41 protein-coding genes and 1 pseudogene are annotated in these 57,671 nt (G+C 44.9%); 25 read left to right on the forward strand and 17 right to left on the reverse strand.

Annotated elements, in window-relative coordinates:
* Both ACO0LB_RS14150 and tnpA read left to right on the forward strand, forming a co-directional pair.
* Positions 1-662 (forward strand): RNA-guided endonuclease InsQ/TnpB family protein (locus ACO0LB_RS14150; RefSeq protein ID WP_423050119.1); only part of this gene is annotated, 662 nt, incomplete at its 5' end.
* Positions 634-918 (forward strand): annotated as a pseudogene (tnpA, locus tag ACO0LB_RS14155) (IS200/IS605 family transposase); the annotation flags it as partial. The gene ACO0LB_RS14150 and the pseudogene tnpA, both read left to right, overlap by 29 nt.
* Before the next feature lie 99 nt (positions 919-1,017).
* Here tnpA and ACO0LB_RS14160 read toward each other — a convergent pair.
* From ACO0LB_RS14160 to ACO0LB_RS14180, 5 genes are all read right to left on the reverse strand, one after another.
* The gene (locus ACO0LB_RS14160; RefSeq protein WP_423050121.1) at positions 1,018-2,064 is read right to left on the reverse strand and encodes an OmpA family protein; all 1,047 of its coding nucleotides are present in this window, start codon (positions 2,062-2,064) and stop codon (positions 1,018-1,020) included.
* A 291-nt stretch (positions 2,065-2,355) separates the two neighbouring features.
* The gene (locus ACO0LB_RS14165; protein ID WP_423050308.1) at positions 2,356-2,556 is read right to left on the reverse strand and encodes a glycine zipper 2TM domain-containing protein; all 201 of its coding nucleotides are present in this window, start codon (positions 2,554-2,556) and stop codon (positions 2,356-2,358) included.
* Positions 2,557-2,748: 192 nt separating this feature from the next.
* The gene (locus ACO0LB_RS14170; RefSeq protein WP_423050123.1) at positions 2,749-3,312 is read right to left on the reverse strand and encodes a YSC84-related protein; all 564 of its coding nucleotides are present in this window, start codon (positions 3,310-3,312) and stop codon (positions 2,749-2,751) included.
* 86 nt (positions 3,313-3,398) lie between these two features.
* Positions 3,399-3,602, reverse strand: a complete 204-nt coding sequence (locus ACO0LB_RS14175; RefSeq protein WP_423050125.1) for a hypothetical protein — start codon at positions 3,600-3,602, stop codon at positions 3,399-3,401.
* 256 nt (positions 3,603-3,858) lie between these two features.
* Positions 3,859-12,642 (reverse strand): GH36-type glycosyl hydrolase domain-containing protein, encoded by an 8,784-nt coding sequence (locus ACO0LB_RS14180; protein ID WP_423050127.1) that lies wholly within the window; start codon positions 12,640-12,642, stop codon positions 3,859-3,861.
* A 290-nt stretch (positions 12,643-12,932) separates the two neighbouring features.
* Here ACO0LB_RS14180 and ACO0LB_RS14185 point away from each other — a divergent pair, with 290 nt between their 5' ends.
* From ACO0LB_RS14185 to ACO0LB_RS14195, 3 genes are all read left to right on the forward strand, one after another.
* Positions 12,933-13,328: a DUF4398 domain-containing protein gene (locus ACO0LB_RS14185; protein WP_423050129.1), complete on the forward strand. Its 396-nt coding sequence runs from the start codon at positions 12,933-12,935 to the stop codon at positions 13,326-13,328.
* 43 nt (positions 13,329-13,371) lie between these two features.
* Positions 13,372-14,244 carry an OmpA family protein gene (locus ACO0LB_RS14190; RefSeq protein ID WP_423050131.1) on the forward strand — a complete coding sequence of 291 codons (873 nt, stop codon included), beginning with the start codon at positions 13,372-13,374 and terminating at the stop codon, positions 14,242-14,244.
* Positions 14,245-14,350: 106 nt separating this feature from the next.
* The gene (locus ACO0LB_RS14195) at positions 14,351-14,536 is read left to right on the forward strand and encodes a hypothetical protein (protein ID WP_423050133.1); all 186 of its coding nucleotides are present in this window, start codon (positions 14,351-14,353) and stop codon (positions 14,534-14,536) included.
* Positions 14,537-14,637: 101 nt separating this feature from the next.
* On the opposite strand, the gene ACO0LB_RS14200 is transcribed toward ACO0LB_RS14195, so the two are convergent.
* From ACO0LB_RS14200 to ACO0LB_RS14210, 3 genes are all read right to left on the reverse strand, one after another.
* The gene (locus tag ACO0LB_RS14200) at positions 14,638-15,357 is read right to left on the reverse strand and encodes a Crp/Fnr family transcriptional regulator (RefSeq protein ID WP_423050135.1); all 720 of its coding nucleotides are present in this window, start codon (positions 15,355-15,357) and stop codon (positions 14,638-14,640) included.
* 391 nt (positions 15,358-15,748) lie between these two features.
* Positions 15,749-15,895 carry a lmo0937 family membrane protein gene (locus tag ACO0LB_RS14205; protein ID WP_423050137.1) on the reverse strand — a complete coding sequence of 49 codons (147 nt, stop codon included), beginning with the start codon at positions 15,893-15,895 and terminating at the stop codon, positions 15,749-15,751.
* A gap of 115 nt (positions 15,896-16,010) precedes the next feature.
* Positions 16,011-16,322, reverse strand: coding sequence for a BON domain-containing protein (locus ACO0LB_RS14210; RefSeq protein ID WP_423050139.1), 312 nt, complete (start codon positions 16,320-16,322; stop codon positions 16,011-16,013).
* A gap of 368 nt (positions 16,323-16,690) precedes the next feature.
* Here ACO0LB_RS14210 and ACO0LB_RS14215 point away from each other — a divergent pair, with 368 nt between their 5' ends.
* Positions 16,691-17,488, forward strand: a complete 798-nt coding sequence (locus ACO0LB_RS14215) for a Crp/Fnr family transcriptional regulator (RefSeq protein WP_423050141.1) — start codon at positions 16,691-16,693, stop codon at positions 17,486-17,488.
* Between the two features lie 106 nt (positions 17,489-17,594).
* On the opposite strand, the gene ACO0LB_RS14220 is transcribed toward ACO0LB_RS14215, so the two are convergent.
* Entirely contained in the window at positions 17,595-18,332 is a 738-nt protein-coding gene (locus ACO0LB_RS14220) for a Crp/Fnr family transcriptional regulator (protein ID WP_423050143.1), read from the reverse strand.
* A gap of 273 nt (positions 18,333-18,605) precedes the next feature.
* Positions 18,606-19,352, reverse strand: coding sequence for a Crp/Fnr family transcriptional regulator (locus tag ACO0LB_RS14225; RefSeq protein ID WP_423050147.1), 747 nt, complete (start codon positions 19,350-19,352; stop codon positions 18,606-18,608).
* Between the two features lie 271 nt (positions 19,353-19,623).
* Between ACO0LB_RS14225 and ACO0LB_RS14230 the strand changes: the two genes are divergently transcribed.
* The 13 genes from ACO0LB_RS14230 (at position 19,624) to ACO0LB_RS14290 (ending at position 37,215) form a co-directional block, all read left to right on the forward strand.
* Complete coding sequence (locus ACO0LB_RS14230) at positions 19,624-19,968, forward strand: hypothetical protein (RefSeq protein WP_423050149.1); 345 nt, start codon at positions 19,624-19,626, stop codon at positions 19,966-19,968.
* 150 nt (positions 19,969-20,118) lie between these two features.
* Positions 20,119-22,257, forward strand: coding sequence for an EAL domain-containing protein (locus ACO0LB_RS14235; RefSeq protein ID WP_423050151.1), 2,139 nt, complete (start codon positions 20,119-20,121; stop codon positions 22,255-22,257).
* A gap of 140 nt (positions 22,258-22,397) precedes the next feature.
* The gene (locus ACO0LB_RS14240) at positions 22,398-22,571 is read left to right on the forward strand and encodes a CsbD family protein (RefSeq protein ID WP_423050153.1); all 174 of its coding nucleotides are present in this window, start codon (positions 22,398-22,400) and stop codon (positions 22,569-22,571) included.
* 586 nt (positions 22,572-23,157) lie between these two features.
* On the forward strand, positions 23,158-24,396 hold the full coding sequence (locus ACO0LB_RS14245) for a glycosyltransferase (protein ID WP_423050310.1): 1,239 nt from the start codon (positions 23,158-23,160) through the stop codon (positions 24,394-24,396).
* 58 nt (positions 24,397-24,454) lie between these two features.
* The gene (locus tag ACO0LB_RS14250; protein WP_423050155.1) at positions 24,455-25,438 is read left to right on the forward strand and encodes a hypothetical protein; all 984 of its coding nucleotides are present in this window, start codon (positions 24,455-24,457) and stop codon (positions 25,436-25,438) included.
* Positions 25,426-26,406: a hypothetical protein gene (locus tag ACO0LB_RS14255; protein WP_423050157.1), complete on the forward strand. Its 981-nt coding sequence runs from the start codon at positions 25,426-25,428 to the stop codon at positions 26,404-26,406. The genes ACO0LB_RS14250 and ACO0LB_RS14255 overlap by 13 nt, the downstream gene beginning before the upstream one ends.
* Before the next feature lie 94 nt (positions 26,407-26,500).
* The gene (gene wecB, locus ACO0LB_RS14260; RefSeq protein ID WP_423050159.1) at positions 26,501-27,721 is read left to right on the forward strand and encodes a non-hydrolyzing UDP-N-acetylglucosamine 2-epimerase; all 1,221 of its coding nucleotides are present in this window, start codon (positions 26,501-26,503) and stop codon (positions 27,719-27,721) included.
* 54 nt (positions 27,722-27,775) lie between these two features.
* The gene (locus ACO0LB_RS14265; RefSeq protein WP_423050161.1) at positions 27,776-28,621 is read left to right on the forward strand and encodes a YaiO family outer membrane beta-barrel protein; all 846 of its coding nucleotides are present in this window, start codon (positions 27,776-27,778) and stop codon (positions 28,619-28,621) included.
* Between the two features lie 12 nt (positions 28,622-28,633).
* On the forward strand, positions 28,634-29,446 hold the full coding sequence (locus ACO0LB_RS14270; protein ID WP_423050163.1) for a hypothetical protein: 813 nt from the start codon (positions 28,634-28,636) through the stop codon (positions 29,444-29,446).
* 272 nt (positions 29,447-29,718) lie between these two features.
* Entirely contained in the window at positions 29,719-31,134 is a 1,416-nt protein-coding gene (fumC, locus tag ACO0LB_RS14275) for a class II fumarate hydratase (RefSeq protein WP_423050165.1), read from the forward strand.
* 773 nt (positions 31,135-31,907) lie between these two features.
* Positions 31,908-32,654: a translesion DNA synthesis-associated protein ImuA gene (gene imuA, locus ACO0LB_RS14280; protein WP_423050167.1), complete on the forward strand. Its 747-nt coding sequence runs from the start codon at positions 31,908-31,910 to the stop codon at positions 32,652-32,654.
* A complete protein-coding gene (locus ACO0LB_RS14285; RefSeq protein ID WP_423050169.1) occupies positions 32,587-34,056 on the forward strand; it encodes a Y-family DNA polymerase in 1,470 nt (489 codons plus the stop codon). Before imuA ends, ACO0LB_RS14285 begins: the two co-directional genes overlap by 68 nt.
* A gap of 15 nt (positions 34,057-34,071) precedes the next feature.
* Positions 34,072-37,215: an error-prone DNA polymerase gene (locus ACO0LB_RS14290; RefSeq protein ID WP_423050171.1), complete on the forward strand. Its 3,144-nt coding sequence runs from the start codon at positions 34,072-34,074 to the stop codon at positions 37,213-37,215.
* Positions 37,216-37,229: 14 nt separating this feature from the next.
* Here ACO0LB_RS14290 and ACO0LB_RS14295 read toward each other — a convergent pair whose 3' ends face one another.
* The 4 genes from ACO0LB_RS14295 to ACO0LB_RS14310 form a co-directional block, all read right to left on the reverse strand.
* Positions 37,230-38,450, reverse strand: a complete 1,221-nt coding sequence (locus tag ACO0LB_RS14295) for an ABC transporter permease (RefSeq protein ID WP_423050173.1) — start codon at positions 38,448-38,450, stop codon at positions 37,230-37,232.
* The gene (locus tag ACO0LB_RS14300) at positions 38,450-39,256 is read right to left on the reverse strand and encodes an ABC transporter ATP-binding protein (RefSeq protein ID WP_423050175.1); all 807 of its coding nucleotides are present in this window, start codon (positions 39,254-39,256) and stop codon (positions 38,450-38,452) included. The genes ACO0LB_RS14295 and ACO0LB_RS14300 overlap by 1 nt, the downstream gene beginning before the upstream one ends.
* Positions 39,253-40,563, reverse strand: coding sequence for an efflux RND transporter periplasmic adaptor subunit (locus tag ACO0LB_RS14305; RefSeq protein WP_423050312.1), 1,311 nt, complete (start codon positions 40,561-40,563; stop codon positions 39,253-39,255). Before ACO0LB_RS14305 ends, ACO0LB_RS14300 begins: the two co-directional genes overlap by 4 nt.
* Before the next feature lie 179 nt (positions 40,564-40,742).
* Positions 40,743-42,305, reverse strand: coding sequence for an efflux transporter outer membrane subunit (locus ACO0LB_RS14310; protein WP_423050177.1), 1,563 nt, complete (start codon positions 42,303-42,305; stop codon positions 40,743-40,745).
* A gap of 1,231 nt (positions 42,306-43,536) precedes the next feature.
* On the opposite strand from ACO0LB_RS14310, the gene ACO0LB_RS14315 reads away from it, so the two are divergent.
* The 4 genes from ACO0LB_RS14315 (at position 43,537) to ACO0LB_RS14330 (ending at position 48,324) form a co-directional block, all read left to right on the forward strand.
* Positions 43,537-44,190 (forward strand): BON domain-containing protein, encoded by a 654-nt coding sequence (locus ACO0LB_RS14315; protein ID WP_423050179.1) that lies wholly within the window; start codon positions 43,537-43,539, stop codon positions 44,188-44,190.
* Between the two features lie 96 nt (positions 44,191-44,286).
* Complete coding sequence (locus ACO0LB_RS14320; protein WP_423050181.1) at positions 44,287-44,784, forward strand: DUF1269 domain-containing protein; 498 nt, start codon at positions 44,287-44,289, stop codon at positions 44,782-44,784.
* Positions 44,785-44,808: 24 nt separating this feature from the next.
* On the forward strand, positions 44,809-46,737 hold the full coding sequence (dnaK, locus tag ACO0LB_RS14325; protein WP_423050183.1) for a molecular chaperone DnaK: 1,929 nt from the start codon (positions 44,809-44,811) through the stop codon (positions 46,735-46,737).
* Between the two features lie 231 nt (positions 46,738-46,968).
* Positions 46,969-48,324 carry a carbohydrate porin gene (locus ACO0LB_RS14330; protein WP_423050185.1) on the forward strand — a complete coding sequence of 452 codons (1,356 nt, stop codon included), beginning with the start codon at positions 46,969-46,971 and terminating at the stop codon, positions 48,322-48,324.
* A 466-nt stretch (positions 48,325-48,790) separates the two neighbouring features.
* Here the strand turns inward: ACO0LB_RS14330 and ACO0LB_RS14335 are convergent, their stop codons facing one another.
* On the reverse strand, positions 48,791-49,681 hold the full coding sequence (locus ACO0LB_RS14335; RefSeq protein WP_423050314.1) for a LysR family transcriptional regulator: 891 nt from the start codon (positions 49,679-49,681) through the stop codon (positions 48,791-48,793).
* 98 nt (positions 49,682-49,779) lie between these two features.
* Here ACO0LB_RS14335 and ACO0LB_RS14340 point away from each other — a divergent pair, with 98 nt between their 5' ends.
* Both ACO0LB_RS14340 and ACO0LB_RS14345 read left to right on the forward strand, forming a co-directional pair.
* Positions 49,780-51,321 carry an NADH-quinone oxidoreductase subunit L gene (locus tag ACO0LB_RS14340; RefSeq protein WP_423050187.1) on the forward strand — a complete coding sequence of 514 codons (1,542 nt, stop codon included), beginning with the start codon at positions 49,780-49,782 and terminating at the stop codon, positions 51,319-51,321.
* A 45-nt stretch (positions 51,322-51,366) separates the two neighbouring features.
* Positions 51,367-53,916: a YbcC family protein gene (locus ACO0LB_RS14345; RefSeq protein ID WP_423050189.1), complete on the forward strand. Its 2,550-nt coding sequence runs from the start codon at positions 51,367-51,369 to the stop codon at positions 53,914-53,916.
* 123 nt (positions 53,917-54,039) lie between these two features.
* On the opposite strand, the gene ACO0LB_RS14350 is transcribed toward ACO0LB_RS14345, so the two are convergent.
* Together ACO0LB_RS14350 and ACO0LB_RS14355 are read right to left on the reverse strand one after the other, a co-directional pair.
* Positions 54,040-55,077 carry a tyrosine-type recombinase/integrase gene (locus tag ACO0LB_RS14350; RefSeq protein ID WP_423050191.1) on the reverse strand — a complete coding sequence of 346 codons (1,038 nt, stop codon included), beginning with the start codon at positions 55,075-55,077 and terminating at the stop codon, positions 54,040-54,042.
* Positions 55,078-55,615: 538 nt separating this feature from the next.
* Entirely contained in the window at positions 55,616-56,971 is a 1,356-nt protein-coding gene (locus ACO0LB_RS14355) for a replication initiation protein (protein WP_423050193.1), read from the reverse strand.
* Positions 56,972-57,671: the final 700 nt, after the last annotated feature.

Consider the following 57,671-nt stretch of genomic DNA (forward strand, 5'->3'; position numbering starts at 1 on the left):
CGTCGGCGCCTTGGCACGGGAGGAACTGCATTCAGATTCATAATGTACATGTACCCAGTTATTACGTGGACACTATGTTCTATAAATCCGGAGCGCGGTTCAAGACGACTTTACCGGGTGCTTACGAAAGTCGCGCAGATCTCGGTATCGATCTGGTCTTAACAGACTTTGCCGCCTTCTCTGATCCTGCGTTAGAGAAGATGGAAGCGCAGCAGTATTACCGGGATCTGGAACCGCGTCTGGCGATCGCGCAGCGTGCAAACAAGTCAAGGCAGGTCAGAAAGATTCACGCCAGGATCGTGAACAGGCGAAAGGATCATCATCATCAATTAAGCACCCGGCTGGTCAAACAGTATGGTGCGATCTTCGTTGGCAACGTGAATGCGTCCGGCTTAGAAAAAACGAGTATGGCCAAGTCCGTACTCGATGCTGGCTGGTCGCAGTTCAGAACCATGCTGTCTTATAAATGTGATGATGCAGGCGTGTGGTTTGAAGAGGTCAATGAAGCGTATTCCACCCAGGACTGTTCTGTGTGCCTGGCACGCAGCGGGTCGAAAGGACTGAAAGATCTTGGAATAAGAGAATGGACTTCTCCGCAGTGCGGGACGACACATGATCGTGATCGCAATGCAGCAAACAATATTCTCCAGTGTCTGCGATGACTTTGAATCGGAACTGGTAGTGTTCGACGGTGAGGACGATCACGTTCACCTGTTGGGGAACTATCCGCCTAAAGTGGCAGTGTCAAAGCTTGTGAATAGTCTTAAGAGAATATCAAGCTTGATGATTCGAAAGAAAAAATATCCGAGCATTCAAAAGAAATTATGGGGCGGTGCTTTGTGGTCGCCCAGCTACTTCGCTGGAAGCTGTGGCGGTGCGCCTATTGCTGTAATTCGCAAGTACATCGAGCAACAATAGACGCCGCACTAAATCGAAAGTCCAAGGCAAGGAAGGCTCCGCCTTCCGCGCTTACATTCCCGCCCTGAACGACGAGGGTTCACGCGCAAATCCGATAAATTACTCAATCCGCTTTTCAATGGTGATCTGATCTATTTCGACGCGACGATTTGGTTCCAGACAGTCAATTAGTTTAGACCGAGATTTTTCCGTGCATTGAACAATCGGGTTGTTTTCGCCTTTGCCGAAGACACTCATTCTGTTTGCACTAACTCCTTTTCCTTCTAGATAATTTTTGACGGCCGATGCGCGTTGTTCTGACAATTTTTGATTGTACTTCTTACTACCGATTCTATCGGTGTATCCGGTAATGACGATATTATTAATTTGAATATTTGCATTTAAGGCATTTGCAATTTCATCTAATTTTCTTTGTTCTGGTGGCAATGTATAGCTATCGAAACCAAATAATTCGGTCGCTGATAACGTTATTTTTTCAAAGCGAGCTGGAGGAGGTGGGGGCGGTGTGGTGATTGAGTTACTTGCGATAACATTTACGGGGGCTTCATATGATTTTGTCACAGGTGTTGCCCGGGTTGGCGTTTTCTCAAAGGAATAATTCAATGCAACAGATAGGAAGTTATTGCTTGCCTGCTGGAAGCCAAAGCCGTCACCACGTAAGTATCCGTGAACTTTGCGCCAGTCAGCTTGAAGGCTGAACTGGTCGTTTAATACGTATTGAAGACCGATTCCTAAGTTGACATTTGGCGAGTATCTGTCTGCTTTTCCCAAAGAAGAATTCATTCTATCTCGTTCCACTCCGGCACCGAAAACGATAAATGGTCTGATATTACTGCGGCTGAACAAATAGAGCCCATCGATGCTGTAGGCATTTTGATAGAACCGTTGATAGCTATTTTTGCTTTGCGTATATGTTGTACCGATTTGCAAATCAAATTGTTCGGAGAGAGGCTTACCCAGTCTTAGACCTGCGCCATAGGACGTTGATCCTGGTCCAAATCCGTCATCAATGTCGGCTGCATGAAGACTGGGAGCAAGGTACCATGAAGGATTATAATCATCGGCCATGACAGATGTTGCCATGACTGTAGCACTCACGGTTAACAAGCTAGCGATAATCGATTTAATTTTTTTTTGCGTGTTCATGGTATTTTCCAATGTAAAGAAAGAGTGAGATAGTCGGGAAAATAAAAATATTGATCAGGGACAATCATCAATTTTTAATGAATATTTTTATCTATCTCTTAAAAATATTGATGCCACGATATGTTGGTAAATATCGTGGCATTTCATATCGATGTTTTCGGCGAATAAGTTCTTAGGTTTTTTTTAGTGTCACCTGACGAAAGTAAGCGCTTGATGTAAGCATATTTTTTTGTGTCTTGAAGATCGGTTCGTTACCATACATAGATGTAAAAATGAAACATGGTTATTACGTTAATCTTTTTTCTTCATTTCATGTCCGACCACGCCACCTACGACGGCACCTCCAACGGTTCCAACGCCGCTGCCACCAGTTAAAATTGCACCTGCAACGGCACCTGCACCAGCTCCTACTGCTGTGTTTTTATCGCGTGTTGACATTTCAGCGCATGCACTTAGACCACTAAAGAAGACAGCGATAACAATGTAGGACATAACTATTTTTATGTAGCTCATAGAAAACTCCTTGAATGAATAAATCTCAAAGCCAGATGGTGATATGTATAACTGGCCATATCCTTTGCTCTTGGAAGACGCAACGAGAGTTGAGCGTTTTCTCGCATAAAAACGACGGCACTACTTGGTTATGTGAGTAGAATTTTGTATTGATATGAAAATGATGATACTTTATCGCTTAATTTTAGAGATTTTGGTACCTTCAATACTGATACTGGCCATCAATCCTTGTTGATCAAAAATGAAAGCATAGGCATCTTCTTTTAGACTTGAGGTGGAAAGATTTTTTGCTGCACCTTCATTCATGAAAACGACTGTTGGGCCAATTCCTACTTCCCATCCTCTTACCTCACGTAAGCTGCGCTCGACATTTTCACTCATTAAAAATACGACATAGCCATACGACTGAGCACCAGCTTGCCAGCCCCACGAAGCAGAAACGGCATTAAAATATTCGTTCATTTTCCCGTCTTTAAGCAATACGCCTTCTCCATAGCTTCCTCCAAAGACCAAGCCGGCTTTAATGATTTTTGGAAACACTAATATAGATTTAGCTTTCCTGGAAATTTCTTCTGCGATCGGGTTGACTTTATATAGTATTTTTAATGCTTCCTGTGCCTCCAAATTGAGATCAGCAGCCGTAGCCGCACATGCTTGACTCATTGCACCAGCGAAAAAAATGCTGACGAATATCAATGTCGCTAATTTATAAAAATTATTTAAATGGATCATCATGACGCGTTGCCTCTTAACGTTATGAAAAAGACGGATTGTTCAGAGATTTCTCTTAATGAGAGACCTCTAAACAATGGCAAGATCAATTATTTTGAAGACGACTTACATGCGTCTGAGGTATTTTTTGTCGCCTTATTACAGCATTTCATCGCATTTTCTGAGCTTTCTTTTGCGTCTGAAATTTTATTTTTTGTATGAAACTCTGCTGCATCCAGATGATGTGAAGCAGCTGCGGAATGATCGCTCGCTGCCTGTTGGTGTAAATTGACTGCTTCGGTATTGGTCGTCATGATTTATTCCTATATCGTAAAAATACTATGTCTGAAAATACAGAACTGAATGTCGATCACCTTGATCGGCACAGACAATAGATTAGGTATAAATTATGCATATTTCGGTACGTTATCCCACGCAACTCTGCATCAATTTACCATTGATATTTATATAAATTATCTCAATAAAGTATGGCGCCATACGCACTACTTGCCTTTACCAGACGTGTATCGGGCTTATGTGATGAGCAGTCCTAACACCATTAGGGTAGTTTTACGTAAATTCTGATGATTCTTTTTTCCGCCCAAACACGACGTTGACATGGTGTGTCTGGTGATCATCCAGTAAGGGAATCATCAGATTTTCTGACAATATATTATCTATATGTACACTGGTATTTACCCCTGATACTGCTGTAACGTTGATCAGATAGTCAGTGTCGTGATAGCGATAGCGTATCTGAAAATCACCCCATGTCTGTGGCATACAGGGCGCTATGCTGAGTTGTTTGTTATTGATTTTCAAGCCTAACAATGATTCGATGATGAAGGTATACATCCAGCCCGCAGAGCCCGTATACCATGTCCATCCGCCTCTTCCTATGTGTGGCTCTACGCCATAAACATCTCCAGCAATCACATATGGCTCTACTTTATAGCGCGTAATTTTTTCTTTTGAGTTACCGTGGTTAATGGGGTTAATAATGTCAAATACTTCCCAGGCACGGCTGATACTACCCATCTTGGCGAAAGCCATTCCTGCCCATATAGCAGCGTGTGTGTATTGACCGCCATTTTCGCGTACACCAGGAACATAACCGCGAATATATCCAGGGTTCTGGGTGGACTTATCGAAAGGAGGATCTAGAAGTTGAATAATGCCTCGATCACTTTTAACTAGCCGTTGATAGAGGGAATTCATTGCTTTATTCGCGTGCGTGGTTTCGCCAGCTCCGGATAGAATTGACCAGCTTTGTGAAATTGAATCAATTTGACATTCACTATTGTTTGCCGATCCCAGTGGCGTGCCATCATCAAAAAATGCGCGTCTGTACCAATCTCCATCCCATCCTTCGGTATCAAGGTATAAAGCAATGCGCTTTGCCTGTTCTTTACAATGAGTAGAATAAAGATAATCGTTTTGATATTCGGATATTGTTGAGAATTGCGTCAAAACGTCATATAGGAAAAAACCGAGCCAGACACTTTCGCCTTTTCCAAGGTGACCGACTTTGTCCATTCCATCATTCCAATCGCAGGAACCCATCAGAGGTAACCCATGCGTGCCAAATCGCAAGCTATGATCTATTGCCTGTGTGCAATGCATGTAAAGGTTTGCTGAGTGTGATGAACGTATTGGCAAATCATAATAAGAGTCTTCATCTGGATTAACATCACGCCCCTCAATAAATGGGATGTTTTCATCCAGAATACTCTTGTCGCCGGTACTAGTGATATAGCGTGCAACAGCGAGCGGTAGCCATAAATAGTCATCTGAACAATGTGTTCGAACACCACGTTGGGTTGGTGGGTGCCACCAATGTTGTACATCTCCCTTTGTGAACTGGTGCGCGGCACATAATATAATTTGTTCTCTCGCCAAGTGGTGTGCTGTGTGTGACAGAGCCATCGTATCTTGCAACTGATCTCTGAAACCAAATGCTCCACCGGATTGATAGTAGCCACTTCTCGCCCATAGACGGCAAGCAATGGTTTGATAAAGTAACCAGCCATTCGTCAGTATGTTTAAACTAAGGTCTGGTGTTTCAACTTGTACGACACTCAGTGTTTTTTTCCAAAATTGACGTACATCATCTAAGCTTTTTTGGGTAACTTCTGGTTGTCGGTGATGCTGAATGAGCTGATCAATATTGCCTGATTTGTGATCTGCCATACCTAGTATGAAGATGATTTCACGATGTTGCCCTGGGTTCAGGTCAAATGGTACTTGCAATGCGGCACAAGGATCGAATCCTGCCCCTAACTTGCCTGAGAGTTGACTTCTGCTCATTGCTGCTGGTGCTCGCAAGCTACCGTTTCGACCAATAAATTCAGATCGATCCGCAGTCACCGAACAAGCTGAATTATTGACAGAAAAAAAGGCAATACGGCCAGGAAAGTCCGTGTTATAAGGATTTCTTGCACAAATTCCGCTGTTATCGATGGTGAGTGCGGTGACGATATGCATCGCTGACTTGCTTCGTAAGTCTCCTAATACCCATTCAATGTAGCCTGTTACTGACAGGCGGCGAGCTTGGTCAGAATGATTTTCTAAACGTATCACTGTGTATTTGATAGCGGCGTCCTGTGCCACAAAAACAGATAGGTCAGAATATATTCCGTCCTCTGTATGTGTAAATGTGCTGTAACCAAACCCATGGCGGATCTGATAGTCTCCTTTCCCACAACAGGGCAGGGGTGTCGGTGACCAGAATTTCCCTGTTTCTTCATCACGAATATAATATGCTTCACCACTACTGTCCGATACTGGGTCGTTATGCCACGGTGATAGGCGAAATTCATGTGCATTTTCTGACCACGTATATGACTGACCACTCTCAGAGATAATAGTGCCAAAGTTTGGATTGGCTAAAACGTTGATCCAGGGCGCCGGTGTTTTGTGGTGTGCATTTACTGTGATCAAATACTCTTGCCCGTCCTCAGAAAATCCTCCAATACCGTTACTGAACAGACGTGATTGCTCCGGGCTAGTCGGTGTTTCCTGAGACTCGCTGCTATAGCTATATTTATTTTTGACTGGCACCAAATTGGTAACACGGACATCGGCCAGATCTCGTCTGTTTAATTGTTCAAGCAAAGTACCTCGTTGGTCATTGAGTATCACTCGTGCCACTGATTGAAAAAGGATACGATCTTCGTTCGATATCTGATCAATAGACCGAACATAAATGCCCCCAGGTTTTTCTAGTGCATGCGATCTTGTGACTGACGAAATCAATCCGAGAATTTGATCTTGTAGTATTTGGCGATAATTGGCATGATCTTCGTTCCAGATAACAAGATCGACGGCAAGTCCCCGAGACTGCCAGTAAGCGTGAGCCTGTATTAACTGCCTTACCAATTCAATATGTTCCTGATTACTGATATGTAAAAGAACTATTGGTAAGTCCCCGGAAATGGCATAGCTCCATAAAGCTGATTGCCCCCGATAGTTTTGCGCCAGAATATCTTGGTTTGCTCTCAACAGAGGATTGAGATAAATCACGGAATTGGCAAGGCGCGCATACAGTTGTGCATCCTTTTCACTAATATTCAATTGGCGCAAAACGACCTGACTGTGTGTCCATGAGAGCTCAACGACTCGTTCGGCCAAGTGTTGATCTTTATATTTTTCAATCAGGTTGAGACACATATCGCGCGTATCTGCGATTCCTGAGACTAAATCAATCGTGGCAGATTGTTCTGGATTTAGCGTGATCTGATATCTGATTGCGACAATGGGGTCAAGAACAGATCCTTCGCTACCTGAGAGCGGTCCTGCTTGCAGCATGGCATCAGGTGCTGCAGTCGTATTGCATCTTCCAATAAATTTTAAGCGATCTGTTTCGTAGGAAATCTGATCAGCTTGTACACCGTGAAGGGCTATCAGATGAAACATGGTGGGAACGTTTTCATTGATTGATCGAGGGCGTCGTGCACATAGGATGGCACTTTGCTCCCGTAATATTTCAGTTTGGACAAACAATTTACTGAAGGCCGGATGGGCGTTATCTGCTGCCGGCAATGCAAGAACAACTTCTGCATAGCTGGTAAATTCGATGGTCCTGCGTCTGCGAGACCGATTAAGTATGCGGGTACGTCTCAGCTCTATATCGTCTTCTGGCGAAACAACAATTTCTGTGTGTAAATCTATATTATTATCACTACGGCGAAACTCCGCTCTGCCTTCTGAAAAAATGACTTCATATTGAGCCGCACTGACTTGACTGGGTTGAAATGCAGTGGACCAAAAGCGCCCTGTTTCAATATCACGGACATAACAAAAACTGCCCCAATTATCCCTTGTACTATCTTCATTCCAGCGAGTAATCGCAATATCGTTCCAGCGACTATAACTCCCCCCAGAACTGGTGACCATGACATGGTAGCGTCCATTCGACAGTAGCTGAACTTCCGGCGTGCGTGAATTAGTTTGGGAAAGTATACGTAATGGCGTAATTAGGTCATTAGTACTGCTGCGTATATCTGCTAATTCTGTAGTGTTCGCATAATTTGCTGTGACTTGGGGGACACGCTCATGGAGTAATGGAATTGTTGCTTTAAAAAGTGGATCAGATTCGAAGCGTTTTTGTAGCGGGCGGTCTAATAAAAGATATCCTAAGGACAATAATCCCATTCCTTGATGGTGACTCATAAATGAGGAAATCAGTTCAAAATGCTGTCCTCGTGGCAGACGGGAGGGGGTGTAGTCAATTGCTTCAAAAAAACCAAACTCTCCCGCAAAGCCAGACGCAGATAGTAACTGAAGATTTTCGCAAGCTTGTTCAGGTGCGATCATTAATGCCATCATTGATGCATAAGGTGCGATCACCAAGTCATCTCCCAAGCCCCGTTTAAAGCCAAGACCAGGTACACCAAATGCACGGTATTGATAATTTAAGTTGGTATCAAATGCGTTGTAGCCAGACTCGGATATTCCCCAGGGAACGCTACGTTGCTGACCGTATTGTATCTGTCTCATGACCGCTGAATGATATGTCTGCTGCAACAAGGTATGTTGATATGTTGGCATAATTAATAATGGCATCAGATACTCGAACATGGAGCCACTCCATGACAGAAGTATTGGCTCTCCCCCGGCAATGGTCAGTTGACGACCTAATGCAAACCAACTTTCCTGAGGTAACTGCCCTTGTGCAATGCCGACAAAGGTTGCCAGCCTTGCTTCTGAAGCCAGTAAATCATAGCGACTAGGATCGCAACGTCGATCATTAATGTTGTACCCGATAGCGAGTAAATGAGTTGTTGAGTCATAGAGAAAGTCATATTGAATATCTGAAAAATTGATTGCTTGCTTCGCCAGATGTTCAATCTCTTTTATTCGAGAATTTGCTCTGATGATTGTCTCTTGGATGAGTGAAGTTCTGGCGAGAATATCGTCGCCATTTTTGTCATACTGGGTGACTGATAAGCTATCGTTGAACTGCCAGGAGGGTGAGCTATTTAGTACGCTTAATTGTCGCAGAGTTGGTATTTGTGCCGCATCCGGCAAAATAATCAGAATGCTTGCAATATGGTCAGAAGTAATCCACGGAATCATATAGCTGATTTCTGCTATTTGTTGGCTGCATTGATTTGTTAGTGCGGTGAGCCATACAGCGGGAGTCGCGCCTGTTGTTGACGTTATTGTCCCCACTTCTAATTGTTCCAGAAGGTAGGATACTTTCTTAATACTGGTATATATCGCAGTGAGTGAAGTTGGCGCTGTATGGCATAGATAATCCAGTTCATATTCAATCACTAGTAAATCTGCTGGAACACTCCCTTTCATCGAATCTTGCAATAGATAATAAGTGTCGCGCAATCCCTGGAACAGGCGCGGATGAATGATGGGAGAATCAATCAGTTCAAGAAGTGCCGGTCGTAGAGTTAATAAGTGTCCTGAGAGATTGCCACTATCAACAGTCGATACATACATAGGCTGAAGTGGTGTCAGGGTGAGCGTGTCATACCAATTGAAAAAGTGTCCTTGATGACGATCCATTATTAAGAGACTTTTAAACGTGTTATCAGTGCGCATGATGAGCTGACTGGCGCATAGATAGCCAAAATCATAGGCAATCACATTCGCTAATAAAGACAAACCTATATTGGTAGGTGATGTACGATGGGCGATGACAGCAGTAGGCCGTTGTTGAATATTATCTGGTGGTAACCAATTGTCTTTGGGTCCGACATACGTTTCGAAAAAATGCCAGGTTTTTCTCGCCAGCAGATGTAAAAACTGATTTTGTTCAGTTGACAGTTGTTTTGTCTGGCGTACTCTGGGCAAACTTATCCAATAGGCGACGAATGGAGAGGCGAACCAGCTTAACAAAAAGAGAAACGATGCTTGAATACTGACGGGTTCTACTTTCACCATAGCAATAAGCGTTATTACTGCAAAGAAAGGTGCCACCCACATTTTTCGCACTGCCCACAAAAAAGAATTGTGAGTATTTTTTTTCTCTACATTGGATGGGTTCCACTCAAGCAGATGTTCATGCGAAATCCAGACTCTCCATTGGGTGCGTAGTATGGCATCACAATATACCCAGGCTTCAAAGGGCAGAAAGCTGATGCTGAGTATTGTCTGTAGTAGATGAAATTTTGCTGCCAACAATAGAATTGCAATGTGCTGTCGGAAAAGCAGATCTTTGGGTTTGTTAAACAGGTTGATTGAAAATGAAAAAAGAGAAGGTAGTAACAGTAGCGCCAGGACTGACGAAGACCAGAACCAAGCATGTCGCTCTGGTGATAAACCAAACCAGCCTATCATAAGAAGTACGATGAATGCTGGTGGAACAATGCTGCGACGGAGATTGTCAAATAATTTCCAACGCGATAGTCCAGACAGGGGATTGGAATAATGGATCGATTTTCCAGTGGACTCGCAAGCCATACCGGGTACCCGTGGGAGTAACCAGGATGCGATTTGCCAGTCTCCTCTGATCCAACGATGTCTCCTTTGCATATCGCTCAGATAGCTGGACGGATATTGTTCAATTAAGGGAACATCGCTTAATAGGCCTGATCGCGCGTAGCATCCCTCTAATAGATCGTGACTTAAAATTCGATTCTCAGGCATTTGTGACTTTAATGCTTTTTCGAAAATGTCAACGTCGTAGATGCCTTTGCCAATAAAAGAGCCTTCGCTAAAAATATCTTGATATACGTCTGATACGCTTCGTGTATATGGATCAATGCCTGTATCTCCACCGTATAACAATTCATAGCGAGAGGCATTCGAAGAAGGTATTCCAACCGTTACTCGTGGTTGCAAGATACCATAGCCTTCTGTTACACGACATAATTGCGAATCAAAATTTGGTCGATTGAGTACATGTGCCATTGTCGCGATGAACAGTGTTGCCGCATCCCGTGGCAATTCTGTATCCGTATCAAGAGTAATGACATATTTGATGTCTCCTAAGCCCTCAGTATTACCAACGGTCAAAGAAAATGCGGATTCTCCTTTGCCACGCAAATAGCTATTCAAGCTGCTTAATTTTCCTCGTTTTCTCTCGAAGGACATCCATACTTTTTCTTGCGCATTCCAAATGCGCGGTCTGTGTAGCAAAAGAAAATGTGCTCCGACAAGTCGGGGATATTTTTGATTTAAAGCGTCCACATTTGCTTTTGCCCGCTCTAATAAAGAGATATCCTCCGGAAGGATTTCTTGGGCAGCATCTGCAAAATCGCTGAGTATGCAAAATCGAAGTTGATCATCGCGATTGGCAAGAAAGCGTACTTCCATTGCTTCCGTCAGCTCGTTGATGTTTTCATTACTAAATAAAATTGTTGGTACAACAATCAGACTGCAGCAGTCTGGCGGTATCCCTTTAGAAAAATCCATTCGTGGTAATGGACTTGGAACAACAATCAGCGTTACTACCCAATTGATCATTGCAAGTGAGAACTGAGTGCAGACGAAAAAAACTGCAATGGATAGTAGTAGCGTCAGATAAATATTCTGATGCTCAGCGACAGATGTGTATAAAAGAAGACTACTGGTAAGAACACTCAATGTAAAAATTGCAGCAATGTACACTTGAAAAGCCTTACTGCTGGTGATGCGGCAGATTCTCTCCCACAAATGAAGATGAGTGCTTGCAGATTGCTCTAGCTGTGGCAATCCTTTATCAATCAGGAAATACCCCAAATGGGCTCGGCGATGGTGTTTTCCATTCTGTGTTACGGCATTTGAAGCCAATTGCATTGCATTTTTTGCTACATTACACTCAGAAAGTGGACTGCTTTTAGCAATTTTTTCAATAACATGCCGATATCTGTCCCGGGTGGCAAAATCCATGCGTGGATAAACCGATGAGGGATCTTGCAGTAAAATTTGCTCGACAGCGCTCATACTTTCGACAAACTCGCGCCAATCCATGGTGGTCAGCAAACGTAAGCTACCGATGCTATTGCTAATAGAAATTTGATCTGCCGCTTGTTTTTGTGATTCCTGGTGTACTAATTTTTCTATCGTATGCCCAGTTTCAGCCAATCGTTGTGAAAGCCAGTTGAGTGGCAATGTTAATGTAGGTGCTTGTCCTTGCAGTCTTCTAACTAATTCCGCGACAAACGAACTATCTAAAGGCGGATGCGAGCGGGACATATCCGCCACTAGCAGAATCAAATTGCTAGGATCTTTTTCAGCAGTGCTGATCATGGCGTCTGCCCATACTATCGCCAATTTCCGGTTTTCCTGGGTTGTCGCAAGACGTGTTGCAACACGCCTTAGATTTTCTATCAATGCGAGCCGTAACATAATCGGAATCGCCCAGAGTTCTCCAAGCTTGAGAGTCGATATCAATTGATATGCACTGATAAAACGGCGTAAATTTTCAGGATCAACCCGTCCATCTCCATGAGATATGGTTTCTAACGCAATGTCATAAACTCTTGGCCTGCCGATCGTGCTTCCTCGCAGGAGACGTGGTAATTCTTTGCTGTAATTTTTTGGCAGATGATGTTTAGCGGTACGTATTTGATCTTCAATCAGATAAAAATTATCCAATAGCCATGCAGCAGCAGGTGTCACTTGAAAACCGGATTTGATAGCATCCGTCAGCATGCTACATGTATTGATAATCACGTCTTCGTTATCTGATAAGCGGGACAACAATTGATCTGCATGAAACGCGACACTTAATTGATGGCTATTTGCCAGAATTTTTCCATGTTGCTCCATCTGTAGCGCACTGAAGAGCTCCGCTCTGAGAGGCGATTCCACAATAGTTCTCGAATGACGTGATTGAATCCATAAGCGTTTACCAAACCATGTCGCACGTAAGGCATGGAACGTGTTTGATAGAAATTGGGGGACGATTTTCAAGTGGCACACTTCTTTCTGATTCTGGTCACATGGCGCGACTTACACAGCAATCGCTCCGTTCATTGACAAAACGAAGTTACTCATGAAGGTGTGAATGTGTTACTTCAGAGAGGGGTCGTTGTAGCTTCTTGATCATATGGCAATGCTGATGATCCGTAGGTACGTTAGCGAACATAGGTCGTTGAAACTTTTTGCACTATCTTGCGGAATCGTGCGGAATCGTACGGAAAGAAAATCGAAATAGGCTTACAAAGACAGTAAGGAACCTAAACAATTTTCTGGAGAAACAAATGAGCAAAGAAAAATATGTATTTTTGACAGGGGCTATGAAAGGCCTACTTTTTATGATGGCCAGCTTGATTGTTGGCTGTAGTAGTTTGAAAACGCCAGCGACAGCGGATGTTGCTGTATCAAAGGCGGCAATTGATAGCGCGGCCTCAGAAGGAGGAGGGGAGTTTGCTCCAGCAGAAATGCGGTCTGCCAGAGAAAAATTAGCAAAAGCGAATAATGCAATGGGCGCTAAGGATTATCAAATTGCCTCTGATCTTGCTATGCAGGCGCAGGCTGATGCCAGATTAGCGCAGAGTAAAGCGAACTCGGCGAAGGCACAGAAAGCCGCAGCCGTTTTACAAGAGGATATTCGTGTACTTCAGGATGAGTTGAATCGCGCAAATCTGAGTAAATGAATGTTCAATCTATGTGCAATCCATCATCAATGAAAGAATCATCATGAGCAAAATAACGGTTCTCCCTGGAGTTCTATTCGCCATGTCAATACTGGCTGCGTGTAGTACCGCACCTAAAACAACGTCTCTGTTGGAAAGTACCAGACAAAATTTTCAAGCAGCGAAGAATAATGCAAATCTGATGCAGCTTGCCCCGCTGGAAATGCGTCAGGCGAGCGACGCGATGTCGAAGGCCAATGAGGCAGCAAGCAATAATGAAAGTGCAGAGAATATTAATAATCTTGCTTACCTGGCTAAGCAGAAAATCGATTTGGCGCAAGAGTTCACTAAGCAGAAAATAGCCGAAGAAAGTATATCGACATCAGCAAAAGAGCGTGATGACATCAGGCTCCGGCAGCGAACGCAAGAAGCAGATAGAGCAAATAGCCGGGCACAACAAGCTGAAATCTCAACACAGGTGGCGCAAAGTAATAATCAGGATGCACAACAGAAAGTCGTGTTGCTTTCAAGTGAACTTGCGGAACTAAAGGCAAAAAATACTGAAAGGGGAATCGTGATTACGTTAGGAGACCTTTTATTTGGTATCGACGATGTCAGATTGAATCCTGAGGGGTTGAGGATAGTACAAAAATTGGCTGCTGTCTTGCAAACGAATGTGAAGCAGATGGTTCAAATAGAAGGTTATACCGACAGTACAGGAACAAAATCGCACAATTTACAATTATCTGAACGACGCGCCAGTGCAGTGAGAAGTGCACTGCAACTTATGGGAATTTCAAGGGACAGAATTGGTATTCACGGTTATGGAGAGGAATATCCTTTAATCGATAACTTAACAGCCGAGAATCGACAGCTCAATAGACGAGTAGAAATTGTTTTATCCGATGTGAACGGCATGATGATTGGGCGTCAATAGCATCCTGTTCCGTAATTGCAGTGTCGGTGTGGCGATATTGACCACACGTCACTGACAATTACGGTATCAACATCTTGAACGATAGAATATATGAAAGCGCAATATTATGACTAAGGCACATCTCGTTGAAGATACAGTAGAGCCATTAAATTGTAGTAAAACTGATGAGGATGCTTTGGATGAGGCATTAGAAGAGACGTTTCCCGCGAGCGACCCAGTCGCTATCACGATTACGCCTGCGGAAAAGGCTGGCGTTTGTCGATTATTATCCTCTTCAGATACGAAGAAGTAAGGCGACTGACCGCCATGATCAGTATTTGCTTCATGGAGAGAAAACTACATTGACGATGTAGTTCCTGATACGCTGGGAAAATTTATTTGAATGTTTGAATATCAGGTGGCATTTTTTTCTGGCAGCAAGCGATCATATTCTTTTTTTACGACCATATAACATTCACAGGTTCGCTTTTCCAGTCCCAGCCTGTCCAGCACTTTGATATGACCGCGTGTATAACTGATCAAACCAGCATTTTGCAATTTCAATGCTGCTTCAGTAACTCCTTCGCGTCTGACACCCAGCATATTGGCAATTAATTCTTGCGTCATAATCAAATCTAAGCCAGTCAACCGATCCAGACTTAATAATAGCCACCGACATAATTGTTTATCAAGCGTGTGATGTCTATTACAGACTGCTGTTTGTGACATTTGTGTGATTAATGCCTGGGTGTAGCGTAATAACAGGTGTAATACCGGACCTGCTTTGTTGAACTCCTCTTTAATGCTGGCAGCTGGAAGGCGATAGCCAAAACCGGCACTTTGTACAACTGCGCGACTAGGTGTTGACTCTCCGCCCATGAAGAGTGAGACGCCAACGATTCCTTCATTGCCAACAACGGCAATTTCTGCTGATCCACCGTCCTCCAATACATAAAGTAAGGAAATAATCGCATTTGCCGGGAAGTACACGTAGTCTTGTATACCACCGGACTCATAAAGAACTTTTCCTAATGGCATTTCCAATAATTCTAGTTTTGGCAATAATCTCGCAAATACGTCTGAAGGAATGCATGCAAGGAGATGATTTTGTTTTGGGTCGGTGTGCAATTTCATTCTGACCTGTTTGCGTGAGTATGGTGGTGGGATGCGACAGATTAAGATAGTTCATATGTATCTGGCACGTGTAACTCAAGGTTTATCACAGATCTAAGAATAGCCTTACGTACAATAGGTGTATGTGCGATGAAGCACATAGTCGCACATGTTAGGCTGAAAACAATATAAATATGAACATTGTTGCTGATTTATTGGAAATGCAAAAAAATAGCTCAATTTAGTATTGGGAGACGTTGAATAGCGGAAGGTAAATCAAGAACGATGAAGCATAAGTTGTTCAAGTAGCTATTAATCGGTGATGCTTTACCAGTTATTAGCTTACTTGAGGGCAAATGAAACAACTTATCAAAGGCGCAAAGTGAAAATCCTTCACTTTCGGGAGAATGCGTCAAATATTTCTACCGCTGATCACACGCAACAAAATCATGATAATCGCGACAACCAGTAAGATATGAATAAAACCGCCAATAGTGTAGGAGCTTACAATGCCAAGCAACCACAGGACGAGCAGAATAACTGCGATGGTATAAAGCATATTTACTCGCTTAAAAAAGAATGCAAATACGTACTTCTTGCATACTTGGTTATAGTGCGTTCGGTATGAGTACGCGTATGTATTACTACGCGTCCCGGGTGTTGATTAGTCTTGCTTATTTCATTCGCATGTCGTTTTTGACAGAACGCACGCCTTTGATATTACTGGCGATACGTACAGCAGTTTGTATGTTTTCTTGTGATCGTACAAAACCACTTAATTGAACGACACCTTTAAAGGTTTCCACGTTGATTTCGGCGACCTTGAGTGTTGGTTCATTCAGTATGGCCGCTTTGACTTCAGTGGTGATAGATACATCGTCAATATATTGACCTGTACTTTCTTGTGTTTTGGTGGAAGAGCAAGCAGTAATATTTGTTAGCATGAGTGCTGCTAAGAATACTGAAAGTATTTTAAATTGTGACATTGAGGCTTCCTTAGCGAATATATGAGGATATTTGTCATTGAATGACACGAAGAACCGACTGTTGCAACAGTATTATTTTTTCAGGGGATTTCCCTGTCATTACTGCATATTGCAACCTATCAAGGGTGGGCTCTAAACGAGGCCTTGTCTGTTCGCCAGCGAACTTATCTCTCCAAAATATGGGGCGACTGGACATAAATAGATTAAAAATATAGACATAAAGATCTGTTATCTATGTTTGTTCCCGCACAGATCATTGCATTTTCTACCCATATGATCCATCGGCATCTTTTACTTTATACGTAACTTTTGTGTGCAATTTCACCGCTTTATTTTCATCAATTTATGAATGAAAGCAGGATGTTTATATGACTTATGGGCAGAATCCAAATCAGAATCATTTGTTGGCGGCGTTGTTTGATAACGAATATGATCGTTTGGCTCCTCATCTGGAGCTGGTGTCTATGTGCACTGGAGATATCTTGTATGAAGTCGGAGGTAAGCTTCTTTATGTTTACTTTCCTACTACATCCATTATTTCTCTCCACAATTTAATGGAAAATGGCGATTCCTCAGAAGTGGCAGGCATCGGAAACGAGGGAATGTTGGGTACCGTATTATTTATGGGAGGGCAAACAATGCCCAGCCGCGCGGTCGTACAAATCGGTGGATACGGCTATAGATTGAAGGCCGAGATTTTAATGGAAGAATTTAATCGTATGGGGCCTACATTACGATTATTACTTCGTTACACCCAAGCGCTGATCACGCAGACATCACAAACCGCGGTGTGTAACAGGCATCATTCAATTGAACAGCAGTTTTGTCGCTGGTTGTTGTTGGCTGCTGACAGGTTGACACCTGGTGAACTAAAAATCACACACGAATTGATTGCGCATTTACTAGGGGTTAGGCGGGAAGGAGTGACCGAGGCAGCAGGGCATCTGCGACGTCTCGGATACATACGATATCGGCGCGGTCATATGACTATTCTGGACCGGCGGGGACTGGAGAGCGAAGTCTGCGAATGTTATGGTGTGGTGAAAAAAGAATTTTCTCGTCTGCTTAACGACAATTTACATCGTCAGAATCATCATTTATCTCTACCACTGCCAATGCTGTCGATTCAAAGAAATCAGCGGGTGGCATGGAGAGCCAGTAATTAAGCGTAGTAATACTCAAAAAGATATTGATGTACGCTCAGACGGAAAAACGGTCATTGATTATTTTTCCATCTGAGTATGCAATTTTATTTGGTAATTAATTTTACGCTTACTTTACCAAACCATTCGTAGTAACAGAAATGTCGGTTAATAGCCGTTCATATTCAGCTTTAACCACGCAGTAGCATTCACACACACGTTCTTCAACACCCGCTCGATCAATAACGTCAATACGACCACCGTGATAACGTATAACACCAAGTTGCTCGAGATTGCTTGTAGTGTGCTTTACACTATCCCTGCGTACTCCTAGCATATTAGCGATTAATCCTTGGGTCATTTTTACTGAAGTAACAGGTAGCCTGTCCAGGCTGAGTAGTAACCAGCGACAGAATTGCTGTTCTATGCTGTGATGACGATTACACACTGCAGTTTGGGTCATTTGTGCAATCAATGCTTGCGTATATCTCAGTAGTAATCGTAAAAATGGTCCTGCCCTGTTAAATTCTTCTTTAAGATATTCAGCTTTTAAGCGATAGCCAAATCCAGCACTTTGAACTATTGCCTGGCTCGATGTACTTTCACCACCCATAAACAAAGAAATGCCGATAATGCCTTCATTACCAACAATGGCGATTTCTGCAGAACTGCCGTTTTCAAGCACGTAGAGCAAGGAGACAATTGACGTGGTAGGGAAAAAAACATACTCCAGCAGACTGTCTGCTTCAAACAGCATCTGACTGAGTGGCATTTCAACGAGTTCAAGATGATTTTTTATGCGCTCAAAGGCAGTCTCAGGCATTGCTGCCAATAGATGATTATGTAGTGGGCTGTGTAAGGTTGTCATGAATAAGGTATTTTGAATAGATCACAAATAGTCGCGTATTGAATGCGAACCATTCGTTCCTACGCAGAGAATAGCAGCATTCCAATCTTTGTATGTGCGTTATCGCACACATAAGTGAGTGTGATCTACGTCAACCTTAACAAAGGTAGGTAATTTTTCTGATAATCGCAGTGAATGTCATGTAACTAGTTTTCGTTTCGGACAATGGTAATAAATACATAGTGCCAGTCTTCGGGCTGATTATCAGAGTTGCTCAAAAAAATTTTGAAGCGATCAGATAGAAGATTTCATTTCCGGGGTACTGTTATTTGGGAACACTTTTTTTAATTGATCGAATTCATTTTTTATGAGTTGGTAACATTCGCATACTTTTTTTTCTAAACCTGAACGATCAGTTATTTCAATAGATCCACGACTGTAACTGATGAGCCCTGCTTTTTGAAGTGCGCTTGCTGCTTCTGTGATGCGTTCTCTTCGAATCCCTAATGTATTAGCAATTAATTGCTGTGTCATTACCAGCGAATTAGACGATTCTCTGTCAAAATTCTGTAGCAACCAACGGCACAATTGTTGTTCCACACTATGGTGCCGATTACAAATGGCAATTTGTGTCATTTGTGTAATGAGTGCTTGTGTATAGCGTAATAAAAGTCTGAGAACAGGCCCTGCACGATCAAACTCCATTTTTAACAGACGCCCTTTAAGGCGATATGCATATCCTCCCCGCTGGACAATCGCGAAGTTAGGTGTCGTCGCGCCCCCCATAAACAAAGAGATGCCGACGATTCCTTCATTTCCAATTGCTGCAATTTCTGCGGAAGTACCATCCTCCATCATATACAGCAGTGTAATGACTGACGTGGTGGGAAAGTAGACAAATTTTTGCAGTACTCCCGCCTCATAAATAATATCACCAGCCGACACAGTGATTAATTCCAAATCCGGCAATAATCGATTCAGCTCTGGTGTGGCTAATGCGTCGAGAAGGTAATTTTGCATTGGGCTCGGGAGGCGGTTCATGTACGTTATTAACCTTGGAGGTACTTAAAAAAACAGGGGATAGATATCAGACATACTTCTTTGTTAGCAGACTATCACGTCATTGAAAATTACTATGCGCGTTCACGCACACAAGCTCTATTGATATCAAACATCAGAAAAATTCTTTGAATATTAACCGACTCGAATATGCGCTGATCTCCTCATTTTTATCGAAAGTGCGATATCGAACGGACATTGGATCTGTTTTTATATAATTTCAATATATTCCGTTTATCTGAAAATGAAAGAGATGATGAAAGCGATTACCTCTACAAATCTCGACGCTTTGACAAAAGCGGTACAGTCACTTGTCATTGATGCGGAGTATTTTTTAGAAAAAATTGAAACTCAATCGGATGAGTCCGCAACAAATTCGCACCTTGATTTTGGTCAGAAATTAGTCAATCTTAAGCGAAATCTCATGGATCTTGATGAAGCAATAGTCAATAGTGCCCATTCTGCTGTAAGGACGACAAATCAGCGTGTGCACGAATCGCCATGGACATCGATTTTCATTGCTGGGTGTATCGGAGGAATATTGACACTCGTCTCTAACCGATGCTGTCAAAAGAAAAAAGAAATGCTTAATGCCTGAAAAGTAAACAGATTTTATTTACTTTACCGGATTCAAAATTTTGCAATAACAAGTTATGCAATTGCGATGTAGTACCTGCTTCATTTTTTGAGGTGACCAATTATGTCAAAAGACTCACTTCAACGTAACGAATGAGGAACTGTCTACATCATGTTAAATCGGGTATTGATTGTTACTAACGTTACTGCAGATATGCAACAACTCGAATATACCTTGCTTCATGCAGGTGATAGTCATTTCGAGATAATGAAGGCAACGCAATTATCTTTCGCATTGAATTGTTTACAATTCAAAAGTATCGACGTGATATTGCTTGATTTATTGCTGCCAGATAGTCAAGGTATCGGATCACTTCTTCATTTATTGCAGTTCGCACCGCTCATTCCTATATTTGTAATAGCTGATTCATACGCGCAGATAACATCAGAACAGGTGATTGAGCATGGTGCAGCTGGCTATTTGACGAGAGCTTATTTTTCTACCTATTTAATACCGCAATCTATTCGCAATATAGTTCAGCGAAATTCTGCAGAAAATAACATTTTCATCGAGAAAAATCGCGCAGAAATTATGCTGAATTCAATTAGTGATGCAGTCATCGCGACTGATTTAAAAGGCAATGTCAATTATTTGAACGACGCCGCAACACGTCTGACTCAGTGGACGAAACTGGGCGCATGTGGACATGCTATTACTGAAGTAATGCCGATTATTAATGCTGAAACTCGTAAGCCAGTTATCAATCCAGCGAATGCTGTTCTTATAGACAATGTACCTTTGACGTTAGCTCCAGGAGCTATTTTAGTTCGCCCCGATGGTAGCGAATTGGACATTGAGGATTCGACTTCTCCTATTCACGATAACCGTGGAGATCTGGTGGGAGCAGTTATGGTATTTCATGATGTCACGGCCGCCCAAGCAATGTCAGCAAAAATGGCTTATTTCGCTCAACATGATTTTTTAACTAATTTGCCAAACCGCATTTTACTCAATGACAGAATTTCACAAGCGATTAGTTTAGCCAATCGTCGTGGTACACATTTAGCTCTTCTTTTTCTGGATCTTGATAACTTTAAATATATCAATGATTCACTTGGTCACGCCGTAGGAGACTTGCTTTTACAATCCGTGGCTGAAAGACTTTGCTCTTGTGTACGGCATTCTGATACGGTAAGTCGCCAGGGAGGAGATGAGTTTGTCATACTGATCAACGAAGAAAATTCGGGTGACGATGCATCTCTTATCGCGACCAAAATATTGAAGATATTCTCCATTTCGCAGGTGGTAGGTAAGCATGCGTTACATGTGACGACGAGTATCGGCATCAGTATTTTCCCAAACGATGGAGAAAATGCTGAGGAATTGATCAAAAATGCAGATACAGCGATGTATCAGGCAAAAGAAAGAGGGCGAAATAATTATCAGTTCTTTAAAAAGGAAATGAATATTCGCGCGGTTGAAAGGCAACTAATCGAATCTCATTTGAGAATAGCCTTAGAAAAGCAAGAATTCACATTGTTCTATCAGGCAAAAATTAATCTGCAAAGTAGTGCTATTACAGGTGCAGAAGCCTTATTGCGCTGGCACCACCCGGTATGGGGACTGGTGATGCCTTCCAGATTCATCGAAATTGCAGAAGAGTCAGGCTTAATCATTGAAATCGGACGATGGGTTTTGCGAGAAGCCTGTATGCAAATGAAAAACTGGATCAACGCAGGAATGATGCTGGGTACAGTTGCTGTCAATATTTCTGCATTAGAGTTTAGGCGTGATGATTTTATACAAAGTGTGACAAAAATTTTGAAAGACAGTGATCTTGAAGGAACTTATTTGCAGCTTGAGATTACTGAAAGTGTATTAATGCGTGATGCAGATATGAGTACCACTATTCTGCGGCAACTAAAAGCAATGGGAATACAAATTGCAGTAGATGATTTTGGAACTGGCTATTCAAGCCTCAGCTATCTCAAAAAATTTCCAATTGATATATTAAAAATTGATCAGACATTCGTCCGTGACATTGATTCACCAGAAGACCATGGTGCGATTGTAAGTGCCATTGTTGCAATGGGAAATAGTCTCCATTTTCGGGTAGTTGCTGAGGGCGTTGAAGAAAAGGTGCAATTAGATTTTTTGAAAAAATTAGACTGTGAGGAAGCACAAGGATATATTTTTGGCGGTCCTATGATAGCGACGGATTTTACTCAATTCTTTGGAATAAATGGAATCGTGACGTGTCCGGAGGCTCCACATTGCTTTAAACATTCCAGTACATCTCAGATATTTTAGAGATTTGTTCATTGGCGTACAGATAAGATAAACCTGCATTGTTATTGTTGTCTCACCTGATGACTAGTCGTGGCGTTACGAATATATGATTTATATCTGTTGTCAGGTATCCCAATATAAACAATTGAAAGAGGAACTCCATGAATAAAGATCAGATGCAAGGTACGACAAGAGAGATCATTGGTCGGTTTCAAAAAAACTTTGGCGAGGTTTTTGGCAATCAATTTCAAAAAGAAAAAGGCTGTATGAATGAAATAGCAGGGAAGTCGCAAAAATCGCTGGGTGATATTAAAGAATTTATCGCAAAGAAATGACATAGGTATGCGCGGGAAGGGGACTATTTTCACCAAGCCGCCTTCCTGATGAATTGATTTTTATATTGTTTCTGTCAGTGATATTTACAAATAAAAAATACTATTTTTTCTGAATAATGGTGTGTTGTTTTGATGATGTTTTTAACTTTACATATTTCTATAAAGTTTGACTTGCTGATTATCTGTGTCCCAACGCACAGATAAGAAGATCACAAATCTCGTATCTTGATATCTCGGCAGAGCAATCTGCAGGCGACACAATATTGGATATGAGGTCATCATGTTATTTCAAAATCATGCTGGTAGTTTCTACAAACAACATAGATCACTCCCCTGGAAAATAAATGCCAGAGTCGCTATCGCAACTCTATGTTGCGGAATATGTTTGATATTTTCCAACAGTGTATTTGCCGCCAAACAGAACCTAGCCCTGGTCGGGAGCATACAAGAGAAAAGTACTCCATCGTTTGACAAACTTGCTTTATCAGACTCCGTAACGAATACGGAGGCGACGATAGTTGAGTCTGCTGTTGATGCAAAAAAACAGTTTCTACCAATAATCACCACTCACAATGTCATGTCGATCATGGCGTTACTGCTTTTTATCATTGTGCTTATCATGATGGTATATGCCTTGCGTCATATATTATTTACTTTGAGTAGGTTATTTGGGCAGCAGCGTCATCCTTATATTGATATTGACTCAGCGCAATGGCCTTTGATCACAGTATTTATCGCAGCTCACAATGAAGAAAAAGTCATCGCAGGATGTATTGAGGCGTTACTCAATAGCAATTATCCGGCGGATTGTTTGCGTATTGTTCCCGTTAATGATCGTTCTGCTGATCGCACACGTGACATCATTGATTCCTACGTTCTAGCTTATCCGGGCCGAATTACTCCTTATCACCGTATCGGTGGAAAGCCTGGTAAAGCAGCTGCACTCAAAGATGCATTGATACATGCGCAAGGTGATATCGCTATTATTTTTGATGCTGACTATATCCCTGGACGTGGACTACTTAAGCAACTGACTTCTCCCTTCTTTGATCCAGAGGTGGGGGCAGTAATGGGGCGTGTGGTTCCTATGAATGCAGGTGTCAATTTGCTGACTCGTATGCTTGACCTTGAGCGTTCTGGAGGATATCAGGTAGATCAACAAGCAAGGATGAATTTAAAATTGGTTCCCCAGTATGGAGGTACCGTAGGCGGGGTGCGCCTTTCTGCTGTCGATGCTGTTGGTGGATGGCACGACAATGTTCTTGCAGAAGATACGGATATCACCTATAGATTGCTAATCAATGGATGGAAAACAATTTATACCAACCGCTCTGAATGTTATGAAGAAGTTCCCGAGGATTGGACAGTTCGGATTAAGCAAGTGAAGCGATGGGCCAAAGGCCATAATCAAGTGCTAATTCGCTATTGGTTTCCGTTTGTTACCAGCTCCTATCTCACTTTGCGTGAGAGAGTGGATGGGTTATTACTTCTATTGGTATTTATCATGCCGCCGTTGCTTTTGATTGGCTGGCTATTGGCGATCATCTTGTATTTTTTTAATGAAGGATCTTTAGTTTCTACATTAATACCTGTATTTGCATTAATGGCATATGGAACGATGGGAAACTTCGCCGCTTTTTTTGAAATTACGATCGCTGTTTTATTAGATGGAAATCGGCACCGTCTTCTACTTTTACCGCTGAATTTATTTGGTTTCATTATTAGCTTATTTGCTATTTCTTCCTCTGTAGGCAGTTTGTTCATTGATCATATATTCAAACGCGATATGGTCTGGGAAAAAACGATTCGGTACAGGAAGGTCTGAATATATGCCTCATATTTTCATTTCTTTCGTTACCTTCATATCGATCTGGTGCTTATTGATGTGGGTAGTATTTCGGTCTGCATGGCAAGAATGGCGTCACCCGACGGACTATGCTCCGCTGCCAATTGGTATTGATTACAGCAATGATGTTATTTATTTTGCTGAAAAATTCAGAGCGTTAGTATTTGCCAATAAAGAAGGGCATACGGTGATGGCAAAAGGGCAGTATCAGCTTGTTGATTCAGATGTCAAAGAAATGGATTGGGCTAATGCAATGTTGCCTCTAGTGTCTTTGTCTTCACTTGTGACAAAGACACCGGTGATTTGCAAGCAACCTTTATTTGTTGCTGGAAATATTCATTTGCAACACGGAAATCATTTCTCTGCACTATTTTCGCAAGGCTCAATCAATGTTGGCCCTGGAACTGAAATCTACGAATGGGCACATGCGGATGCCGAGATGGTATTGGGGGAAGGATGTAGCGCGAGACGTAGACTATCTTCGCTGACTACAATTGAGTTAGGCAACCAATGTTCTTTCGAACGTATTAATGCTCCTATTGTTTACTTTGGATCACGTTCACGTCATATACCCAAAAAAATCATCGTCACACCTGACGGTTTTTTCAATGAGATACCCAATGTAATACAACGAACTCCATTCTTATATATGGTGAAGGGTGATTGCATCTTACCTGGAAACCGTGTTTATCGCGGATCACTCATTGTCACTGGGTGCTTATTTATTGGAGAAGGAGCCAGTATTTTTGGTGACGTAAAAGCCAGAATGGGAGTCGTTGTAGAAGAAGGCGTATTGATTGCCGGATCCTTGATCAGTGAACACCGAGTACAAATTCTCGAAGGTGGAATGATCAGAGGACCAGTAATCTCGGAAAGTATGATTCATATTAATTCTCGGTCACGGATCGGAATGTTTGAATTGCCTACAACGGTCAGTGCAAAAAATATCGTTATCGAGGCCGGCAGTGTTGTGCATGGTACCGTGTGGGCGCGAGAAATGGGAATTGTATGGTCCTTCTGATTTCACGCATACTGCTGTGTATTTTGTTATCGGGATCTTTGCCAGGGAATGCAAATACTATTTCATCGCTGGATTTATCTGGTTATGTCGACGGTACAGGTGCTATTTCAGTTCAAGAGCATGGAGATACGGTTGACCCCTATTTTGTCTTGCAAGCACTTTTGCTTGCTCAAGACAATCAATTGAATATTTCGGCATACGCTAAAAACTGGGTTGAATGGTTGATCACCCGACAGAAACCAGATGGAACGTTTGATCGCTTTTGTCGTAATGGTCCCATTTGGGCTCCATGCAAGATTGCGGATGCAGATGATTCGCAAATGGCTTTATGGTTAAAATTGATCGAATCAATGCCTGCTGAACTGAATGCCAATCCTCGTTGGCGTAAGAGTCACGCCGCAAGCACGCTTAAATTAGAGCAGTTAATTGATCCTCAACGGGGTATTTACCTCGTTTCCCCAGTGTATCAACTGGGACTCTTTATGGATAATTTGGAAGTATTATCCTATGTTCCCACATCAAAAAACGTCACACATCTTCTTTTGAAGAAGCAGCTGGCCAATAATATCCGAAATGTTTTTTGGGATAAAAAAGATCAGAGATATTTGGTCTCGACACAAACTGAACAAAAGACAGCTAAACGTCAGTTTTACCCTGATGATATTGCCCAAATATTCCCTTTATTCTATCGCGATGCACCTCTGCCAACAGAGCGCCATGCTTATTATCGACAATGGATGACGGATCACCGTCGTGTCTGGTTACTGCAATCGAGAGAAGATTTTGCATGGGGATTGATCGCTATCACTGCGCATAAAGAAGGAGACCGCGTCTCTGCACAGTGCTGGCTGAGAGAGGCTGGTCAATTCAGACATACCTCTCATTGGATTGTGACCGATGAAGTAGTTTGGCAAATTCTTATCCGAGATGGTTTGGTTCCTGCCGGAAAAGGTATTGCCTGTCTCTGAGTATTCTTTCTTTTCCACCTAACACTGATGCCAGACGTGCGTCGTGTTTTCCATCCATGACCACGGTCATTTCGCTTTCTATAAAAGGCTGAAAATGCAGAACAAAATTTATCTCGCTTGTGTAGGAACTCGTCCCGAGATCATAAAAATGGCACCGGTCTATCATGAAATGCGATCAAGAGGGCATACGATGTTGTTAGTGCATACTGGTCAGCATGAGTCCATTACAGATGGATTGTATGCTTTTTTTGACATGCTTCCTGATATCACGATCTATTTAAAACGCCAGTCATCTTCTTTGACACATTTAACCTGCGCATTGTTGGAATCAATTGATAGTGCAGTTGAGCAACTAAAGCCAGATGTAATTTTAGTGCAAGGAGACACTACTTCAGCTTTTGTTGGTGCATTGATTGGTTGCTATCATCATAAACAAGTCGCACATATTGAAGCTGGCTTGCGTACGCACGAGTCTGAGCCTTTTCCAGAGGAAAAAAATCGTGAAATGATCGGACGCCTATCAGATTGGCATTTTTCTCCAACTGAGCAGGCGGTCATGAATTTACAAAATGAGGGAATTTGCTCATCCAGAATTTTTGAAGTTGGAAATACGGTGATTGATGCTGCCATATGGACTAATCAGAGAATATCGGCAGAAAATTTTGATTTTAGTTTAGCCGCTCCGCCAGAACTCGTCCTTTTTATAGCGCACTATTCAGTCCGACGCTTGATCCTGGTGACCGCACATCGGAGGGAGAATTGGGGACAACCAATTCGAGATATTGCGATAGCGGTTGGTCGATTGCTGTTACGTCATGAAGATGTCGTCGTAGTTTGGCCGGTGCATCCCAATCCTGCTGTTCGCGTCAGTGTCGAAGACGAAATTCGGCAATTACCAACCAGTGTGCAGGAACGTATTTGTTTGACCGAGCCACTCGGATACCAGGCGTTGATCGCTATTCTCGTCAGATGTGAGTTTGCATTAACTGACTCAGGGGGTATTCAAGAAGAAGCATCCGCTTTCGGGAAGCCCGTACTGATAACACGTAAAAGTACCGAGCGACAGGAATTAGTTGATGCAGGGGGCGCGCTGCTAGTTGGAACAGACACTGATCTGATTCTGGATAAGGCGGAGTTACTTCTTTCCGATCCACTATTTTATCGCCAGATGCAATTGAATGAGAGCCCCTTTGGTGATGGACATAGCGCGCGGCATATTGTGGACGTATTGACTCAGGAGATATCTTCAGTTGCTCTATTAGCGGGTCATTTGCCAAGTGCGAATGTGTATTCAGAAGGTGGAATATCGCTGTAATGAATTCAATATGTAGTGACGAACATTGGCAATTTGATTCAACAAGGACACAACATGAAAACAACTTACCTCACTTTTTTTACGTTCGCTAGTATGCTTTTTTTGTGTCATGAAGCGTATGCGCAACAGCAAAATAATTCAAGCTATGAGTTTGAAAATCCCGCTGTAATTCTAGCGCAACAAGATCAAATTAAACCAGTCCGCTCACTTGAACTCAGCATCGGAAAGCAATACCTGACGAATGATTATGCAGCATGGAAAGATATTTCATTGAGTGGTGTCTATGGAGTAGGTCGGCAGGTTTTTCAAGTTGAGCTTTCTTCTAAAAAAGAATTTAATCAAACGGGCCACTTTTTAGGTGTGGCAGATACGATCACCGTTAATGATGATTGGTTTGCAAGAGTATCCGTTGGAGCTGGTAACGGATCTTTCTATCTTCCACATGTGCGCAGTGATCTTTTTTTATATAAAAAATGGTTTGATAAACGAAATTTTGTAAGTTCTTTAGGCATCGGCTATTACAGTTCTCCAGATGGACATATAGATCGTAATATTAATTTAGGTGCGACATATTATTTTGAAAAGCCATGGATTCTCCAAGGTGGTATCAGATTTAATCGCAGTAATCCCGGTCAAGTTGAAACACATCAACAATTTATTGCAGTCACATATGGTCGGGATAAGCAAAATTTGCTGACAGTCCGTGGCGGTTGGGGCGGGGAGGCCTACCAACAAATATCTTCGGCACAGTCTATTGTGAATTTTCAAAGTCGTGAAGTCAGTGTTTTATGGCATCACTGGCTTAACGCAGATACAGGTTATTTACTCAGCGTAGAAAGATACAGTAATCCATTGTATGAGAGGGTTGGGGCGCATGTTGGTTTTTTTTATCAGTTTTGACTTGAGCCAGACATGAAAACAATATTGGTAAAAGCAAAAGTTCAGGATGCTGCTTTACAGGCTGGACTGCAGGCTTTAGAAAAAATAAAGCATCAGCATGCACAGAGCAATCCGCATCGGTCATTAGGGGCGCTTTCACTGCCACCATTCTTATTGCTGCAGATTATTTTTTTACCGTTAGCATTTTGTGGCGCATTATTTTTTCTGAAATTTTATATTTTGAAGTTTTGGCAGAAAAGTATTCTTTTTTTTTGTGAGCAATTAGCGATTCCGTTTGTGACCTCAAATGAACAACTGGATCTTGCCCATCCTGGTTTTCAGTGGTCGGTTAACCACTATACTTATATGCCAGACATCAGTATTTTGTGGCTGAGTTTTTTCTTAGTTTTACTTATTTGGATCGGGTCGTTTTGGCTGGATAAATCAAGGCTTCCGTTAAAATATCTGGTACGGATTATGTGTACTGTCCAAGTTTTTTCTTTACTCTTCTTTTTCTATTTCCCCAATTTTTTTCCTTATACGATACTGAGCCATAGTATTGATTTAATTGGTATGGGATATGTTGTGCTTGTAGCCTCTCCGGTTATGTTGAGTTTTGGATACTATGTGTTGAAGGTCAACCTTTTACAGAAAATAATGTACACGCTGTATATCCTTGGTTATTTTTTGATTCTAGTTCCTTGCCAGGTTGTTCTTCACATGCTGATATTGCAACATTTCTCACTCCTGTTTTTGCCCGTGTTGTATATTTTTTTTGGTATGTTATTTGATGTGTTGATTTTTATCGCCTTATATTCTCAGGTTGTCAGTAAAGTGCCAGCATAAACGATGATATGACATTTTTAATATGCAAGCGAAAACTGGAGTGTTATTTTAAAAACTCCGTTTTATTAATTTCATCATGCTGTGAATATTAAAATATTGATCTGCTCCATTTTCGGCTTTTTTCAGCTTTACTATGGCTTCGTCTGAAAACGAACCAATAATGAGAGCTATTTGATATCTAATGAATATGAAATTAGAGCGTCAACCGGTTTAAAACCAATCATACTCATAACGAGCATTAATCACCGTTTGACTGCAAAAAGGACTCACCCATGACTATAAGCAGAATCGAAACTGACTCCTTGGGAAGTATTGCAGTTGCTGCTGATCGCTACTGGGGAGCACAGACAGAAAGATCTATTCACCACTTCCCTATAGGTATTGCACGTTTCCGTTGGCAACGACCAGTGATAAGCGGATTGGGCGTACTTAAACGAGCCGCAGCTGAAGCGAATGCACAATTAGGTGAATTGCCAGAACAAATTGCTGGATGGATCATCCAAGCCGCAGATGAAGTAATTAATGGATCACTTGATGGGCATTTTCCCTTAGTCGTATTTCAAACTGGCTCCGGAACGCAATCCAATATGAATGCGAATGAAGTCATTTCTAATCGGGCCATAGAAATTGCGGGTGGTGTACTAGGTTCCAAAACTCCCGTTCATCCTAACGATCATGTGAACCGTGGTCAATCTTCCAACGACACTTTTCCGACTGCAATGCATATTGCCATAGTGAGTGAATTGTTTAACCGCTTATTTCCTGCTGTTACACAATTACGCAATACCCTTGATGGTAAAGCGATTCAATATGCGGAGATAGTGAAGACTGGTCGTACGCACTTACAGGACGCAACGCCCATTACGCTCGGACAAGAAATCGGCGCATGGGTAGCACAAATCGATTTTGGCCTGGCAGCAGTGCATGCAGCGCTACCGGGTCTATACGATCTGGCAATTGGCGGCACGGCAGTTGGTACGGGCTTAAATGCACATCCACAATTTGGCGATCTGGCTGCCAGCCGAATCGCTGAATTGACGGGGCAACCGTTTCGTTCTGCGGTGAATAAATTTTTTGCATTATCCTCCCATGATGCTTTAGTACAAGTGTCAGCGGCACTCAGAACATTAGCAGGTGGTCTGATGAAAATGGCGAATGACATACGATGGCTGGCGAGCGGCCCACGTTGTGGCATTGGTGAACTGCATATTCCAGAAAATGAGCCAGGATCATCTATCATGCCAGGCAAAATTAATCCTACTCAATGCGAGGCGCTGACAATGGTATGCGTACAGGTCTTCGGCAACGACGCCTCCGTTGCATTTGCTGGCTCACAAGGGAATTTTCAGCTGAATGTCTATAAGCCGGTGATGGTGCATAACGTGTTAGAAAGCATAGAGCTACTCTCCGATTCCTGTGCAGCGTTTGACCGATTTTGTGCGGTTGGAATCGAGCCTGAATTAGCGCGTATTAGTGCAAATATTGAATGCAATCTAATGCTGGTGACTGCGCTGAATAGTCATATCGGCTATGAGAAAGCCGCTGCCATAGCAAAAAAAGCTCAACATGAAGGTAGCAGCCTGCGGATTGCCGCTTTGGCACTTGGATATGTTAACGAGGCTCAATTCGACGCATGGGTACAACCGCTGGAGATGACCAGCAATCAGAAGAAAGTATCTGACATGTAAACGACAGGAACTGTTGTCCACTTTTTATATCGAGTGGAGACTCTTTTAAAGTGCTTGATGTAGCTAAAAAACGCTCTACCGAGCCTGTAAAAAATCTGTGTAAGTTCTCGCGGATCTATTGATGAGCGTTAATGTGCTCACCAAATTCCATAGCAAAGCGGTTGAGTGCCTGTCGCCAAATCTTTGGCAAGCACCTGGAACTGACTTCTTTTTATTGCGTTTGTTGTCATTTTGGTAGTTCCTCACGATAGGAGGTTCATTGGCCAAAATTAATTACACACTTTTATTTACAGGCGCTGAATCCGCTCTTTGATTTTTCTCATTGAACTAACGCGGAGTATTTGGAAATTCCCATCAAATATGCCATCGCGAGACGTTTGCCTAGTTTGTACCAAACATTTTCGTAATATTTGCTTGCGTTTTCATGAATTCGCGTCCCTTCGATTTTCGTATATTCGTTTCCATTATTTTAAGGCTGAATTCAGAGCTTTTACGTAACAGTACATGCTATTCAATTTAGTCCTAGCCAACTTAGTCAGTTACGTTATCGCTTGCTGAAGCGTTCTACGCCAGCCAACTAAACCGCCATGACGGTAAAATTTACATCCTTTGCCACATTAAGGCCAATGCATTCATTTTTAAAAATACTATTAGAAATAATTTGATTCCAAAAAATCTGGTAGCGAGAAATAAAGACGATATTTAATTTTTTAAGAAAATACTGTATATTTAATCAGTATAATTTAAAAAACTAACTTATCAGCGACAAATTCATGCTCTCCCAGTCTCACACTTACTTCAATCTGCCTCATGTGCTGGGTCAAATGCCGCACGCGATTTGGCGTGCCAGCGAAATGGCGGTCCATAAGACATCCACATTATCATCTGGTTTTACCAAGCTTGATGCTGAGTTGCCGAATGGTGGTTGGCCGCGTTCTGCTTTAATCGAATTGCTGGTACAGCAGGCTGGCGTAGGCGAGATGCAGTTCCTGAAACCTATACTGGCAGCAATCGCAAAGACTCACCGTATAGCTCTTATCCAGCCACCGCATATACCGAATGGTCTGACTTGCCAAGACTGGAATTGGCCTGCAGAAAGGCTCATTTGGATAAAAACAACCGTGACGGCAGACGCTCTTTGGTCAGCAGAACAAATTCTTAAAAATGGGAGTTGTGGTGCGGTACTTCTCTGGCAATCAAATATCCGCTCTGAGGCCTTGCGCAGACTGAATCTGGCAGCACAAACAACAGATACTTATTTTTTTCTTTTTCGGCCCATCTCGGCGCATAGAGATGCCTCACCAGCGCCGCTACGTTTATCGCTTCGACCGGCACGGGCAGGGATTCATATAGAAATCATCAAACGACAGGGATCGCATTCTGACACCGTACATCTAATCCATTTGCCTGACATGCCTGTCAGCCGTCATATCAACACAACGGAACACCATCATGCGCATGTGGATCTGCCTGCACCTGCGATCTTTGCCGCTGGAAGCCATCAGACCCTCCTGGTCTGAGCCTGGCCCTTATGTCCTGATTGAGCAAGATCATGTTTTGACAGCGACGCGGAAAGCGATAGCTGCTGGCGTGCGTCCCGCTATGCGTCGAAACGGTGTGGCGACCATTGCTCCTGAAGTGATTATGCTGGATCGTGATTTGCAAAAAGAAAGCATTGCGCTCAATGTCATCACAATGACTTTGCTACGGTTCACACCAGAGGTGACTCATACAGATGATTTTTGTGTATTGATGGATGTCACTGCCAGTCTGGCTCTGTTTGGTGGCCCTGGCGCTATTTGTCGACAAATACACGCATGTATTCGTACACTGGGCTTTACCGTCACCATGGGCGCAGCACCCACTGCTATGGCAGCATGGCTGCTTTCAAGAGCACCAGACAACAATCCAGCTATTCGTGCAAGACGTGCCATCCAGGCTGGCACCATGGAACGGTACCTGAATTGTCTGCCTGTTCTGCTGTTACCGTCTGCTAATGCCTATGCTGAATGGCTTCAAGGGATAGGCTGTAACACCATAGGACAGTTGCGTCAACTGCCCCGGGCAGGATTACAGCGTCGTACCAATAAGCGATTGCTGGAAGCGATAGATAAAGCGTATGGTCTGGCACCTGAACTCTTTGAATGGATTAAAGCACCGCTAACATTCTCCGCGCGACTGGAAACCCATGATCGTATTGAGCATACGGAAGCGCTGTTGTTTGGCTCTCACCGCCTGCTATTGCAGTTGCTAGGTTGGTTGGTTTCCCTACAAAAGGCGGTTTCCTGCTTTGTACTTTTTCTGGAACACGAAAGAGGTCGTGCTGCTATTGCACCAACACGAATAGAAATCGCATTGGCAGAACCCGCATGGCATGAAGACCATCTGATTCACCTCTTAAAAGAACGGTTAGGGAGGATAGAACTGACTGCTCCGGTCATCGCACTGCGTCTTGAAGTCATACAGTTAGCCGATATGCTGCCTCCCACTCATGCACTGTTTCCTGAGCCAGGTGGTTCCCCAGAGGATCATAATCGCCTGCTCGAGTTATTAGTGGCACGACTGGGTAAAGATAACGTCCTGACACTGTCCCCTCTGGCAGATCATCGGCCTGAACGTGCCAATTGCTGGGTATCCGTGGCGACCCAATGTCCCAGGCAGAATGTTTACCATGGCGACTTTGAGCGTCCGTTCTGGTTGTTGGAAAAACCGATACCACTTTTAGTGAGGGATAACCGGCCATTCTATGGCTCTGCACTCAAGATGATCAAAGGCCCTGAGCGTATTGAAAGTGGTTGGTATGACGATGCTATGGTCGCTCGTGACTACTATATTGCACAGGGAAACGATGCGACATGCTACTGGGTCTATCTGGAGAGGACATCCGATCCTTGCTGGTTCCTGCATGGATTATTTGCCTGATTTGTGTTCATCACCATGCTAAAACCTTCTTTATTACCAGCCTACGCTGAACTTCAAACCCTGACGCATTACAGTTTTCTGCATGGCGCCTCCTCACCGGAAGACTTGATTCAGCGTGCCGCCAAGCTCGATTATCATGCCATTGCGATTACCGATGAATGTAGTGTCTCTGGCATCGTCAAAGCACACGTGGAAGCAAAAAAACATGATATTCATCTGATTATCGGTAGCCAGATACGCATTACACCAGAGCATCACGCATCACCTTTTCTATTGATCGTATTGGCGATGAATAAAAATGGTTATGGAAACCTATGCGAACTGATCACCGTCGGACGCACCAGAGCAGAAAAAGGCAGCTATCTCATCAAGCCTGAAGACATTGCTCACCCAACAGGTGATTTGTCACACCTAAAAGGGATGCCAGACTGCCAGCTCATACTGGCACCTGCCTATGGCATTGATGCAGAAACGCTTGCCTTGCAAGCCGCCTGGCTGGTGCACACCTGTCCAGGGCGCGCACGTATTGGCTTAAGTCTGCATCACCGATCCAAGGATGAACGTCACAAACAAGTGATCGACGATGTCGCTCAGCAATATGGTTTGCCAGTCGTTGCCACAGGGGATGTATGCATGCACGTGCGGTCGTACAAGCCCGTACAAGACACCATGACCGCCATCCGTCATGGGCTCACTATTTCTGAATGTGGATACAAACTAGCACCGAATGCCGAGCAACATTTACGCTCACGTTTCCGGATAGGAAATCTGTATAGCAGGGAATCTCTGGACGAAACACTCAGAGTTGCCGGACTGTGTACGTTTTCATTAGATGAGCTGAAGTACGAGTATCCGGAAGAATTTGTTCCTGCGGGTGAAACAGTGACCAGCTATCTCCGGAGAGAAAGCTATGTGGGTGCCAATTGGCGTTTTCCTGCGGGTATTCCTGGCAACGTGCAATCTCAACTTGAATATGAATTAAAACTCATTGAAGAGCTCAAGTACGAACCTTATTTTTTAACAGTGTATGACATCGTACGGTTTGCAAGAAGCCAACACATCCTTTGTCAAGGGCGCGGGAGCGCAGCCAATTCGACCGTTTGCTATTGCTTAGGCATTACCGAAGTCGATCCAGCTCGGGGAACCATGTTATTTGAACGTTTTATCTCAAAGGAAAGAAACGAGCCACCAGATATTGACGTAGATTTTGAGCATCAGCGTCGCGAAGAAGTGATTCAGTATATCTACAATAAATACGGCCGCCTGAGAGCTGCCTTAACGGCAGTGATCATTTCTTATCGCCCAAAGAGCGTTTTGCGTGATGTTGGTAAGGCTCTGGGTATAGATCTCGCGATCGTAGAAAAAGTGGCGAAAGCCCGCAATGGCTGGGGAGGCAGTGCTGACCTTGTGCAACGCTTGCAGGACTGTGGTTTTGACCCTGACTCGGCAATCGCACAAAAGTGGGCAGACATCGCCGATAAAATGATGAAATTCCCCCGGCACATGTCACAACATCCGGGTGGATTTGTGATCTCCCATGAGAAATTATCACGCCTTGTTCCGATAGAAAACGCTGCAATGGAAGATCGTAGTATCGTGCAGTGGGATAAGGATGATCTGGATGCTGTTGGATTACTCAAGATTGATATTCTCGCTCTGGGGATGCTCAGTTGCATACGGCGTACTCTCGATCTGGTTTCTGAACAGAGAGGTGAACGTTTCGAGTTATCCGATATTCCGGCAGAAGACCAGGCAACGTATGACATGATTTGTGCTGCCGATACCATTGGCGTTTTTCAGATAGAGTCGCGCGCACAGATGTCCATGCTGCCTCGCCTGCGACCGAGAACTTATTATGATCTGGTCATCGAAGTGGCCATTATCAGACCGGGCCCGATACAAGGCGGTATGATTCAGCCCTACCTGAGACGCCGATTAGGCATGGAGCCAGTCACGTATCCAAGTAAAGACATGGAAGCGGTCTTGTCCAGAACATTGGGAGTGCCGATTTTCCAGGAACAGGTGATGCAGATCGCCATGGTAGCAGCGGGTTTCAGCGCAGGGGAAGCTGATGCGCTACGAAGAGCCATGGCGGCATGGAAACGGAAAGGCAATCTTGAGCAGTTTGAACGTCAGCTCACCGAAGGCATGGCCGAACGTGGCTATGCACCAGAGTTTGCTGTCAGTATTATTGGGCAGATTCGAGGCTTTGCTGAATACGGATTTCCTGAAAGCCATGCAGCCAGCTTTGCATTGCTTGCCTATGCCAGTTCTTGGCTCAAGTGCCATGAGCCAGCGGCATTTCTTTGCGCCCTGTTAAATAGCTTCCCCATGGGATTTTATTCGAGATCAACTTTAGTACAAGACGGACAGCGACATGGTTTGACCGTGAGACCCGTTGATGTATGCATTAGTACCTGGGATACCAGCCTGGAATTCATGACCAATCAACAGCACGCAGTTCGGCTTGGACTCAATAATATCAACGGACTTCAGCAAGAAACTGCCTGGCGCATCGAAGAGGCCAGAGCCATTCAACGATTCACGAATGTCAGTGATCTGACAGACAGGGCGAAACTCAATAGCAATGATATTCAGGCGTTGGCTAAAGCGAATGCTCTGGAATCACTGGCAGGTCATCGCCGCCAAGCCTTATGGCAGTCGGTTGTGAGTATTCCAGACAAAGGATTGTTGAGAGATGCTCGTGTCCATGAAGACGAACTCACACTGTCGGCACCAATGGAAGGAGAAACGATGGTCGCTGATTATCAAAGTCTGGGCCTGACATTGGGGCGACATCCATTAGCGTTACTTCGGGAGCAGCTACGGAGCATGAAATTCTTGAGTTCTAACGTTTTGTCGAGCAGTAGAGACGGTATGTTTGCAAGAGGGTGTGGAATAGTGACTGTACGCCAGCGGCCCCAGACAGCAAAAGGCGTAGTATTTTTAACGATCGAGGATGAGGCAGGAACAGTCAACGTGATTTGCTGGCCAGATATAGTGGAACAGTTCCGTCGCGAGATTTATGGTGCTTCACTGATCGGCGTATACGGACGCTGGCAGAGCCAGAATAATGTGAAGCATCTGATAGCGATGCGACTCGTAGACCTGACCCATCTGTTGGGGGAGCTTGCGACCAGAAGCAGGGATTTTTGTTAAGAAGAGAGTTCAAGTCATTCGTGACGCAAAGCAACAATCGGATCCATTCGTGCGGCTCTGCGTGCTGGGAAAAATCCAAAGATGACTCCGATAAAGGCCGAGAACATAAGTGACAGCAGATTGATCGTGGTGTCGAAGATATAGGGTACGCTCATCACGCCAGACAGAATATAGGATGCAGCGGTAGCAATCAATATACCGATTACACCACCAAGTGCAGACAGTACTACGGCTTCAATCAGGAATTGCAACAATACCTCGTTTTCTAATGCACCGACTGCAAGGCGAAGACCAATTTCGCGTGTACGCTCAGTAACACTGACAAGCATGATATTCATAATACCGATACCACCGACCAAGAGACTCACCGCCGCGACTGCCCCAAGCAAGCTCGTCAGTACGCCCATGGTACTTGAGAGGGTTTCTGCTAATTGCTGGGTATCAAAGATATTGAAGTTATCATCATCGCCCTCAGCCAGTTTTCGCCGTTCGCGCATCAATTGCCGCAAGCTGGCTTTGAGTGGTGTGCTGTCAGCACCATCTTGCATTGAGATCGATAGCATATCGACACGGCGACTGCCGGTAACGCGACGCTGCAGTGTGTGCAATGGTAACAGTACTGTGTCATCCTGGTCTCCCATGCCACTTTGCCCTTTGGCGGCGAGAATACCAATCACGGTGCATGAGAATTGTTTCACTCTCAATAATTCTCCCAGACCGGTGCGTCCCGGGGTTCCGCTATAAATTTCACGCCGGACTGTCTCACCAATAATGCAAACGGCTGCACCGGCCCGCTGCTCATCCGCCTCGAAAATGCGTCCGCTGGCCAGTTTCCAGTTGCCGGTATTAAACCATTCGTTGCTGCTGCCGGTAACGCTGGTGACCCAGTTGCGACCATTAGCGACAACAGTGACGCTGGCGCGACCTTGGGGAGCCACCGCAGCAATTCCACCGATCTGTGATTGAATGGCGACCGCATCCGCCTCAGTAAAGTGAGGAACTCCTGCCCCTCCACCCCCACCGCCGGCAGGGCCGCGCTGCCCTGGGTTGATTATCAGCAGATTGGTACCCAGGCTGGTAATCTGCATCTCGATTGCCTGGGTCGCACCTTTACCCAATGTCACCATCGTGATGACTGCACCAACGCCGATGACGATACCCAGGATCGTCAGAAAGGAACGCAACATGTTGCGTTGGACTGATCGTAACGCCAGCATGAAAACGGAGAAAAGCATCAAGTACTCTTGGCAGTCGCCAATAATTCTGGCATCGATGTGATGGAATGAGGATTCATTTCGTCATTAGCAATGCATCCATCGACGAAGATTATTTTGCGTCGTGCATAGGCAGCCATGTCTGGTTCGTGTGTCACCATCAGGATAGTGATTCCGTGATCCCGGTTAAGTGCCAGCAATAAGCCCATGATTTCGTGGCTGCGCTGAGTGTCAAGATTACCTGTTGGTTCATCTGCCAGCACCACATCTGGTTCAGTCACAATGGCTCGCGCAATAGCCACGCGCTGTTGCTGACCACCTGAAAGTTCTGCCGGAGTATGTTGTTCCCAACCACCTAGTCCGACTGATTGTAAGGCTTTGGCTGCAGCAGCACGACGCGCGGCGGCGTTATCGCCACGATAGAGTAGTGGTAATTCCACATTTTCTTGTGCTGAGGTGCGTGCCAACAGATTGAAGCCCTGAAAAACAAAGCCGAGAAAACGCCGCCGCAATCGCGCCCGTTGATCGCGGGACAGTGCTTCAACATGTATACCCTTAAATAAGTACTGCCCGCTACTTGGGGTATCGAGACAACCCAAAATATTCATGGCAGTTGATTTTCCCGATCCGCTCGGACCACTGATAGCGACAAACTCACCTGCATGTATAACGAGGTCGATGCCTTTGAGCGCCATCAGTTCAGCCTCGCCGCTGCCATAACGCTTTGTAACACCTAAGAGAGTGATCAACGGAGCACCCGTTTCCCGCCGCTCGTCAATGGAGCCTGTCGGTGATTGAACTGATGTAGTTTTATCGACCTTATTCATTTTGACTCCGGCATCTTTTGATCCGTGATGACCAGCATACCAACCTGAAGATCACCGCCAATAATCTCTGTCATACGACCATCACTGATACCGGGTGTCACTGCCACGGCGACCGCGACATCATCACGCAATACCCATACCTGCCTGGCGGCGGAAGTACTTGCACCAGATGCTGCAGATTTTCGATTGCTATTCCCAGGAATACGCGGGATCAGGCTAGATGCGATTCCTTTTTTTGCTGAAGCCTCCGCCACAACAGTTGGTTTGAAGCGCAAAGAGGTATTGGGAACCATCAGTACGTTTTTTCGTTCTGTGGCGATAATAGAAGCTGTCGCAGTCATTCCCGGACGCAGACTCAGGTCTGAATTATCTACATCAAGGTAGGTCAGGTATGTCACCACGGCATCGGTAATTGTCGAACCAAACCCGACTCTGGTGATACGTGCCGGGAAATTGCGACTTAGATAAGCACTCACGGTGAAGGTGGCTTCTTGTCCGACTTTCACTGCACTGACATCGGCTTCGTCTACATAAATCCATAACCGTAACTTGGTCAAATCTTCGGCAACAGTGAACAATGTGACTGCCTGAAACGAAGCCGCTACTGCATTACCAGGATCGACGGTGCGGGTGAGCACCACACCATCCGCAGGTGCGCGGATTGATGCTTTGGAAAGGTTAATCTGGTCGGTGGATAATGCAGCTTGTGCATCTTTTACACCGGCACGAGCGCTGGCATCGTCTGCGTCGGCACGTGTTAATGTCGCGTGAGCGGAATCCAGTTCTGCCTTAGAGGGAACCTTACCAGCGGATAGCCTCGCTACCTCGTCCAGACGATTCATGCTTGCTGTTGCTTCCTTGATTGTGGCAGATGTTTGCGCAACCTTTGATTTCGCTGCCGCCAGCGTAGCGCTTGAGCGCAAAATTTGATCACGTAATTTTGCAGTGTCTAACTCGACCAGCACGTCTCCCTTCCGGATCTTATCATTAACGTCTACATTGACTTTCAGTACGGTTCCAGAGAGCTCACTACCAATATTAATTGATCGCGTTGGTTGCAGCGTGCCATTCGCTGTGACAGTTAGTCTGAGATCGCCGCGTGTGGTCGCCTGCGTGTGGTAACTTGGCGTTGCGTTTTGTATTTGCAGCACTTGCCACCACCATATACCGCTAGCACTCATTAAAATCAAAATCATACCAATCCATAACGCTGGACGCCGGAACCAGGGAGGTAACGCGGGCTCGGCGAGCAAGGCAGAAAGATCAGCGCTGGATTGTATTTTCGGCGGCACTTTGCCGTCAGTCAATTCGGAAGTTTTTTCAGCATGAGATTTTGCAGCCGCCTTTGCCGCCACTTTAGCCGTTGCTTTTGCAATCGCCTTTTCGGTGACTTTTGCGATCGTTTTTTGAGAAAGTATTGGTGTCTGTATAGAAGCGGTAGATGCCTCAGTAGGCGCCGACAATCCATCACCAGGTGTGGGCGCATTCATCGTGTGGAATTCCGGTTTTTGTTGCCTTGGATGGCAATGTTGGATGAGATGGGGACAAAAGCGCTCCTATGAACAGCATCAGCATTCCAACCGCCACCGAGTGCTTTGTATAGGCGAATATGATCACTACTCACTTCTGCTTGAGCACTCGCCAAACTATCTTGAATATTCAGCTGAGTGCGCTGGGTTTCCAGGACAATCTGGAAATCAACTAATCCTGTACTGAAACGCTGCCGAGCCAATAGCGACGCAGTAGTGGCTGCGTCGCTGGCATGCTGCAGACTGACCAAGCGTTGACGATCATTTTGCAACGCTATCAATGCATCTTCCACCTCTTTGAGTGCGGTTAATATGACAGATTCATAGGACAAACGTAACTGATCACACACCGCTTGTTGTGAACGTATCTGTGCACGCAGGGCACCACCATCAATGATGGGTATCGCTACATTGGTGATGAGTGAACTCACCATCGATGAACTATTGGTTAATGTGCCAAGAGTGAGTGAGTTGGCACCGAGTGAGCCAGCGAGAGAAAAACTGGGCATGCGTGCTGCCTTGGCCTGTGCAACGTAGGCAAGTGCCGCCACCATTTTTAATTCTGCAGTACGGACATCTGCTCGTTGACGCAAAGTTTCTGCTGGGATGCTCATCGTGAGATGAGCCTCTACTTGTGGCACTGGCAATTTGGTCGATAATAACGAAGCCAGTGCTGTTGGCGGTCTGCCTGTCAGTATCGCTAACGTATGACGTGTTTGACGGATAGTCGTTTGTAACGTCGGCAGCAGAGCGCGAGTCTGCTCAGTCTGGGAGCGTGCTTGTTCCGATTCCAATATGGTCACCAAACCGGCCTGTTGGCGCCATTGTGTAATTCGCAAGGTATCTTCTTGGCTCACCAGATTTTCGCTTGCGATCATCATTCGTGCTTCTGCATTTCGCAGCGTAATATAACTTAAGCCTGCCTCCGCAGCGATTGATACTTGCACATCACCCAAGCTAGCCATACTGGATTGAGCCGTCGCATCGGCAGCATTGATAGCGCTACGGTGAAAGCCAAAAAGATCAGGTATCCAATTGGCACTGACGCCAACTTGGAAAATATTGCTTGTATTTTTACCATTTTGAGCATCATGTTGCGCCGAGGCTGAACCGCTAAGCGATGGCCATAACGCGGCTGCAGCAACATCACGCAAAGCCCACGCCTGCCTTAAAGATGCCTGTGCTATGTTGATATTGGTATTATTTTGCAGCGTGTGGGCGATCAGTATATCGAGGACAGGGTCATTAAAATTTTTCCACCACTCCACAAGCGAGGTAGGGCTATTTTGTGTTTCATTTGATGTCTCTGTCGCAGTGGTCGTAGCTGTAGCCGTTGTCCAAGATGCAGGAATTTTAAAAGAGAGAGTTTGCTCATGCAGGTCTGATGTCGATACGCATGCACATAGTGCATATAACGGCACGAGCAAGGTGATGAGTCTGGATAAGTGCGACAAATACCGAACCATCAACGAGGAATCTGTGTATCCGTACTGCATACGCGTACTGTAAATAATCGGCATATGGGCGCGCCTAAGTGGTACGGATGACGCAGACGCGTATGTGAATGAACCTTGTGATGCTGGTCGACATAAGGTGTTCATCCTTTGGTATATGTGCAAGAAACGTCTGTTTCTTTCTTGCGGAAACCATATACCGAGCCTACGCAAAAGTTTCAGTCGACACCGTGCGGTAACACACTTTGTGCTTATCAGCTCATTGAACAGTCGGTGTGGGCTCAGTTCAAACAAAGGAAAGTCAAAAAAATCGAGAATGACTGGCAGCCACGTTCTTAGTGATAATCAATAGGTGGGTATGGCCTTGACCATTTCGGCAAGCGGTATCGCGCCATATGTCTGTGGCTGGCCAAAAGGTTGTAAATCGTTCCCTATCCCAAGGACGCAGCGGTCAGCGACGTTCCTGAGTTCACAATAACGGATGCTGCCAATGTTATATATCCCGCAAAAAGGAGATAAGTTGGTCGGGTGTAAATTTAAGCCTGCTCTACCTGTCTCTGTAGAGCCGCATGTGATATGCGTATCAGCGAGGGATTCAGGTCTATCGCCAGAATGAATGCTGATCAGATAGAGACTCTGCTATCGACACAACGCGATTGACCAGTAGTTTCATTCAATTCTATAGAAAACCGCTGCTCTTGCACCTGGCTTATTTCATCGGTCGTGTTGGCAGGGCTGGAAATAGCCAGAACTTATGTCGATACTCAGGGGGTTAGATAAATATACTGGCCAAGCCTTCGCAAATCAGAAATCAGGCCGTCCGCTTGACTTTCTCTTGTCTATTGCCTCGGAACGGGGCTGGACTAGCAAGGGAAACGCGGATATGTGGTTATTATTCATCATGAGTTCGGTGATGTCGCTCACTCATAATGCCGCCTACGCAGCCAATAAAAAGCACAACTACTGTCACCAAACAGACTGCTTGAAATGAAAGCGCACATATTGCCAGCGTACTGAGCTCCATGATTTTTCTCCTTACATGGTCTCATCATAGTCGAAAAAAACACTGGTTACTTACAGATGGCTGAGATTGACCGGCTGACAATGAGGTGCGGTACGAGCACGGACTCAATACGTTGTCATAGTGTTGCCGTCTGTCGGGCTTTATCGGAACGATATTGTGTAAGTCCTGCTTGTAATATTTTTCTCAAAAAAATGATCTGTGTTTGACAGCGAACAGACCATACAACAGATGAGTCTTAGGCTAAATTTTCCTCAACTGTAAAAAGAGAAAAAAATGAAAACCGATGAAAAATTGAAAGAAGACGTTAATGCTGAATTGAAATGGGAGCCATCTATTAATGCCGCAAGAATTGGCGTAGAGGTCAAGGATGGCATCGTCAATTTGACTGGTCACGTCGACAGCTACTCAGAAAAACTGGAAGTCGAGCGCGCTACTCAGCGTGTAACTGGTGTCAGGGCACTTTCCGTTGAAATCGAAATTGATTTGCCTGGTGCCAGCCAAAGAAATGATAGTGACATCGCCAGTACGGCACAAAACGTTTTGGGTTGGATGTCAATTTTGCCGTACGGTGCAATCAAAATCATGGTTGAAAATGGCTGGATTACCCTCTCTGGCGAAGTTGATTGGGAGTTTCAAAAGGTAGCGGCAGTCGTTGCAGTTCGTTATCTGATGGGCGTCAGAGGTGTGAGCGACGATATCCAGATCAAAAGCAAAGTGTCTTCTGGCGTAGTCCAATCAGAAATAGAAGCAGCATTAAAACGTAGTGCCATGGATGACGCAAAAAAAATTAATGTCGTAGTCAATAATGCCAATGTGACTCTCTCCGGAAAAGTTGGAAACTGGGCAGAGCGTGAATCTGCACGCCATGCTGCATGGGGCACCCCTGGTGTTAAAAAAGTGGTCGACAACATGACTTTGTCCTACTAGTCCTCCAGCTAATGCAGCATCTTTACTCATCTTTATTGATGCTGTTAGCCACTTTAATACTTATGCATTTTTCCAAATTTTCTACCAGGGCAAATCATGGATATCAATAATTCACCCGTCTACATTTATAACACCCACCAAGAAGCAGAAGAGGCTATTCGCTCGCTTGGTAAGTCTGGATTTGATGTAAAAAAATTGTCCCTCATTGGCAAGGGGTATCACAGTGAAGAACAGCCTATAGGTTTTTATACGATTGGAGACAAAATTAAAACCTGGGGTGGGAATGGTGCTTTTTGGGGGGGAATCTGGGGGCTGCTGATGGCGCCAGCTGTGTTTTTTCTGCCTGGCGTGGGACTACTGGCTATGGCTGGCCCGGTAGTAACAACCTTGATTGCAGCAATGGAAGGCGCAGTGGTTGTTGGTGGCCTGTCTGCATTAGGTGCAGCACTGACTCAAATAGGCGTCTCAGATAATCAGGTAGTGAAATACGAGATGGCACTCAAAGTTGACAAATACATTCTCATGGTACATGGCAATGCAGATGACTTGGCGCATGTGCATTCAGTCTTGTCTGATTCCGTAGCCGTAATCTGAGACATATTCAACAAAGGAATTATCATGACTAAAATGATCGGTATTGATCTGGGAACCACCAATTCCTGTGTTGCAGTGATGGAAAATGGCAAGCCAAAAGTCATAGAGAATTCTGAAGGTGCGCGTACCACGCCATCAATCATTGCATACCAGGCAGATGGTGAAATTCTTGTTGGCGCACCGGCTAAGCGGCAGGCTGTCACTAATCCCAAAAACACTTTGTACGCAGTCAAGAGATTGATAGGCCGCAAATTTGATGAAAAAGAAGTGCAGAAAGATATTGCGCTGATGCCGTTTAATATTCTCAAAGCAGATAATGGCGACGCCTGGATAGCCGTACGTGACAAGAAACTGGCTCCCCCGCAGATTTCAGCTGAAATTCTGCGCAAAATGAAGAAGACAGCAGAAGATTATCTCGGTACAGAAGTGACGGCAGCAGTTATTACCGTACCTGCTTATTTTAATGACGCTCAACGACAGGCGACCAAGGATGCTGGGCGCATTGCAGGGCTGGAAGTAAAACGAATTATTAATGAGCCCACCGCAGCTGCCCTTGCATTTGGCATGGATAAAAATGAGAAAGGTGATCGCAAGATCGCCGTCTACGATCTTGGCGGGGGCACTTTCGACGTATCTGTTATAGAAATTGCAGAGTTGGCGGGTGAACGTCAGTTTGAAGTTTTATCCACTAACGGAAATACATTTTTGGGCGGAGAAGATTTCGATCAGCGCATTATTGATTACATCATCGAAGAATTTAAAAAGGTACACGGGCTCGATCTGAAAAAGGATCCTATCGCACTACAACGTATCAAGGCCTCGGCAGAACGTGCAAAGATAGAGTTATCTTCGGCTCAGCAAACGGAGATTAATGAGCCATATATTGCGATGGCAAACGGTGCACCAATCCATCTGTCACAAAAGATGACAAGAGCAAAGCTGGAATCCTTGGTTGAAGAATTGATCAACGCGACTATAGAGCCATGTCGGATTGCAATCCAGGATGCTGGTATCAAAGTGAGCGATATTGACGATATTATTCTCGTCGGTGGTATGACGCGCATGCCAAAAGTTCAGGAAAAAGTAAAAGAATTTTTTGGCAAAGAGGCACGCAAAGATGTCAATCCTGATGAAGCCGTTGCCGTCGGTGCTGCGATTCAAGGAGCCGTATTATCTGGTGATCAAAAAGATTTGTTATTGCTGGATGTTACACCCTTATCACTCGGCATCGAAACAATGGGCGGCGTGATGACCAAGATGATACAAAAAAATACTACTATTCCTACCAAATTCAGTCAGATATTTTCAACCGCAGACGACAACCAGTCTGCTGTAACAATCAAGGTGTACCAGGGAGAGCGGGAAATCGCTGCCGGTAATAAGACATTGGGAGAATTTAACCTGGAAGGAATTCCACCTTCGTCACGCGGCACTCCTCAGATAGAAGTCAGTTTTGATATTGATGCTAACGGCATACTACATGTGGGTGCCAAAGACCAAGCTACCGGCAAAGAAAATAAGATTACGATCAAGGCAAACTCCGGCCTCACAGAAGCAGAGATACAGACGATGGTAAAAGATGCTGAATTAAATGCAGAGGAAGACAGAAAATTAAAACAACTCGCAGAGTCGCGCAATCAGGCCGACACTTTGGTTCACAGCGTCAGTAAATCATTACGTGAGCATGGTGAAAAATTGAGCACGCTCGATAAGGAAAAATTTAATACCGCTATCAAAGAATTAGAGACTGCTATGCTCGGAAATAATCAGTCGGAGATAGATACTAAACGGCCCGCCTTATCCAGTATTGCGCAAGAGTTGAATACAAAAATGAATGACGAATCAAACGAACAACAGCGACAAGAAGATAAGCAAGCATCTTCTGATATGCATTATGAAAAGCAAGAAGGTATCGTTGATGCAGACTTCGAAGAAGTAAAAAAGAAAAGTTGACCAGCTCCCGCTCTCAGCTTAATTGCTGCTGCTTACGCAGATAGGGTGGGAGGTTGTATAGATTATTGTTGTTAGCAACGCTGTATCTTCTGGGGGGTATGGCTAACGGCATCGCAGTGGTATAGCGTAAAATGGTACAGCATGGTGACAGTTCAGCAACTAAAGCCAGTACGAAAGATATAACGACTTTACTCACTTATCTTGAAATTGATGATGTTTTAAAAAGGCGAAATGAAAGCAGTACTGTTATCCTTATTTTTCTTCAGTGCTACTTGCACACTATCTGGCGGCGTTGTTGCTGAAGAAGCCATGACCGTTAAAGATGCTAATCCGACCTTGGAATCTGCTACCAGTGGGAATTGGGGAGTACGTAGCCAATTTACGTATGTCAATCAATGGCACTCTGATTTCAGGGCGCTTTATGATGGACAAAATAGTATGGGGCGTGCTGCAAGTAATACCAACACGACAGACCTTACTTTATTTATCGGTCGTCGTTTGTGGAAAAATGGTGAATTTTGGATCAACCCTGAAATTGATCAAGGTTTTGGCCTCAGTAATACCGTTGGTATGGCCGGTTACCCCAGTGGTGAAGCGTACAAAATAGGTCAAAACCGTCCTTATGTTCGCTTGCCACGCGCATTCGTCCGACATGTCATACCTCTGGATGGTGAGCCTCAAGCCGTTGAGGAAGGTATAAACCAATTCGCTAATCACTATAGTGCCAATAATATCGTGGTTACCTTCGGCAAATTTGCCGTCGTTGATATTTTTGATAACAACAGTTATGCCCATGATGCTCGTTCGGATTTCCTCAATTGGTCGATTATTGATTCAGGTACATTCGATTACGCAGCAGATCCTTGGGGTTTTACCAATGGACTGTCGATAGAGTGGAATCAAAGCAATTGGAGTTGGCGTGGTGCTATGTTCCAAATGTCGCAGGTGCCAAATCAGAAAATTACTGGAGTCCATGTTTACCCGCATAGTGTTGTCGCTGAAATAGAACATCGTCATGAATGGGCTGGTCATCCAGGTAAATTCAAACTGTTATTCTTTCTGAACGAAAGCCATATGGGAGCCTATCGCGATGCGACCCGTCTTGGAATGGCAACTAATTCGGTACCAGATACCGCATTGGTTCGTCATAACAGTTCGAACCCTGGTTTATCGGTGAATGTTGAGCAAGAGTTAGCGAGTGATTTTGGCGCATTCCTTCGTATGGGAATCAACAGTGGTAAGAAAGAAACGTACGAATTTACTGATATCAATCGTTCAATATCTGGGGGCTTGTCGTTACAGGGAATGCGATGGAACAGATCAGGCGACAGAGTAGGGCTTGCGGGTGCCATCAATGCTTTATCTTCCGATGCGAAGGCATATTTCTCTGCCGGCGGCAGCGGTATCCTGATTGGTGACGGTAAACTGAATTATGGGACTGAACGAATTGTCGAAGCCTATTATTCAGCGGTACTCACTCATAATCTGAAACTCTCTTTCGACTACCAGCATGTGACAAATCCTGCTTATAACCGTGATCGAGGGCCAGTGACCATTTATGCTCTTCGCTTGCACGCAGAACTGTGAATACAATCATAACGATTGAGTTTATGCTGATACCAGCTTATTCAGCACCTGCCGATATATACGATGCGCTGATGTATGTATTAAAAATAATTTTAATACATACATCAAAAATAAAGTAAGTTCACATTCAAGTGTGGTGGCAGTCGCTGCAGGCCAAGCCATATCGCTTCCATTCTATCGTAAGCATGCGATCCAGGGACGACGCATCATGGCGATGCTGAAAGGCAACCTCGCCATCATTATGCCCATCTAGGTTCAACCGAGCGTAACCATCCCGGACGAAACGTGGCGTTGGCAAGATAGTTAGATAGAGCGCGTACCTGGTGCGATCCGACATAATCCCAATGGTCAGTGCCTGAAATCGAAAATGGATCATATGGCACGTCATTTTTTCCTTTTGGATCTCGTCGGCGAATATAGAGAAACCGGCACGAAATAGTTGAAGCTTCGTAAACTGGTTACACGATTAGTTTTCTGGCGCGCTGTTCAACAACTGCTCAAGTACTTCGATGCGGTGTCGGTGAGGTGTCGTGATGGCATAAAAGCGTTCTTGCAGCGCCGTGGACTGGCCCACCGAAACGAGAATTCCCGCGCGCAGTTCATCCTGCACTACCACCTCGGGCAACAAGGTCAGCCAGCCACTGTCGCGGGCAATCAGGCGAAGCATGGCCATGTCATCCACCTCCGCTCGTAGTCTGGGATTAACACCGGCAGTTGCACATAACGCATCGAATTGAGCACGTAAGGCATGGCGCGGACCCGGCAATGCAATATCTAAGCCATTCAGGTCCTCCGGAATTCGCAGGCTTTGTGATGCCCAATGGCTCGCGGGACCGACCAGCGAGATCAACTGGCTACCCAAAAAACGGCAGTGCAATGGTCGATCAGGATCAGCTGGAACAGTCTCATTGGCCAATACCACGTCCAACTGGTGCTGCACCAGCCGGGTAAGTAGCCCCTCCAATAATCCAGATTCCAGCGTTAGCACGACGGCTGGGTTTGTGAGCGCAGGTCGAATCCAGTTTTCCTGATAATTGCGTGACAGGGTGGCAACACTGCCCACGCGTAGGCGAGCAATTCCGGCTGAGCGACCTTGCAAGCGCCCCAGCATTTCCTGGCCGAGGCCAAAAATGTTGTCGGCATACGCCTGCACAAGTTGCCCTGTGTCGGTCAGGATAAGACGGCGGCCTTCACGGATAAACAAGTCTTCGCCTATGCGTTTTTCTAATTGGCGGATCTGAGCCGAAACCGCTGATTGCGAGGTGTGCAATTCCTCTGCAGCCCGGGTCAGATGCCCGAGTTTGGCTACTCGCCAGAAATAGAAAAGGTGATGAAAATTGAGTTGCCCAAGCAGAATCATTCGTTTTTTTATATTAAATTGTTCTTATTATTCTATTTTACAGAATTTTTTTTCCGAAGCATCATCCTCGCAATGAATTTAAATAGGGTCATGCGATGGATACACTTCAAGTGTTGTATTTAATTTGTGCCTTGGCACCTGTGATTTTAATGGCGGCGCTGGCAGTAGCGGCTCGACTGAACTCGATCTCGACCCCGAGACTATGGCGTTTATTTCAATGGGTTTCGATTGCCGCGCTGGTAAGTACAGGTTTATTACTTCCTTTAGTAAGTAAAGGTGCACAATGGCCTGGCGTAATAACTGCAACTGCTTTGAGCCTGATCATCGCTTTGCTGGTGCAACTGTTAGGCACGGTCATTGGTGCATTTTCCGCGCGTTACTTGACGGGTGAACCCGGTCAGCAGCGGTATGTCAGCGCCTTGGCCTGTGTATTAGCCAGTGTTCACCTTCTCCTGGTGGCAGATCACTGGCAGTTACTCATAGCAGCCTGGGCATCAGTGGGAATAGCCCTACAGCAATTACTGTGTTTTTACTCGGATCGCCCGTTCGCCCTGCTTGCTGCGCACAAAAAGCGTATTGCTGATCGCTTGGCTGACGTGATGCTGATCGGCGCCGCCGCACTGGCATGGATCGAAGTCGGCAGCGGCTCGCTTTCAGCGTTATGGCTACATATTGCTCAGCACGGCATGTCCTTGCCCCTGCAATCGAGCGCCGTCTTACTCGTGTTGGCCGTGATACTGCGCACTGCCTTGTTACCAGTACACGGCTGGCTAATCCAGGTGATGGAGGCGCCGACCCCAGTTTCTGCATTGTTGCATGCGGGCGTGGTCAATTTGGGCGGTTTTGTCATCATCCGCTTCGCACCTATGTTAGAACAAGCAACCACAGCGCGTATGTTGTTATTGGCATTTGGTCTGGCGACTGCCGTACTGGCAGGCATGGTGATGCTGACTCGTATCAGCATCAAGGTCCGCCTGGCGTGGTCAACCGTTGCGCAGATGGGCTTCATGCTACTTGAATGCGCGCTCGGCCTTTATACCCTGGCTGCCTTGCATCTTATTGGTCATTCACTCTACAAGGCTCATGCCTTCCTGTCGGCATCGACCGCCGTGCGTCAAACCCGAGCGCAGGTTCTGCGTGGTGCTTCACCACCTAGTGCCACCAGTCTGGTACTGGCACCAGTGCTGACAATTTTCACCGTACTCTTGGTACAGACACTGGCGGGGCAAACATCCTGGCCTTGGTGGTGGAGTTTGATACTTGGTCTCGCATGGGCACCCATGCTGTGGTTACCTGCGGCGCAAACCGGCTGGTCAACACGAGCAGTACAAATTTTTTTCGGGTTCTTAATGGTGACTGGCCTGACACTGGCTGCAACTGCCGCTCATGCGCTACCTTTCGGGCTCGAAGACGCCCCTCACCGAGAACTCGGTCTGATCGCACTGATAGGTATGGCTGCCTTGTCCTTCTTTCAAGCGCTGCTGCAAGGGCGACCGCAGCTGCTGACGCATTGGCGTCGTTGGAGCTACGCCGGTTTTTATCTGGACGAGGCCTACACGCGTCTAGCCCTGCACATTTGGCCAACTCGCTGGATGCCTCAGGCAACCACGCAGATTCAGCCTAAATCTGCCACATAGCCGCTCGCTGATCCTGCGCACTGAACTGACAAACTGGAGAAACTTATGATCGACATACTGACTAGCGACACAAAGCCGAATACGGCGCTTCCTGCTCCAGCCGTTTCAGATATTGAGACAATCCATGCGCGGATAGAGCTCGCCTGCAGTCAAGCCTGTTACACGATTGCACCGGCGTGGCCCCTAGATCGCGCCATCGCAGTCAATCCACATTGGTCACGCATTAATATGCCGGTACGCCGGGTCGCTGCACGGATGGCTGTTCTCGGTGGCATCCAAGTATTTCCTTCTCAAGATCAGCAACTGAAAGCGTGGCGCGAAGGTCGCATCAGCGCCGCCGATTTAGCACTAGCTTTACAACAGCTGCCCGAGGCGCGCGCGGCTAATCTCAAGCCAGATCAGTGCTTAGACTCTCTGCAGGCGAGAGCGCCGCAGGCACAATTGCCCTTGCTGATTGATGTGCTTGACAATGATCCTAATCGCCATGCGCGTTTATCTTGGCGAGATGCTATTACCCATCAGGTGAGTCAAACTTGCGCTGCTTACTTCGATGAGCATCAAGCCATCTGGCAGCCAGAGCGAACCCAAGGTTTGTACACTTTTTGGCGGGACACCTTACAACATGACCACGGCATCGGCTTATTGATGGGCTTGCCTCGTATCGGCAATGCCGTCAACGCCTTGCCCGCAACATCGATTGAAGCTGAACGCTGGGCGTTACAACGTCTGGGTCTACCGCAAGCAGTTTGGGCAGACTATCTTGAGTCGGTGTTGCTTACGGTCAATGGATGGGCATCTTGGTGTGCCTACCTCGCTTGGCAGGCGGGCTTGGAGGGCGGCAAGGACGTGCACTTGCGTGAATTGCTGGCGATTCGCTTAGCTTGGGGCACACTTTTATTAGAGTGCAAAGATGATGCTACCACTAAGCAGGCGTTTGTCGCGCTTCAGCAGGCCTGGAGCCAGGCTCCTTTGGTACTAAAAGAGGCCGAGCAGGCGTTTTTAATCGACGAAGTGTGGCAGTTGGCGCTTGAGCTTGGTTATCAGCGTGACTTGGCACAGCGCTTGGCTTTGGCCAGCGGTCATGGCTCGGCACCACAAGAGATTGAAGTCCAGGCGGCCTTTTGCATCGACGTCCGCAGCGAACCACTGCGCCGCGCCTTGGAAGCCGTGTGGCCGGGCATTCAGACTCTGGGATTTGCTGGATTTTTTGGTCTTCCAGTTGCTTACACGCCACTCTCGACCCAAGCCCGACGGCCGCAGTTACCGGGCTTGCTCGCCCCTTCGATCGAGATAAGCGATTGCATCGTCAGCACTGACCCATCCCAACGCGAAGCCGATGCCGCATTGCAAAGCGCCGCGAGTCGCGCACGCCAGACTAGGTTCACCATGGCGGATCAGTGGCTGTCAGCCAGCCGCTGGCCTGGTGCCGCTTTCTCTTTCGTAGAAGTAGCCGGATTAGGCTATCTCGGCAAGCTTGGAAATTGGCTGTTACCGACGAAGCATGATCGTATCAAAGACGATTTGGAAGGGCTGCCTGTTCGTTACCGCCAGATCTGCCGTCCCCAACTCCTTGGAGTAGACTTTGAAACCAAAGTCACGCTAGCGGCACGGATACTCCATACCATGGGTTTGCAGCAAAATCTGGCTCCTCTGGTGCTGCTTGTTGGACATGGTAGTCAATCTGCCAACAACGCTCACGCAGCGGCATTGGACTGCGGTGCCTGCTGCGGACAGACCGGCGAAGTCAATGCGCGTAGTCTGGCGCAATTGCTCAACGAACCAGCGGTACGCCAAGGTTTGCAAAAAGCCGGCTTAACTCTCCCGGAATCTACCGTGTTCGTTGCCGCACTGCATAACACCACCACTGATGAAATCGAGTGGTTTGATCTGGATCTGCTGCCGCAAATAAACCCCACTCGCTGGGAACACTTGCAAACGGTGTTTCGCCGGGCCTGTGACCAGGTCCGGCGCGAACGGGCACCCAGTCTCCAACTAGACCCGCTTGCACCATATGATGAGCTGTTGAGCCAGCTGCGCCGCCGTGCCAACGACGGTGCGCAGACTCGACCAGAATGGGGGCTTGCGCATAACGCCGCTTTTCTGATCGCTCCTCGGCATAGAAGCCGTGGCGTGGTGTTGGGCGGGCGCAGTTTCCTGCACGACTATGACGCCAGCCTGGACGCCGACGGAAGCGTTCTAGAACTGCTGATGACCGCGCCCATGTTGGTCACACATTGGATTAACTGGCAGTACCACGCGTCCACTTGCGATCCGCTGCGCTTGGGCAGCGGCAACAAAGTATTGCACAATGTGGTGGGCGGCAGCCTTGGTGTCTTCGAAGGCAACGGTGGCGATCTGCGAATCGGGTTGGCGCGCCAATCCTTGCATGATGGGAATTGCTGGATACACGAGCCCTTGCGTCTTACCGTAGTTATCGATGCGCCGCAGGTGGCCATTGAAGCCGTAATCGAAAAGCATGCCGTCGTCAAACAACTACTGGACAACGGCTGGCTTCACCTCTGGCGTTTTTCTCTTGCCGGCTTCGAGCGTTACGAGCATGGAGCATGGTTTCCATTGTTCCTAGAGATTTCGTGACGAAGAATCCTTCTTGCTTTGGCGGTTGTTCCGTATAGTTATTCATTCAATATGAAACTAACTAGATAGGTCACCGAACTCATAAGTTAAAACATTCATCACTTCTTTTTTGACGTGACGTGGTTAAATGTTGATTTTTTTGTTGATTGATTTGTAGAGAAAAACGGAGCGTTGATCAGCGAGACCTAATTTCTTTTGTAATGTTTCCAATTGTTCACCCGCTTGAAGCTCCTTAATTGCAAAGGTGTTCCTAAGTGTACGACCGCCAACACGAGAAATAGAAATTTCAGCGCGCGTAAAAGTTTTTTTGACTTGAGTATAAACGCTGGACTTATCTAATTTTTTCCCATTAGTTCCAGGGAATAATAGAGTTCCACCAACGGCAACCATTGTTCTTTCTTGCATCCAAGAAAGAACATCTGGTACAAATTCCGATTGAATGTATGTATCATGACGATAAGATGTTTCATGCTTATCGTTTGGTGTGAGTGAGACTTTCAAAGTACCGTCGACTTCGACGTCCGGTTTTACTTCCGAAATGTGTAGCCCAACTACTTCTGATACCTTTAATCCTCCACCCAGCATTACGCACTGCAACGCACGATCACGTCGCTTCTTCCAACCAGCATGCAGACGTGATGGACGAATTTCCGCATCACTGACTGGCATTGCCGCAATAAAGCGTTCTATTTCAGCACTAGAAAGTCCAACCGGGCTTAGATTCCTTCCCTGCAAATACATTTTTTCGTGTAAAACTTGAAAAATCACTCCTCGAGCAGGGTTATCTGGGCGTTGTAAATAATCAAAAATATTCTCAATAAGGCGTAAATAGCGGTATTGGATTTCACTTTTTAATATTGGAGTATCGTTTTTATCCTTTTGCTCAAGAAACGCAAATAAATCTTCATCAGACAAATCCCAAAAACGAATTTTTCTCACATGCAACCAAGAAATTAACTTGCTAAACATGGTTTGGTAGACCAGTGCTGACTTATCAGAAATTGTTTGTTTTAAAAGATGGGGCCGCATTTTTAAGCCAGATTTTCTTCGCGAAAACAGAAGGTATTCTGGAGACTGGATAAATGTTTTAAATGCCGTGAGTGGTTCAGCAACCCACTGCTCAATATTCAGTTGATCTGCATTATTCAATTCAGTACTCATTTGTATTCCTAAGCATTAAGCAATTAGCCTACATCATATTGCCAACCTAAGCAGATATCGTGTTTGCTAAGATTAACCTTCAAAAATAGAGAAATCGTAGCTATTTGTATAAAAATCAAAGACATTCATTTTAAATCCAAAAACACAATTAACAGTCATTTATTTAAAATAAAAACAAATTAGCTGCCGAGCATACGCATACAATATTTCTTATTGCAAAAAAGCTTACAATAAAATTCATGTTCGTTAATTGTACTTTTGGCGGTGTTTTATATTAAAGCAACCGTTCCAACGCAAGGAACTTTTTTACCTCAAATTAAGCGAAGGTGCAGCCGCTGGTGCGGAAATGAATAGCTCAGTGGCGTAACTAGCCGAAAGAGCTACAATACATTGGAATGAGAGAAGGGACTTGTCCGTAGCACGGCAAAACACAGGATCTAAATGTAGCCAACAACATTATCCGTCGTGAACGTGCGACGCTGGCAATAGGTATCACTTTCCTTTACGCGAAAACGGTAGCCGTAGGTGAGGGAGGACGTCAACGTTTAGCCATTCCTGATTGTTCAATAAATGCAGCAAGAGCATCAGCGGTTGGCTCACCCCAAAGTTCCTTGGCGTACCAATGCGACAACATTGCTTTTACAGTTGGGCTATCAATGCCTTTATCTAGTTTTAAGGTTGCACTAGAGTTTTGTTTTTTAAAACGATCAAACAGTTGCTTTCGCTCGTCATCATCTAACTCTTTATAGACATCAAGTGCTTCTTGAGCACGCGCAGCTAGAAATTTTTCCATGACAGACTGTCCATCACCAGCTTTGGGTTTTGCCAATTTGGCGACCGAATTCTGTAACTGTTCTTGAGCTGCAGAGGCTCCCTTCTTGAGCGTCCATCTGAAATAAGCTGCTGGCGAATCTAGTTTTGGACTATTTTTTTGAGTTTGACGATTTTCAACAAACGAGATGGCTGCTTGAATAGTTTCATCTGAATGTTGAGCGACAAAATCAGTCGACTCCTGCTGACTAAAACCAAATTTCATGATCCGCTCAATTAAAGCCAAATCAATTACAGGTGGAGCAGGAAATGCCAGCTGAGGTTGTTGCGCATGCTGAACAATAAACTGAAGGCGATCAATTCGCCGACCATTTTTTAGTTCAACTAATTCGATATTAATGTCTGTGAGTGCATTAATCTGTGCAATAGCAGGTTTAATAACATCTCGCTTGAAGTATTTATATGGCGGAGGTTCTTCTCTCTCAACAGCGTTACCAGTTAAGACTCCATACCAATGTTCATACGATTCAATAAGAGTTCGTTTAGAAGGATTAGTAGCGTAACGACGACATATCTCATAAAGCGCCAAGGCAGATCCAGAACGTAACAATCCCTGATAGAAAATATTAAAGCGTGTATAGGTCCCAGGGACCATTACCAACTCATGAACTTCAGGAGGAAATGCATAGCCAAACCATACCTGCCCGCCATGCTTTTTAAAGCCTGTTGGATTTACCAAAGTCACCGAAGAAACTAAGCGCTCACTAGTCCACTGCCTCTCATTCTCCATTAATAATTTAATATTTTGGAGTTCTTCAAGTTGTTGTTTTAGAAATTCAGTATCTTTACTGTCATAGGCGGCATCTTTTGCCAGATCAGACAATGGAATCCAAAAATACTTAGATGCGGAAGGTGAATCAATTGGTGCATTTTTCCCAGGAACTTTTAGTTCTTGAGCGTGATACATCATTACGTTGAAAACTTTACGCGTCAATAAGGTTAATTTTCCTTCTGTGACACGAAGACCAATTGCATCGTTTGTTTTTCGAAACTGGCGAGACTGACTTACGTCAGAAGCCACCAGCTCGGAACTTTTCGATGTTTTCTCATTCTTCGTTGCCATTGGCCGCCATTTTCAGCATGTAAGTGAATTATTCGTAATCACCCACAAGAAAGGTGTAATTATATTCAATAATTTTCTCACTTTTTTAATGAATTTGATACTACTTCACCTTAAGAAAAGTGAAACCGGACAAAATTTATCTATTCACTTTTCAAATACCCCCGTAGAAGCTCACCTTAGTTCCTGTATCCACTCACAAAAGATCCCTGTAACACCTCACTTATAAAAAATTAGTTCTCGCTAACACTCACCAAAGAACCCGTAGAAGCTCACCGTAGTCCCTGTATCCACTCACTGAAACAGCTGGAAAGCCGCATGAATACTCATTCTAAGTAAGCTTAATTTGTATTTAAGTTTTTAATCTGTGTTTATATTAATAAAACCCTCAATAATAAAAATACCAAGTGCGTATTTGGACGAAAAATCACAAAATCAAAACAAGAGCAATTAATAACAAAAAGTAGTAGTCTTTTTTATTATATTGAAGATCCCTGTAGATACTCACTTTAGTGGATGAATCCTCGAGAGAACTGATAAAAATATGCTTATTGCTACTCCCTGTTAAATCTCACCTTACAAGGTTTCGAAGTTTATTTGGTCACTTAGCAAACTAGCTTCAATGTCAGTCAAAAGTTACCCGTAAAAGCTCACTATTAAATAGGCATAATAAAAATCATAAGAACAAAGAGAGTAAATACTC

It is taken from the genome of Undibacterium sp. SXout7W (assembly GCF_049339385.1).
Classification (GTDB): domain Bacteria; phylum Pseudomonadota; class Gammaproteobacteria; order Burkholderiales; family Burkholderiaceae_D; genus Undibacterium.

Coding starts and splice junctions, on each gene's coding strand:
- ACO0LB_RS14160 (WP_423050121.1), bottom strand. CDS start 2,064: ATGAACACGCAAAAAAAAATTAAATCGATTATCGCTAGCTTGTTAACC.
- ACO0LB_RS14165 (WP_423050308.1), bottom strand. CDS start 2,556: ATGTCCTACATTGTTATCGCTGTCTTCTTTAGTGGTCTAAGTGCATGC.
- ACO0LB_RS14170 (WP_423050123.1), bottom strand. CDS start 3,312: ATGATGATCCATTTAAATAATTTTTATAAATTAGCGACATTGATATTC.
- ACO0LB_RS14175 (WP_423050125.1), bottom strand. CDS start 3,602: ATGACGACCAATACCGAAGCAGTCAATTTACACCAACAGGCAGCGAGC.
- ACO0LB_RS14185 (WP_423050129.1), top strand. CDS start 12,933: ATGAGCAAAGAAAAATATGTATTTTTGACAGGGGCTATGAAAGGCCTA.
- ACO0LB_RS14190 (WP_423050131.1), top strand. CDS start 13,372: ATGAGCAAAATAACGGTTCTCCCTGGAGTTCTATTCGCCATGTCAATA.
- ACO0LB_RS14195 (WP_423050133.1), top strand. CDS start 14,351: ATGACTAAGGCACATCTCGTTGAAGATACAGTAGAGCCATTAAATTGT.
- ACO0LB_RS14200 (WP_423050135.1), bottom strand. CDS start 15,357: ATGAAATTGCACACCGACCCAAAACAAAATCATCTCCTTGCATGCATT.
- ACO0LB_RS14205 (WP_423050137.1), bottom strand. CDS start 15,895: ATGCTTTATACCATCGCAGTTATTCTGCTCGTCCTGTGGTTGCTTGGC.
- ACO0LB_RS14210 (WP_423050139.1), bottom strand. CDS start 16,322: ATGTCACAATTTAAAATACTTTCAGTATTCTTAGCAGCACTCATGCTA.
- ACO0LB_RS14215 (WP_423050141.1), top strand. CDS start 16,691: ATGACTTATGGGCAGAATCCAAATCAGAATCATTTGTTGGCGGCGTTG.
- ACO0LB_RS14220 (WP_423050143.1), bottom strand. CDS start 18,332: ATGACAACCTTACACAGCCCACTACATAATCATCTATTGGCAGCAATG.
- ACO0LB_RS14225 (WP_423050147.1), bottom strand. CDS start 19,352: ATGAACCGCCTCCCGAGCCCAATGCAAAATTACCTTCTCGACGCATTA.
- ACO0LB_RS14230 (WP_423050149.1), top strand. CDS start 19,624: ATGATGAAAGCGATTACCTCTACAAATCTCGACGCTTTGACAAAAGCG.
- ACO0LB_RS14235 (WP_423050151.1), top strand. CDS start 20,119: ATGTTAAATCGGGTATTGATTGTTACTAACGTTACTGCAGATATGCAA.
- ACO0LB_RS14240 (WP_423050153.1), top strand. CDS start 22,398: ATGAATAAAGATCAGATGCAAGGTACGACAAGAGAGATCATTGGTCGG.
- ACO0LB_RS14245 (WP_423050310.1), top strand. CDS start 23,158: ATGGCGTTACTGCTTTTTATCATTGTGCTTATCATGATGGTATATGCC.
- ACO0LB_RS14250 (WP_423050155.1), top strand. CDS start 24,455: ATGTGGGTAGTATTTCGGTCTGCATGGCAAGAATGGCGTCACCCGACG.
- ACO0LB_RS14255 (WP_423050157.1), top strand. CDS start 25,426: ATGGTCCTTCTGATTTCACGCATACTGCTGTGTATTTTGTTATCGGGA.
- wecB (WP_423050159.1), top strand. CDS start 26,501: ATGCAGAACAAAATTTATCTCGCTTGTGTAGGAACTCGTCCCGAGATC.
- ACO0LB_RS14265 (WP_423050161.1), top strand. CDS start 27,776: ATGAAAACAACTTACCTCACTTTTTTTACGTTCGCTAGTATGCTTTTT.
- ACO0LB_RS14270 (WP_423050163.1), top strand. CDS start 28,634: ATGAAAACAATATTGGTAAAAGCAAAAGTTCAGGATGCTGCTTTACAG.
- fumC (WP_423050165.1), top strand. CDS start 29,719: ATGACTATAAGCAGAATCGAAACTGACTCCTTGGGAAGTATTGCAGTT.
- imuA (WP_423050167.1), top strand. CDS start 31,908: ATGCTCTCCCAGTCTCACACTTACTTCAATCTGCCTCATGTGCTGGGT.
- ACO0LB_RS14285 (WP_423050169.1), top strand. CDS start 32,587: ATGCGCATGTGGATCTGCCTGCACCTGCGATCTTTGCCGCTGGAAGCC.
- ACO0LB_RS14290 (WP_423050171.1), top strand. CDS start 34,072: ATGCTAAAACCTTCTTTATTACCAGCCTACGCTGAACTTCAAACCCTG.
- ACO0LB_RS14295 (WP_423050173.1), bottom strand. CDS start 38,450: ATGCTTTTCTCCGTTTTCATGCTGGCGTTACGATCAGTCCAACGCAAC.
- ACO0LB_RS14300 (WP_423050175.1), bottom strand. CDS start 39,256: ATGAATAAGGTCGATAAAACTACATCAGTTCAATCACCGACAGGCTCC.
- ACO0LB_RS14310 (WP_423050177.1), bottom strand. CDS start 42,305: ATGCCGATTATTTACAGTACGCGTATGCAGTACGGATACACAGATTCC.
- ACO0LB_RS14315 (WP_423050179.1), top strand. CDS start 43,537: ATGAAAACCGATGAAAAATTGAAAGAAGACGTTAATGCTGAATTGAAA.
- ACO0LB_RS14320 (WP_423050181.1), top strand. CDS start 44,287: ATGGATATCAATAATTCACCCGTCTACATTTATAACACCCACCAAGAA.
- dnaK (WP_423050183.1), top strand. CDS start 44,809: ATGACTAAAATGATCGGTATTGATCTGGGAACCACCAATTCCTGTGTT.
- ACO0LB_RS14330 (WP_423050185.1), top strand. CDS start 46,969: ATGAAAGCAGTACTGTTATCCTTATTTTTCTTCAGTGCTACTTGCACA.
- ACO0LB_RS14340 (WP_423050187.1), top strand. CDS start 49,780: ATGGATACACTTCAAGTGTTGTATTTAATTTGTGCCTTGGCACCTGTG.
- ACO0LB_RS14345 (WP_423050189.1), top strand. CDS start 51,367: ATGATCGACATACTGACTAGCGACACAAAGCCGAATACGGCGCTTCCT.
- ACO0LB_RS14350 (WP_423050191.1), bottom strand. CDS start 55,077: ATGAGTACTGAATTGAATAATGCAGATCAACTGAATATTGAGCAGTGG.
- ACO0LB_RS14355 (WP_423050193.1), bottom strand. CDS start 56,971: ATGGCAACGAAGAATGAGAAAACATCGAAAAGTTCCGAGCTGGTGGCT.